Below are 51,092 nucleotides of genomic sequence, written 5' to 3' on the forward strand. Positions count from 1 at the left end.
CGAGCGCCACGACACCGGCCCATACGAGCCCCACAACGCCCCCCACCACTCATCGGCATATCCCACGCTCACGCCAAAGTGATCATTTCGGCTACTACCGCCCCCACAGTGACCGACTCGCTTATTTGAGGGCTAGTTGCAGTCCCCACCCCCGGCGATCCACCCCGCGAATACACGTCCACACTGGACTGACCGCACTGGACTTACTATTGAAACCCCGCCCGTGGTAGCGATTTCGACGGTGGTTGACCCTCCTGCACGGGCGCTCCTATTCTGGACCGCCGGACGCGTCGGAAAGGTGGCGGTAGGGTGGCTGGGCTCCGGTAAGTCGATCTCGAAGCCGAATTCCGGTGCCACGTGCCGGTCAGCGATTCACGATTCCCGATTCCGGGGACACGGCCGAGATCGGCCTGGTCCACACCGAAATCCCCCACGGGAACTGCGTCCTGCGGGGCGGGATCACGCTCGACGGCGCCCAGGTCGTGATCGACTTCTGCGCGAAGATCGAGCTGTTTACCCTGTACGCCAAGCAACACCACCTGCGGGCACGGGTGGCCGCTATCGAGCCGATGCCCCGCACGTACCAGGCGTTGCTCGCCAACCTCGACCGGCACGACACCACCGGCGTCACGGCGTTGCGGCGGGCGCTCGGCACGCGACCGGAACCGGAGATCGCGTTCACATGTTTCCCCGACTTGCCTGGGATCCACCTGGTACCCGGAGCAGAAGGCCAGGATCGGCGAGCTGGCCGACACGCCGGAGGAACGCGCGTACCGCCAACGCCTGCCCGCTGTCCGCAGCGAGGCGCGGACGCCCGTCGATCGCCTCTCCGACGTGCTCGCGACCGTCGATCTGCCCGCGACGATCGACCTACTGAGAATAGACATCGAGGGCGTCGAGGCCGACGCGCTCGCCGGAATCGACGATCACGACTGGGCCAGGACCCGGCAGTCGTGCTCGAAGTGCACGACCTCGCCGGTGCCCCGGCTGCCGTGCGCACACCGCTGGCGGAACGCGGATTCACCGTCACCGCGGACCGGCCGGAAGGCGTGCTCCGCGGGCTGGGCACCGAGACCGCTTACGCACGGAGGTGAACGGGGCACGATGCGGATCGTCCTGACCAGCCTGCCCTACTACTCGCCGGAGCCGAAGGCGAACTCGTCGAGGAGACCGCGCGCGCCTGCGAGGACCCCGGTCCGCTGACGAAGGCGTTCGCCGGGCCGCTTGCCGGGATCTTCGCCCGGGATCTGATCGCTGCGGCGGCGGACTGGCGGCCGGACGTGGTCGTCCGGGAGTGCAACGAATTCGGCGGTTACCTCGCCGCAGAACGGCTCGACCTGCCCCGCGCGGTGCTCGACATCGCGCCGTACTCGTTCGCACATTTTGCCGTTCCTGCGCGGCACGCTCAACGGTCAATTGGTCGATCTCGGGCTCGCTCCAACGGACGATCCGTGGCAGCCGAACGACGGTCTGCTGGCCGCTGTTGTGCCCGTCGCGTGGTACCCGGGGCGCCTGCGCGCGCCATCCCTGCAAGCCTATCGGCCGAATTCGGTTGCGCCACATGCAGTTACGGCTGACTCCGAACGGCCGCTGGTGCTCGCTTGGCTCGGTACGGTCGCGCACGCCGTCGTCCCCGAGACCCTGCAACTGCTCGCCGTGATGGTCGCCGCGCTCGGTGAGCTGCCCTGCACCGGCGTGGTGTCGCTGGGGCAGGCGCTGGAGAGCTAGTCCGGGCCGCGACCGGCGAACGTCCGCCTGGTTTCATTCGCTTCGCAACGACAGCTGCTCGACGGAGCTGCGATTTTCCTTTCGCACGGCGGCTTCGGGGGCGTCCACGAGGCGGTGCAGGCCGGCTCTCCGATGGGGAACCTGCCATTGTTCGCCGACCAGCCGTACAATGCACGTCGCGTCACCGAGCCGGCTGGGCCTGCACGTCGACCCCGCCGCAGCGACGCCGGACGCGTTGGCCGAGATGACCAGCAGTGTGCTCGCCGACGGCGAAATCCGGCGCCGCGCGGCGGATCTGGCCCGACAGGCGCGGGAAGCGCCGGGCTTTCGACGTGCTGGCCGAGGACCTCGCCGCCTTGGGCTTGAGCCGCCGACGGAAACACCTTCGTCACAACCCGGAAACCGGAGTGCGCTCATCTAGCACGTGAGACTAGGGAATTGTCGGCCTACCGTCGATCCACCACCGGGAATGATGCCCAAAATTCCGGCGACCGTGCCCGGGAAAGCAAGACCGAATGTCACAGTTTTGACCGATGGACAATTTGCTTTCAGCTGCTTGACAATCGATCACTACATACAGCAGTCTGTCGGAAGCTCTGATCTAGAATGTGGTGACAGGCAATGGAAAGCCCTTGTGCGGCAACGGAAAGGCCTTCATTCACGTGACTAAGATCATTCATCAGCTGTCCCTGAACGAAAACACTTCCCGGCCATTGCCCGGCGTGCTCGAAGCGGCCGAAAGCAGCCTTGGTCGCATGCACCTCACGCTCGACGCGCTGGCCACCGGACTCACCAACGCGATCGCGGAGCGGTTCGCGCTCGCGCCGGAGCGGGTGGTCGCCGGCGCCGGTTCAGGGGCCCTGATCCAGCAGTTCCTCACCGCGCACACCGGCGCCGGCACGGCCGTCGTGCACGCCTGGCCGTCGTTCGAGCTCTACCCGCTGCTGATCCGCAACGCGCTGGCCGAACCGGTCGCGGTGCCCTCGGACGGGGACGGCCAGGACCTGGCAGCGCTGGCCGCCGCCGTCACTGCGCAGACGAAGGTCGTGCTGCTGTGCAACCCGAACAACCCGACCGGCGAGGTGCTCGGCCGCGCCGAACTGGCGGACTTCCTCGCCGCGCTGCCTGCGCACGTGCTGGTGCTGGTCGACGAGGCGTACCGCGAGTTCGCCGACCCGGCGCAGATCGCCGACGGGCTCGCCCTCGCGGCGGCCGACGACCGGGTCGCGGTCGTACGCACGTTCTCCAAGTCCCACGGCTTGCTCGGCCTCCGCGTCGGATACCTGGTGGCGGCCGAACCGGTGGCCGCGGCGCTGCGGCCGATGATGCCGTTCTACCGGGTGCCGACCGTCGCGCAGGCCGCGGCGCTGGCGGCGCTCGACGCGGAGGACGCTATGCGCGAACGCTGTCGTGAGGTGGCGGCCGAGCGCGACCGCGTGCGGACCGGGCTGCTCGAACTGGGCTGGGACGTGCCGCCCAGCGGCGGGAACTTCCTGTGGCTGCGGCTCGAGGAACGAAACAAGACCTTTGTGGACTACTGCGTCGCGCGCGGCGTCGTGGTGCGCGAGATCGCCGGCGCCGGGGTGCGCGTGAGCACCGGGACGCCGGAGGCGAACGACGCGTTGCTGGTGCTGGCCAAGGAGTTCACCCAATGACCGCCTCGGACGCCCTGATCCACGAGGTCACCTCGTCCGCTGTCGCGACGGACATCCGGCTTGCGCTCACCACGCGTTGGCCCGCCACCGGTGAACGCCTCGACGAGGTTTCCCGCTACGCGCTGCTGTCGCCGGGCAAGCTACTGCGGCCGCTGATGCTGGCGGCCTCGGCCGAGGCCGTCGGCGGCGATCGCGACGCGGTGATGCCCGCAGCGCTGGCCGTGGAGTACCTGCACGCGGCTTCACTGGTGCACGACGACATCATCGACGGCGACGACACCCGCCGTGGCCGGGCGTCGGTGCACGCCCGCTACAGCGTGTCCGACGCGATCGTCACCGGGGACGCATTGATCATCAAGCTGTTCGGTGCGCTTACCGAATGCGCCGTGCCGGAGGCGAACATCCTGTCCGCAGTGCGCATACTCGCGCGAGCGGGCGAAGACCTGTGCCGCGGCCAGCTGCAGGAGGCGCTGCTCGTGCCGCCTGCGCACGACACACCGGGCAGCGGTCTCGCGGCCTACCTCCAGATGGCCGCGCTCAAGACCGGTGCGCTGTTCCGCGGCTCGTGCCAGGCCGGTGCGGTGCTCGGCGGCGGATCGCCCGGCGAGGTCGGCGTCGTCACGGAGTTCGCCGAGCACGCGGGCCTCGCCTTCCAGATGTACGACGACCTGCTGCCGTTCCTGGGTGATCCCGCGGTCACCGGGAAACCGGACACGAGTGACGTGGCGAACCTGCGTCCGACCTTCCCGGTGTTGCTGGCCCACCGCGAGGGAGCAGCGGCCGAGCGGTGGCGGATCGAGCAGGTGCTGGCCGGCGGGCTCCGACCAGATGCGGCCCTGGCAGCCTTGCGCGAGGTCGTGGTCGCGACGGGCGCGCTAGACCTCGCACTGGCGCAGGCGCGCGAGGAGGTGCGGCTGGCCAAGTCCGGCCTCGGCGTGCTCCCCGTCGCCGAGGCCGCCGGTCTGCTCGGCGCGGTGGCCGAGCTCGCGGCGCGGAGGGACCGCTGATCGTGACGCCGACGATCACGGGACTGTGCCGCCGGATCGGTTGGTCGGTCCTCGCTCACGTGCAGACCTGGCGCCCCTACACCTCCTGCTACCCCGCCCTGCTCGGGCTCGCGGGGACCACGGTGGCCGGGGGCGTGGGTCGTGCGGACGCGCTGGTCGTCGCGACGCTGGCCCCGACGCTGGGTTGGCTGTCCGGGCACTACCTCGGCGACTACTTCGACCGCAACCTCGATGCGATCGGCAAACCGCATCGGCCGATCCCGTCGGGACGGCTGTCCACCGAGGCCGCGCTGTGCGGCGGCCTGGCGTGCGCGGCACTTTCGGCCGTGCTGGTGGTGTGGGCGAACTGGCGGATCGTGCCGCTGTTCGTCGTCGCGGTAGCCGGGATCGTGGCCTACAGCAAGGTGTTCAAGCAGCGCGGCATCGCCGGCAACATCACGCGCGGCTCGCTCACCGCGCTCACCCTCGTGATCGGCGCAATGGCGGCTGCGCCCTCGCCCCCGTGGCCGCTGCTGCCGGTGTCGGCGGGTTTCCTCCTGCACGACACCGCGTCGAATCTGGTGGGAACGGTCCGCGACATCGACGGCGACCGTGCCGGTGGCTACCGCTCGGTGCCGGTGCGCCGCGGCGTCCGGCACGCGGCCCTGCTCGCCCTGCGCCTGTACAGCGGTGGCGTCGCGCTGGTCGCGCTCGGCGCGCTGTGGGCGACACCAGATCCGGCGGCGCAGCTTGCTATCACCGCCGTCGCCGCCATCATCGGGGCCTGCGCGTTCACCCCGTTGGTGCGCGCGGGCGACGTCGTGAGTGCGCGGACCGCGCTCCGCGCCCACGAACTGCTGGTGGCCGAACGCCTCGTGCTAGCCGCCGCGGTCATCGCAGGTGCCGCAGGCAGCAGCTTCGCGATCGCACTCGTGCTGCCCGTCCTGCTGTTCTCGCTACTCACCCAAGCGCTGATGCGCGCCCGCCACGAGTTCCCGCCCGCCCCTGCGGTGGCCGGGAGAAAGGACCCGGTGTGACCTTCCTGCGTTCCGGCCAGATCACCGAGGCGATCAGCGAGGGCGCCGAGGCGCTGTTCGCCGCACAACGCGAGGACGGGGTGTTCGACTACGGCGGAGCAAGCCTGACCTCGACGCTCGGCACGGTAGGCGCGGTGTGCGCGCTGCACTTCGCCGATCCCGGAGGGGCTGCGGACCTGATCGAGGCAGGCGTCGGCTGGCTCAAGCGCACGCAGGCCGCCGACGGCGGCTGGGCGATGGTGCCCGGCGAGGCGTCCGAGGCCGGGCCGACGGCAGTGGCGTCGGCCGTGCTGCACCTGACAGATCCGCGCGGCAATGCCACCGCCGTCGAGGCCGGTCAGGAGTGGATGCGGGAATTCGGCGGCTTGGAGGCGATCCCGCACAGCGAGGTCGTCGCGTGGTGTCGGCAGTTCTACGGCTTCGTGGGCTGGCTCGACGCGCGCGAGATGCGGCGGTTCCCACTTGAGCTGGCGCTGCTGCCCGGGCTGTACCGGCGGCTGTTCGACCTCCGCGCGCCGATGGTCTCCGCGCTCGGCTTGGCCCAGGCGCGGCACAAACCGCTGACCTGGCTGCAGCAGTCATTGGCGAAGCTCGCGCAGCCGAACGCGCTCGGGGTGATCCGGCAGGTCTACGAGCACGAGGGCAGCACCGGCGGATGGTGCGAGGACGCCTGGGTGACCGGGCTGATCTGCACCGGGCTCGCCCGCGCCGGGCTGGGCGGTGACATGGTCGACGGTGCCGTCGGCTGGTTCCGCCGGATGGCCGCTGAAGACGGCTCGTGGTCAAGCGGACCGCTGGACCTGACCTGGTCGATGTACGCCACCGCCGGTCTACTCGAAGCCGGGTACGCGGAAGACGCCCGACTGGCCGCCGTCAAGGAGCTATTCCTTCGCCTGCAACAGGACCAGCCGTTCACCGCGTTCGGCTGCGCGCCCGGGTTCTGGGGCTGGTCGGGAACTCGCGGCTGGCCCGCGACGCTGGAGACCGGCGAGATCCTGTCCGTGCTGAACCACCTGCCCGGCACGGACCAGGCCGATGCCGTGCGCCGCGGCGTCACCTGGCTGACGCTCCAGCAGGACACCCGCGGCTCGTGGGGCTTGTGCGTGCGAAACACGAAGGTCGCCAACAGCGGACCGTGCCCGCACATGACCGCGCAGGCCGTGGACGGGTTGCTGGACTCGGGCGTGCCCGCCGAAGACCGCCGCGTACGCCGGGCGCTGCGCTGGCTGGCCAAGGCGCAGAAGCCGGACGGAAGCTTCGAGTCCGTCTGGTACCGCATGCACACCGCAGGCACCTCGGCCGTGCTCCAGACCTTCGCCAAAGCCGGTGCGGCAGAAAGCGAACCGGCACGGCGCGCGCGGGCGTGGCTCGAACGCACGCGGCTGGCCGACGGCTCGTGGGGCACCGGCGACGGCGCGCCCGGAACCGTCGAGGAGACCGGCTGGGCGGTGTCGGCACTGCTGGCCGCCGGTACCGGGCCGGATTCCGCACGGTCCAGTGTGGACTGGCTGCTCGCGCACCGGCTGCCCGCCGGCGGCTGGCCCGCCGCGAACGTAAACGAATACGTGCGGCACGTATGCCGGTACCCGAATCCCGCGTTAGCGCACGGTCTCGCGCTGAAAGCCCTCGCCCGCTACCGGAAGGCGGTGGCGGAATGACCTACGACGTCGTGGTGTGCGGCGCCGGCGTCGCCGGGCTGGCGGCGGCATGCGCACTGGGTCGGCTGGGCCGGCGCGTGCTACTGGTGGACAAGCAGGAGCGGGTGCGGCCGGTCGCCAAGGGCGAGGTGTTCCAGCCGGGGGCGCTGGCGATCCTGCACGAGTGGGACGTCGCGAAGCGGTTGGAAGCGGCCGGGGCGTTGCGGCTCGGGAAGCTGGTCGCTCGCGACGCCGAAGGCCGCGCGCAAATGGCCCTCGACTACGCGCGCCTGCCCACGCAGCGCAACTGGCTGCTCGCCCAAGATTACCCGGCGATCCTCGAAGCGCTAGCGAAATCCCTGCCGGACAACGTCGAGTTCTGCCGCGGCGAACTGGTGACCGGTCTGGTTTCCAACGGCGGCCGGATCACCGGAGTCAGGATCGGCGACGCCGTCGTCGACGCAGCGCTCGTGGTCGCCGCCGACGGCATGTCGTCCCGCCTGCGCCGCGAGGCCGGTATCGAGATCCGCCGTGACGACTACCCGCACCGGCTGGTCGCGCTGGAGCTGCACGACGCACCGGAGGTCGAACCCGACTTCTCCGCCTACGTCACGCCGCGCGGGCTGCGCCTGCGCTACCCGTTGCCGGACGGCCGGATCCGGCTCTACGCGCAGGCCGGGGCGGACGAGATGCGCGGTCTCAGCGCCGACGGACTGGACCGCTGGGCCACCGATCTGGTCCGGGAGACTCCCGCGCTCGCACCGCTGGAGGAGTCGATCCGCACGAACCTCGCCGCCCGGCAGTTGCTGCCGGTGTCCCGGTTCCTCGCGCCATCGCTTGCCGTCCCGGGCCTGGCGCTGGTCGGGGAAAGCGGGCACGCTGTGCACCCGATGGCCGCGCAGGGCATGAACAGCGCGATCGCCGACGCCCACGAGCTCGCGACGATGCTGCGGCAGGGCGGCTCGCTCGCCCCCGCCGCCGTCGACCACGCGCTGACGCGGTACTCGGCCGCGCGCCGGGAGAATCTGGCGCACATCGGCCGGACGAGCCACAACGCGGCGAGGATGATCACGGACCTTTCGCGGGTTGGCCGGTTCGCGGGTCGCCGGGCGCTGCGCGGCACCGGGGGCAACGACCGGATCAGCTACACCGTGATGCACACGATGTCCGGGCTGGGCGTGCACCCGCTGACCCCGCTGGACCGGCTGCACCAGCTGGGGTTGCTGCCGGACCCGCGGGCCCGGCAGCTCCCGTCCTGGGCATGAGCGCGGTGTCAGCCGGTGCACTCCACGATGACCAGCCCGCTCGGCCAGCGGTGCGTGGCGTGCACCGACAGGCCCGCAGCCGCGGCAAGCGCATGGAAGTCCTCGCTGGTGCGCTCACGACCGCCCAGCAGTGTCAGCGACTGCAGGTCGAACGAGGAGTTGTTCTTCGCGTGCTCCTCGCCGACGAGCACCTCGACGATCGCGACACGTCCCTCCGGCCCCGCAGCCTCGCCGCAGCGGCGCAGGATCTTCGTGGCGTTCTCGTCGTTCCAGTCGGTCAGCACCCGCGACACCAGCAGCACGTCGTAGCCGACCGGCAGCGGATCGAAGAAGCTGCCGCCGACGAACTCCGCGCGTTCGGACAGCCCGGCCTCGGCGAACGCCTGCTCAGCCTCGGGACGCACCGGTGGCAGGTCCAGCACGGCGCCCGTCAGGTGCTGGTGTTTGTGCAACACCTCCGAGAGCAGCGCCCCCGTCCCACCACCGACGTCGAGCACTCGCCGCACCCCGGACCAGTCGTACTCTGTGGCCACGGCCGGGCCGGTCTGCCAGGCATGCGCTGCCATGATCGCGCCGAAGAACAGCCGCAGCCGTTCGTCGGACTGGTAGTCAGCCCAGAACTCGACGCCGTGCACCCGGCCGTACGCGGATTCGCCGGTGCGCACCGAATGCAGCATCCCGGTGTAGGCGAGGTCCATCTTCGCGCCCGGACCGTCGATGTCGAGCCAGCCGCGCTGCCAGCGCTGGTCCTCCCCGAGCAGCTCGCGCGACAGCGGTGTGAGCCCGTAAGCGCCCGGCGCGGTTTCGGCGAACAGGCCGACGGACACCAGGTGCCGCAGCAGCCGCGCGAGCGAGTCCTCGTCGCACTCGCTCGCGGCGGCCAGCTCTGCCAAGCCGGTGGTGCCGGCCTCGACCAACTCGGGCAGCCGCAGCGAGACCGCGGTACGGATCGCGAACGGGGTCGCCAGGTCCACGAGGCGGGCGAGCTCGGCAGCGGCATCGTGCGGCATGAGCATCCTTTCGACGAAGGGGTTCGGGGGCCGCCGGAACATGTCCGGCACGACCAGAGTGCCAATTCAGAACAATTCCCGTCAACCATCGCCCGAATGTTTTTCCCGGGTGACGAAAGGGCATTTTCCCTGCCCGAAAAACGTCAAGAGAAGGGCAGAAACCGATGACCGACAACCATTTCGACGTGCGCCCGGTGTCCGGGGCCCTCGGCGCGGAAGTACGCGGGGTGCCGCTCGACGCGCTGACCGACTCCGATTTCACCGCAGTGCGGGAACTGCTGCTAAACCACCTAGTGCTGTTCTTCCCGGACGCGGCCGGACTCGAACCGGAAGCGCACAAGGCGTTCGGCCGCCGGTTCGGCGAACTGGAGGTGCACCCGTTCCTGCCGAAGCTTCCCGGGCACGACGAGCTGGTGGTGCTGGACTCCGATCAGGGCGCGCGCGCCGACGTCTGGCACACCGACGTCACGTTCAGCCCCTCGCCGCCGATCGCATCGGTGCTGCAGCTCGTGGAATGCCCGCCGGCAGGCGGGGACACGATGTGGAGCAACCAGTACCTGGCTTTCGAAGCGCTGTCCGCGCCGGTGTCCGAACTGCTCGAAGGGCTCACCGCGGTCCACGTCTTCGAGCACCCGAACGGTTCGTTCCGCAGCGAGGCCGAGCACCCCGTGGTGCGCACGCACCCGGAAACCGGCCGCCGCTCGCTGTACGTCAACCGCATGTTCACCCGCCGAATCCCGCAGCTGACATCGGGTGAAAGCGACGCGCTGCTGAACCACCTGTTCGAAGTTTCCGAGAGCCCGCAACGGGTTTGCCGCTATCGCTGGGTCCCCGGCGCGGTCGCGGTCTGGGACAACCGAGCGACCCAGCACTACGCCGTGAACGACTACGCCGGCCGCCGGGTCGGCCGCCGCGTCACGGTGCTCGGCGACATGCCCGTCGGCGAACCGGCCCGCTGGCCCCACCACGAGGAGGGCGCGCTCAGCGCGTCGACCAGTAAGTGAACCTTGTGATGTGGTCCGACGACGAACACGTCGGCGGACCACATCGAAGGCGAAGCCCGCTGACCACGTTTCCGCGCCCCGTAGGCCGACCCCGCAAAGACAGGGTTTGAAGCCGTGCGTCTGCCCACAAAAGACAGTCGTTCGTGGGAACTCGTGAAGCCGCAGCAGAACCCGGCGCTTCCTCAGCCAGTGGTGAGCACCATGCGGAAGCGGGCGGCTCCGGACAGCATCTTCCGGTACGCCTCGTCGGCTCGTTCCAGCGGCAGCACCTCGATAATCGGCCGGATTCCGTGCAGGGCGCTGAAAGCCATGGTGTCCTGCACGTCCTGCGCGGTGCCGGACGGGTGGCCGCGGACGATCCTGGCGCGCAGGAGCAACTGGACCGGACTGATTCCCAGGGCCTCGGGCACGGCACCGATCATTACCAGCTCGCCGCGATGCGACAGCCCGTCAACCGTCGCCGTGATCGCATCGGAGTTGGCGGCAGTGGCCAGCACGACCTTGGCCCCGCCAAGGGACTGCAGCGAGGCTTGTCGTCTCGGAAGGTGTCGTCCCGGTGAGGACTGGTCTATCAGCACGACGCAATGCCTCCAGCCCCGGTCGGTGACAACTGAAACCTGATGAGAGGCAACGCTTTTGCTTGCTGTGGGGATAGATTGGGCCGAGTCGTTCCACGATGTGGCGCTTGGCCGTCCCGGTGAGGGCGTGGTCAAGCAGTTCCGTATCGACCACACCGCCGCGGGTGCGGCCCGGCTGGTGGCTCGCTGCCTGGACCTCGAACCCGATCCGGCGGAGGTGCGTGTGGTGCTCGAGACCCGCCACGGTGTGCTGGTCGAAACACTCCTCGACGCAGGATTCACGCTGCTACCGGTCAACCCGGACCTGGTCGCGCGCCGTCGCGGTCCGGCGAAGAAGAAAAACGACGCCGAAGACGCCCGTATCTGCTGTCTGCTGGCGCTGGATCAGTTCCTGGACCTGCGCAAACTCGTTCCACACGGGGATCTGGCCGGTGAACTGCGTGCTATCGCCCGCGCCGACGAACGCGCCGCCCGCGACCAGCGCCGTCTGCTCAACCGGTTGCGCGCCGATCTGCTGGCGACGTTCCCGGCCGCGCTGACCATCGCCGCCGACGACCCTCGAACCCGAAAACGCACAAAAGACGCACATCGGGCCCGCATTTAGAGCGTCTATCATTTTGCGATTTTCTTGCAGCAGATGAGAGCGGCAGCAAGCATGAGGGTCCCGCAGAACAAGGGCCGCATCGCTCGTACCGCCGTATCGGATGGTCGGCAAGAGGTAGCCGAACAGCGCTCGACGACCCAACGGTGTCGACCAAGGTGTGCACTAAACTCAATGCCCATGCCAACCAGTCATGGCACGATTCGCCGGGTGCGTAGCCACTCGCTTTAACCGCGGAGGTCGGCTGAAAGAGGAAAAACCGCGAGCGAACCGCAGCGTCACCGCTCCACACTTCCTGTTGACCTGCCGGGGTCTGGGGAGACGGCGAGCGTCCCGGGTTTTCATGATCGAGCCGGACGTTGATCGAGCGGGTCCTCACTGGTCTTGGTCTTGGCGTGTCTCTTCGCGGGGTATCGGCCACCCGTGAAATGGCGGCTCCGCAGTCCCATCGAGCAAGGCTGCGAGGTCGCGGCGCAGTTCCTTCTCGGTGTCGTACGCGACCGTCACCTCGGGACGCCCCGGCACTCCGAATGTAACTCGCCACGTGCCGGTGGACGTCCTTTCAATCCGCATCAGAAGTTCGTGCCCCGTCCCCCAGCGGATGACTGTCGCGTTCACGGCGTGCTGCCCCCCTGCTCGTACGGGCTCTACGTTATGCGTCGTGACGGTCGCACGGCAGAGTCCTTCGCCTGGGAGTGCCAGGGCCGCTTGACCGAGCCCGAGACCTGCCGGCCCCTGGGGTGGCGAGGCCGGATTCGACAGGCCCCCTGAGGAGCTCCCTACGCCGTCCCAAGGTGGTCGCCGGGGCGCGGCGGGCGCGGTCGGCCGCCAGGCCGCAGGCTCAAGCCCGCGCGGGTCCCCGGCGGGCGCCGTCTTGGCGGCACCCCTTGATTGAGTAGCGAAAAATTCGGCAACACATCCGTTCAACAGCGATGATCCATGCTGATCCGTGCCGCTAGCTGCACTCAGACGCAACACAGACCGCAGCCCCGCGAAGTGGTGCATCACTCTCCAGCAAGAGGGTATAGACGAAGTGCTTCGAGTTGCCGAGTTTCGCTACGATGACTGGAACCCGTTCTCCGTCGAGTGCTCTTGCGCTACTTCCGCGCTGAGCCGTGCTCGCCGTTCGCCGACTATAGGCTCGCCCGACGTTAACCTCTCCATCGCATCTCCGAATTACCGCTAATGCCGCGGAGGCCCCGCTCGGCCAACGGGAAGAACCGGGTCAGCCCGGCACAACTTAGTCCTCCGCTCTACCGTGGTCTCCTTTCTGGCCGGACGCCCAGAGCTTCCCTGGTGGTGATAGCCCACGTTTTCGATCTTGGCCCGAAGGTTTGCGAGGGCTCGCACGATGTCTCTGGGGTCTCTGCGATGCGGCTCGCCTCGCCGACGACCTCGCCGTTGGCGCCGAGGATGTCGGCGACCACCAGCGGGGATGAGCGACGCGCCGTCGGCTGTCAGGCGGAAAACCTCCGTCTGACAGCCGACGGCGTACCGCTGATCGGGGGTAGCGGCTGGCTGTTGAGCGTGGCAAGTTCCCGGATAGCAGACTGCTGGCACGTCAAGTGAACTTGTACGCAGATCGATCTTACGGTTACGCTATGAATGGCAAGACTAGGCCGTTTGAGTACAGCCATCACTCGTCCGATGGTAGTTTTCCGACGCATTTATTCGCCATTTTGCGATCCTATCGTTTTGCAAAACTTCCAGGTCAGGGATGTTTGCACGCACAGACAGAGTGCCCTTGCATGGTATAAATCACATCCGGTTGTGCTGGTAGTTACTTGCGGGCGGGGCCTCCGGCGTAGATTGGAGTTATCCCCGGAAGATCGACTGCGACGGACGTGCCCAGGGAGCCGGTCCGGGGAATTATTGGAGCTGTTTTCGAATTTGTATCAGAGTGATTTTGCATGGCGTTAACTCGCAATTACCGGTTTCCGGTGTCGTTTGATGACGCGTTTCTCGAGTGCGCATTGGCTGTTTCTGAGATCGAGCCCGCGAATGAGCGGCAGTCGCCGCAGGATCGTTCGCAGCGTGTTCCGCCGCGTCAGCGGATGGATGTGGTGAGGGGTTGCCGGTGTGGAAGTGACGATCGCGGACCCGTCGTCGCCGCATGATGGGAAATAGCCGCGCGGCGCCATGGAATTCGTAGCGCTGATGCGACGGCTCAAGCAAGAATCACAGCTGACCTACCGGCAATTGGAGGAGCGGGCGGCCGCGCGTGGTGAGATTTTGGCGCAGCACGTTCGCCGACGTTCTGGGCCGAAAGGGGCTGCCGCGTCCGGAATTGCTGACTTCTTTCGTACACACCTGCGGACGCGGGAGCGAAACGACAGCATGGCTTGATGTGTTGGACGTGATCGCTCGCAGGGAAGCACCCGAACATGGGTTGGATGAAGCTGACGCCGCCCCGACAGACGGCAGAAGCCGAGACAACAGACACGGCCGGGTGCGGACAACCGAGCGGCAGGAGATTCATGGGGCATCTCCTACCACTGACAATGGCCGCCGCGTTCGGAGCTGTTACCGCACCGATGGTCTGGATGCTGATCCCGGTCGGCCGGCCATCCGGGGACGTCCAGCGCGTGGAGTCCACCACTTTGGGCGCCCAGTCAACACTGCCGCGTGCTGGATGCGACTGCGCCCCGTTACGGCTCCCCACCTGTGCCTGACCGATGGGCGCATCCAGAACCACCGGTTACGTCCCGCTGGTGGCGGTGCAGCGCCAGCGTGACGAATTGGCGCCGCCAACTACCCTGTTCTAGCCCACGGGTGAAGGTAATTACCGTATTCGGTGGCACCCGTACCCACTATGGCAGAGGCTGCCTGAAGGCACTGTCCGAGGGGCCTGGGGCGGGCCGCTAGAACCAATGGACAACTGCGAACAAGGCAGATCTTTCGAGATCGAACCCAGCGGACTGCATGGGAGTGGCCCGTAGGAGAGCCAGGGGCGCATAGGCATCGGCGACTCGGGTAGCGCCAAAGGCACCGACGCAGAAATGAAACCGTGCGTGGGAAGAGGTGCCCAGGTGCTCGTGATCGATCTCCTACGGTGAATCTGCAACGAAGTCGTGAGTGCGAACATACCCTCCAGGTGGTTTTCGCACTCACGACCAGTGCCAGCGATGTCAGATCGTTTTAAACCTGACCGCATAGGCCACGGCATCGGACCCGTTGCACAACTTCAGCCTTCCGGACAGCCCGTAGATGGCGTTCTTCAGGGTGCGCCGTGGTCGACGATCAAGGGTTGCGCGACGAAAGAGACCATGTCCGAAATACCCGCTGTTACCGAAGTGAGACCTCGCGAACAATAAACGATCGCTGCAAGAATGATCCAGCCGCCGGAATTTTCTGCGACTTGCGCTGGATTACTTTCTCGGATTGTCCCGCAGCGGTTACTGTCCGTTGGTGGCCACGGACCGTCGCAGGGTGCGGCGGTACCGTGACCCGCCCGGCGGTTATCGGTTGGGCAACGAGCTGCTCTATGGTTGAGTACGAGACAACGGCGCTGCCGCGTGCTACAACGTGGTTAAGGCTCGCAGTAGTCTTAACCTGCAAGTGTCGCGAATCGAGGCGGGGCACGTTCCCGAGACAGGTGATCATGGCCGAGCGGATTCAGGTCGAACTCGTCGATGATGTCGACGGGTCCCCGGCCAACCACACCGTCACCTTCGCGCTGGATGGTGTGACGTATGAAATCGACCTGAACGACGAGCACGCCCAACACCTCCGGGTCGTCCTGGACCGCTACATCAAGGCCGCGCGCGCACCGAAGCCCGAGCCGGCGAGCAGCACACGCCAGCAGGAGCGTGAGGAGGAACAGGTCCGGCAGGCCAACAAGCAGCTGACCGAGCAGATCCGCGGCGCCGCGCAGCGCACCCGCGAGCACCTCAGCAAGAAGGCCGCCGAACCGGTCGCCCCGAAGCCGGTCGAGCAGCCCGAGCCTGTAGCGGAAACGCTGTTCACCACGCCTCGAGCCGAAGAGCCGAAGCCGGAGGCACCCCGCGTTCCGGCGGTTTCGATGCCGCAGTTCTCCTCCGCAGTCGACTGAGCTCGAGGACACCCCCGCGGCTGATGAGCACCCTCTATGCGGCACGTGGCCGGTGAAGGTTCATCGCGCCGCCCCGAATAATCGAGGCGACTGTGGCCACCTCAGAGCGCTGGCTGTGATGGACACAGCCTCGCCTCGGAAGATCGAGCCAAGTCGTGTCCTTAAAACCCCGCCGGAGATCCAGATTCACCGTGCAGGTGCAGCAACGACCTTGCCGACGACGTGACTGGCTTTCGGCAACGGGTGAGCAGTGAGCGTGGCGGGCCCGCGCAGGAACCCTGTTTTCGGCGTGGACAACTCGGCTTCAGCGCGGCAGGGTCCTCCGGCAAACCGGTGAAGGCTCGGCCATCCCGTTGGTGTTTCACCAGCGCCTGGCGTGGAGTGCCGGTACGAATCAGCCTTCTGCGAAGGGATTCTGCGGTCGACCAGTTCCTTGACCTCGGGTCGGGAATTCCGACCGTCGGCAACGTCCACGAGATCGCCCACGAGATCCAACCGGGCGCCCGGATCGCCTACCGCGACCACGACGCCATCGCAGTGCACCATGCGCGGAACCTGCTCCGCGATCACGAACCGCGAGTCACGGTCACCGAAGCCGACATCCGGGAACCGGAAGCGGTCCTGGCGTCTCCTGGAGTACTGGACCTGCTGGACTTCGCCCGCCCCATCGGCGTGCTCGCAGCCGGAGTCCTGCCGTTCGTCCCCGGAGACGAGTCCGCTGCGATCATGGCCCGCTACCCCGACCACACAGCTCCCGGGAGCTACCCGGCGGTCAGCCACCTCTCACGCATCGGCATGAAGGAGGAACAAATGCAGGCCAGGCTCGATCTCCTCGCGCACGCCCACGCCCGAACAACCGCGAAGCCCGGCGGAGATCGCGGACCTCCTCGGCGACTGCACCATCGTCGATCCCGGGGTCGTGCCCGTGCCCCTGTGGGGCCCTGACAGAGCACCGACCGCCGAGGAGATCAGCCGGAGCAACTGCTATGGCGCAGTGGACTACCGACAATAGGCAGCGCGACGCCCCAAATCTGGTCGTCAAAAGCCTTGGCGGCGCGGGGCCGCTACGCTCCCCTGCGCCGCACCGCCTACGGCCGCGGCGAAAAAGGTAATCCGATCTCCCGACGTATGCGATTCCTATTCGCTGGCGCGCCCACACCGCACCGTAAGCAGCAACGGTCGCTCTGCAGCTACGCTGCGCCGACGCGGCACCTGTGGCCAGCTAAGGTGCTGTAGTTCTGCCGGAGCACCCGGCAGGCGCCACCCGCCCGGCGGATGGCCTCTGTCCACTGTGGGTGCTGGAGTAAGCGCTCATCGCTGGACGCCACCAACTCGCCGATCAACGGGTCCAGCACATCCCCCAAGCTCTTGCAGCGGTTCCTTCGTTGAGGTGAGAACAGCACCGACAACCGGCTGCGGCTCGGGTAGCACCGACATATCGTCGAAGAGAATGGGCACGGCCGGAAAACCTTCGCGCTGCGGCTACGTTCCGTCGGGGCTCAGGCGTGTCAGGCTGATCGACGCGCCTCTCCGCGCTGGCACGTGTACCTTCGCAGCCTCTCCGCTGGCCAGTTCACACGCTGCGCCGTTGGCGGGGAGGCCACTGCGCTCGGTGCCGGCATCAGGTTGAGCTTGTCAGAGAAGGCAGCCGGACCTGTCGCGATTCGGCGATCATCCGCAGCGCGACCACCAGAAAACGAATCTCCGGCCCTGCGTGTCGGCATGTGGGCAGAAGACCTGCTCCCTCGCACGCGGGCCTTCGCCTTCGTCATGACAGCTCGCATGGCGCCTCGTGGCGTGACGAATATCGGCAGCCCCGCGTCTCTTCGGCGGTGGCCGGTCCCAGCCAACGTCGCTCCTGGCGGACCAAATCAATTGCCCGAATAGTCGGTCTGGTCTGCCCAAAGGCGAATGGACAACGTCCGGCCAACGACCGCTCCTCGCAGCGGACGATCAGAAAGCGGAATCCATGAGATCTCGGACACGCCGCGCCGGGCCGGGCCCATTTCCGAGCCGACCATTTTCCCTGAAAGGAGGTCTTGTTACTGTACAAGCGGGTGAATCTTACCTCGAATTGAGATCACGTAAAGTAACATTCTACTGGCAAGCACATCTTTCGTATACACTCGTTCGGCCTACGGCGATCACCGAAACGGCGTCTTGGCGATTCCGGAAAAACGTGGCGCAATTTATCGGCGGCCCGGAACGGGAATGTCCTGCGCTCGCCGAGGCGGTTTCCACTAACTTGGACGCATGCTCATGTCCGCATACCGAGAGGGCTAGAATGGATCTTCGATACGAGGCTTTCTGCTTCGCAGATCCGCTCTTTTTTGACGAGCAACACGGGCCCTCCGGTCTGCACGACGATTACGCAGCCATGCTTTCCGGACCGGGAAAGGACTGGATCGAGAGCACTCTCGGGACGTGGCGGATGCTGCGTCCACAAGACATCGATCTACCCGATCAAGGCTGGAAGGTGCATGTATCGGCCACGCTGGACAACGCCGAGAGGGTGCTGTCGACCGTCCACGAGTACTGCCTGCGGGAGCGTGTCGCGTTCAAACATTTGCACAGCCCCAGGGTTCTCCTGTCCTGCAACACCAAATATGCGCCGCGGTCCGCGAGCGGCAAGTTTGTCACAATTTATCCGCTTGACGAGCGTCAACTGGAGCTGACGCTGACAGAATTGTCTCAGCAATTGCGAGGCGAGGAGGGGCCGTACATCCTCAGCGACCTTCGATATGGGACGGGTCCATTATACGTCCGTTACGGCGGTTTCGTGGAGCGGTCGGTGGAGTTGGACGGAACTCGCGTGCTCGCCATACAGGGCCCGGACGGAACTCTGGTTCCCGACAAACGCGGGGCCAGTTTCTCCCTTCCCGACTGGGTTAGCGTGCCCGACTGCCTGGTTGGATCGCTGAACGCGCGCAAAAGTGGTGATCCCGCTGCGCTTCCCTACCGCGTGACGTCATCGCTGCACTTCTCCAACGGCGGCGGTGTCTACCGCGCCGTGCGCGACGCCGACGACAAGCAGGTCGTGCTCAAGGAAGCCCGCCCGCACGCAGGCCTGGACCGCGACGGTACCGATGCGGTCACCCGGCTGCGTCGTGAGAGCGACATCCTGCGGCGCCTCGCAGACATCGAGGGCATTCCCACCACGCACGAGCTTTTCCAAGTGTGGGAGCACACCTTCCTCGCCATGGACCTCGTGCCCGGCATTCCACTCGGCTCGTGGTTGGCGCGTCGGTATCCACTCACACGGCAGCATCCGGACGAGCACGAAATCGCCGACTACACCGACCGCGCCGTTGCACTGGTGGAAAAAGTGGAGCGACTGCTGGCCCGCTTGCACGAACGGGGGGTGGTCTTCGGGGATCTGCACGCGCTCAACGTGCTGGTCGACGAGGACGACGGCGTCTCTTTGATCGACTTCGAGATGGCCTCCGCCGACGACGACGCGCCACGCCCCGCGCTCGGAGCACCCGGATTCCGCGCTCCCAAGGGCCGCACTGGCGTCGCCATCGACCGTTATGCGCTTGCTGCGCTGAAACTCTGGATGTTTCTGCCGCTGAATCCGCTGTTGGAACTAGCCCCGGGCAAACTATCCGGATTCGTCGAAGTGATCGAGCGCAGGTTTCCGCTCCCGAACGGCTACGGCGACTCTATCCGCAGTGAGCTGAGTCCGGCTGACTCAGTCTCCGCCGCGACCGAACTCGACCAGCCGAATCCGGACTGGGGCGTGGTGCGCAAAGGCCTCGCCGAAGCGATCCTCTGCTCAGCGACGCCCGAACGCGACGACCGGTTGTTCCCCGGCGACATCGAGCAGTTTCGTCTCAGCGGCACCGGATTCGCCTATGGCGCGGCGGGTGTCCTGCACGCATTGGATGTCGCAGGAACGGGCCGCTACCCGGAGCACGAACGCTGGCTGGTCGACGCCGTCCGCCGGAGACCGCCTGCTCGTCCTGGTTTCTTCGACGGAGCGCACGGAACAGCCTACGTGCTGGAGAACCTCGGTCATCACGACGAAGCGGACGCGCTGCTTGACGGTGCCGAGATTCTCGTCGCGCAAACCCGCGACCACGGTTTCGCTGCAGGCCTGTCCGGAATCGCGCTGAACCTCTTGCACTTTGCCGGCACCAGGGAGGACCGCGGGTTTCGGGAACACGCCTACAACCTGGGTGACCAGCTCGCCGACGCACTGACCCACGCTCCGCCCCCGGGAGAGGTCGGCCGGGCGGGTCTGCTCGACGGTTGGTCCGGCCCCGCACTGCTGTTCACTCACCTCTATGCCGGAACCGGCGACCGCGGCTGGCTCGAACTCGCCGACCGCGCGCTCAGCCGGGATCTGGACGAGTGCGTGACCACCGACGACGGTATCCTCCAGGTCCGCGACGGCCACGCCCGCACCCTGCCATATCTGGCGGTGGGCAGCGCGGGAATCGCCCTGGTGGCGGAGGAACTCGCCGCGCGGCACCCTGACGCTACCTGCCTACGCCGGCAGTCCGATCTGCTCCGCGGCTGCGTAGGAGAGTTCGTTATCCATCCCGGCCTGCTGTTCGGCCGCTGTGGGCTCCTCGCGGCGCTGACCGCGGCTCACCGGCGTTCACCCGACCCTATTTGGGCCGAAGCGATCGCACGACACCTCTGCGCCCTGGGCTGGCATGCAATCCCCTATGGCGACGGTGGAATCGCGATCCCCGGTAACCAGTTGCTACGGCTGTCAATGGACCTCGGTACTGGAGGTGCCGGGGTGCTGACGACGGTCGCCGCAACCCTCGACGGTCATGGCCGTGTGCTGCCCTTCTTCGGCGCACTCACCTGACCCGTCCCACAAAGACGCCGCCCGGATCACGGTCGGTTAGCGAAATGGATATGAAGGGAACAAAACCATGGGAACGATTCTGGAGCTGCAGGAACTCGACGCCCCGAACGAGCTCGCCTACGGCGACTCGAACTACGGCGGCTCGAGCAACCTGAGCCTGCTCGCCGCGTGCGCGCAGAGCACGGTCAGCCTGCTGACCTGCCAGTGACGTCGTAGGTGTGGGAGCGGCGCAGGACAGGTGCGCCGCTCCCGCACCACCCAGTGTGGCCGCAGGCAACTCGAACGACAAGGAGCAGGCCCATGGCCGGTGGGGGCGATCGCGTGCTGCGCTCGGTAGTTGGACAGGACCGGGGTGCCACGGCCTTGCTCGTGCTCACCGCCCTCCTGACGGCCACCACCGGTCTCCTGCTGCCTAGTGCCCTCGCGGGTGCCGTCGACGCCGTCATCACCGGAGATGGCGGACCTGCCCGGGTGATGTGGCTGGTTTCGCTGGTTTCGATTCACATCCTCGGCGAGGTCATGGGAGTGGCGCTGACCGCGCGACTCACCGCTTCGGCTACCGCTCGCCTGCGGGTCCGCCTCGTCGCCGGGCTGATCCGCGGCGGTTACCGGTCAGGCCTTGCCAACGGCGACGCGGTCAGCAGGATTTCCAGTGACTGCACAGGCGCCGGGCAGATCACCGCGAACGTGGTCCAGTTGGGCACGGCTCTGGTGCTGTCGGCGGGAGCGGTGACCGCGCTCGTACTGCTCGACTGGCGAATCGCCGTCGTGTTCTTGTGCGCCACACCGCTCGCGGTCCTGCTAGCGCGCTCCCACCTGCGGCATACCGCCACGGATTTGCTGGCTTACCAGGAAAGTTCCAGCGAACTTGGTGCCCGGTTGTTCGACGCCGTTGGTGGCCTTCGCACCATCGCCGCCGCAGGTGTGGCTGACCAGGAGACAGCGCGCGTGCTACGGCCCCTGCCCAAGCTGAGCGCGGCGGGCGCGGGAGTGTGGCGGACACAGGCGCGGATGATGTGGCGGGCCGGTTTGCTGCTGCCTTGTGTTCAAGTGGCGGTTCTCGGCACAGCTGGGGCCGGGGTTCTGACCGGGGACATCAGCGTCGGTGACGTGCTCGCCGCGCTCGTTTACACGACTCTTGGACTGGGGTTGGTGCGGCAGATGCCGCTGTTCACGGCGTTGGCCCGCGCGCGGTCGTGCGCCACGCGGATAGCGGAGGTGGTCGACGGCGATCCCGAACCCGCACCGCATCGGCTTCCGCCGCACGGGCCGGGCAGGCTCGAGGTGAGCGGAGTCGGTGTAGACGGTGCGCTCTTCGACGTCGACCTCGTGGTGTCCGGTGGGGACACTGTGGCCGTGGTCGGGCGGTCAGGCTCCGGCAAGTCGGTCTTGGCCGAACTTCTGGGTGGCTTGCGCCGCCCGGACCGAGGTGACGTCCTGCTCGATGGGCTCGCCACCCATTTGGTTGCCCGGTCCGCCATCGGATATGGCTTCGAACGGCCCACGCTGCTCGGCGACACTGTCGGCGCAGCGGTGGCATACGGCACCGGCGCGGACACGGACGACGTCCGCTCGGCCTGCCGCATGGCCGATGTCCACGATCTCATCAACCGCTTGCCTGCGAGGTACCGCACTCCGCTTGCGCAGGCCCCGCTCTCCGGTGGCGAGGCGCAGCGCATCGGACTGGCCAGGGCCCTGGTGCGACGGCCCCGGCTGCTGGTGCTCGACGACGCGACCGCCAGCCTTGACACTGTGACGGAAGCTCGCGTGGAGGCCGCCATCTCCACCGCATTACCGGATCTGACCCGCATCGTCGTGACGCACCGGGCCGGCACCGCGCGCCGCGCGGACGCGGTTTTGTGGTTGGAGGACGGTCGGGTTCGCGCCGTCGCCCCGCACGACTTCCTTTGGATCGATCCTGCCTACCGCGCAGTGTTCACCGAGGAGGACCAGCAGTGACGGTCGCAGCTGGATACTGGCGCGCTCTTGTCGGGCGCTGGCGGGACTGGTCAGTCCTGCTGGCATGCTCAGCGCTGGAAGCGCTGCCGGCTTTCCTTTCCGGTGGGCTCGTGCAAAGAGCCGTCGATGAGGGTTTCGCCGCGGGTCGGGTCGCGGTGGGGTTTGCTTGGCTGACCACATTCGCCGCCGCCGCAGTGGCAGGCGCGGTCGGAGTGCGGTTGGTATGGCAACGGCTCGGCACGATCGTCGAGCCGCTACGCGACACCTTGGTGCGCACGGTGGTACAAGGCGTGCTGCATGAAACCGCGCCGCCACGTGGTGGCCCGGATGCCGCCGGCGTCGCACGGATCACCCAGCACGTGGAGATCGTCCGGGACGCGACGGCCGGATTGCTCGTGCAAGCGAGAGGGCTCGTGGTGATGGTGGTCGGCGCCCTCGCTGGAGTGGCAACGATGTCGGGACCGTTGATTTGGCTCATCGGCCCGCCGATCGTGGTCGCAGTAGGGGTTTTCCTCTGCCTGCTGCCTGCCCTGGCCCGCAGGCAACGAGGAGTGGCCATGGCCGACGAGCACACCGCCACAACTGCGGGAGCGGTGCTTGCCGGCACGCGAGACGTGGTCGCATGCGGTGCCCAGAACATCGCCGACGCTACGGTTCGAGCGGCGATCACCGCCCAGGCCAACGCCACCGTCCGAATGTCCAACGCTGCAGCCTTGCGCACCGCAGTGATTGCGGTCGGTAGCTTTCTCCCGATTGTCCTCGTGCTCGCGGCAGCGCCCGGTATGAACACCGACGGACGGCTCAGCGCGGGAACCGTGATCGGAGTGCTGGTGTACCTGACGGGGACACTGCAGCCGGCCTTGCACGGATTCGCCGCGACCATGAGCACAGTGGTTCTGCGGCTGCTCGTCACGCTCAATCGGCTCGGGGAAGCTCAGCCACCGGTGAGGCGAAACGGCGGGGCCGAGCCGGGCGACGGCACAATCACGGTGCGGGGGCTGACACATCGCTGGGGCGGCCACGCCGAACCCGTGCTGCGCGACTTCGAACTCCAGCTACGTCCCGGCGACCACCTGGCCGTGGTCGGACCTAGCGGGATCGGCAAGTCCACCCTCGCCGGGCTTCTGACCGGAACCGTCACGCCATGCCAAGGCGAGGTCCTGCTCGGCGGAGTACCGATCAACGCCGTCGACCCCGCGCACCGCGCCCGGATCATCACGTTCACACCCCAGGAGACCTACCTTTTCGCCGGCAGTGTCCGCGAGAATCTCGCCTTGCTGGCACCCGACGCCGACGACACCCACCTGCTGACGGCGGCCGGCGCGGTCGGCGCCGCCGGTCTGGTCGAGAGGCTCGGCGGATTGTCCGGTGCGCTCGCGCACGGAGGCGTCGGCCTGTCCTCGGGGGAACGCCAGATGTTGGCTCTCGCCAGGGTTTATGCGAGCCCGGCTCGGATCATCGTCCTGGATGAAGCCACCACGCACCTCGACGGGGCTGTCGAGGCGCGAGCCGAGCGGGCTTTCGCCGAACGCGGCGGAATCCTCGTGATCATCGCCCACCGGCTCGCCTCCGCGCGGCGCGCGCGCCAGGTACTGGTCATGGACGGCAGACAGGCCCTGCTCGGTGAGCACGACGATCTGCTTGTCCGGTCATCGCACTACGGTGAGCTCATGCAGGCGTGGACTGGGATGCCGAAAACCGCTGCGGCAAGGAGTGAACCAGCACCTGGCAAATTGTGCTGATGCATGCGGTGGTGCGATGCAACCGAACCACCGACGATTGGAGTACGCCGAACCTGCACGAGACTGCGCGCACCAACTTGAAACGTCAACCCAGGCAGCGTGCCGCTCGCGGCAACGTTCACCGGTGGTGGGCGACCACGATGTCACCGGAGCTGATGCGCTGATCGAGAACGTTTCGCCGGTGCGGTGACGGCGCGGCCGTCCCCGCAAGTGTCCCGAGACGAACCAGCTATGCTCTAGCGGCGCGCTCAGCGAACCCATGTCTACGGCCGACCTCGTCCAGGAATCTGGCCCCCGATGCTTGGATTGCGTTCCCGAAGAAGCGGCGATGCCGGAGCTGCGGCAACCGGTACCTCTTGCCGAACCCAGTGTCGTCCACAGCAGGGCCGAACTTACTGAGATGCCGGACTTTCTGAGACCCGGTCGTTGCTCGGTTCAAGTGCTCGCGGGTTCGCCGTACTGCCCCACGTGTTTACTCGTTCATCTCCTCGTTCTGGCTTGAGCTTGCTGGGCCGAACGCGCGCGCCGACCACACCTCTTACTGGGACTCTCTTCGCGTGCCGGATGTAGCGCGCCAACAACGATCCGGTGTCACGCAGGTGTTGATCGGTGACGTCGATGTCGTACGAGCGACCAGATTTGCCGCCGCCATCTCTTTGACGTCGACTCCGAGGCGCGTACCGTCATGCACCAGGCGGTCGACGCATTGCGGGCCGATTCACCCGAGTCACCTTTGGAAGAAGTGGCGCGGCATAGCAATACTCCGTACGTACGCAGTCTGAAGCACGCCGACGATCGATCCTTCGTGCACACATGGACGTCCGCACAGATACGCCGCCCGTACGTCTACACCTGGACGACTCGACCGTCGACGACGGGCGGCGCTTCACCGCGATGACCCGCCGTCCACCGGGCCCGACCGCGGCCGAGTTCAGTGGGATTTTCCCTGAACAAGGAAAATCACCTGCGGAGGTCCGCTACGTCGATGTCAGTCCGCAACTCGATCGACCGAGGCAACGTCCGGGATGGCGTTGGCGGCCACGACGCGCGAATAGAACCGGGCGCTGTCTTTGATCGTGCGCTGCTGGGTGTCGAAGTCGACGTGAACCAGACCGAACCGCTGCGAATACCCCATCGCCCACTCGAAGTTGTCCAGCAACGACCAGGCGAGGTAGCCGCGAACGTCTACGCCTTGCTCGATCGCCCGGTGGACGGCGCGGAGGTGCTCGGCGAAGTAGCGGATCCGTTCGCCGTCTCGGATCCGACCGTCGAAGTCGACCGCGTCAGAGAAGGCAGCGCCGTTCTCCGCCACCACGAGCGGAACGTCCGGGCAGTGCCGGTGCAGCCACAGCAACAGGTCAGTCAGCGACTCTGGTGTCTGCTCCCAACCGAACGAGGTGAGCGCGCCGCGTGGCGGAAGCACGTTGAAGCCTCGCTGACCTGGAAGGCCGCAGTTGCTCGGTTCGGTCGGATCCGGCAACGGTGCCACCCGGGTCGGCGCGTAATAGTTCACCCCAATCCAGTCGATCGGGGCGGTAATCGCATTCAGATCGCCGTCCTGGATCGCTGGTTCCAGGGCCTGCAGGTGAGCGACATCGCCGAGCACGTCCTCGGGATAGCCGCGGCCCAGCACCGGATCGAGGAGCATCCTGTTATGCATACCGTCGAATTTGCGCGCCGCCTCGCGGTGCGCCTCGTCGTCGACATCGATCAGTACCGGCGAGAAGTTCAGCACGATGGAAAATCGCTGCCCAGGGTTTGCGGCTGTCCGCAATACGTCCATTCCCCATCCGTGGGCCAACAGGAGATGGTGCGCCGCGACCAGCGCCGTGCCGGGTTCGGCAACTCCTGGCGCATGCACCCCGTTGCCGTAGCCGAGAAAGGCCGAGCAGAACGGCTCGTTGACCGTCGTCCAGTCCTGAACTCGATCGCCAAGAGCGCTGTACACCGTCGCCGCGTAATCGGCGAACCGTGCGGCGGTGTCGCGGACACGCCATCCCCCTGTGTCTTCAAGGGCCTGTGGCAGATCCCAGTGGTAGAGCGTGACCATCGGATCAATGCCCTGGCTGAGCAGCTCGTCGACAAGCCGGTCGTAGAACGCGATTCCCGATGGTTGCAACGTCCGGCCGTCCGGCATGACTCGGGGCCAGGACACCGAGAAGCGGTACTTCGGGTACCCGAGCTCCGCGATCAGTGCGACGTCTTCGGGGTAGCGGTGAAAGTGATCGCAGGCCATCTCACCCGTGTCACCGTTGACGACTGTGCCCTCCCGGGCGGTGAAGGTGTCCCAGATGGACGCTCCACGACCATCTTCCTTCGCACCACCTTCGATCTGGTACGACGCCGTGCCAACCCCCCAGGCAAAGCCCGGTGGGAATGCAAGTTCCTGCCCGTTGATCATAACCACCTCATCCGTTGACTGAAGCTCGCGTAATTCCGTTCACGATCTGACGTGCCAGCAAGACAAATACGATGATAACGGGCAAAACGCCGAGTGTCGTACCGGTCAGCATCAACGAGTAATCCAGGAAGTACCCGCTCGCCAGCCTCGACAGGGCGACCTGAACCGTGGGGCTCTCGTTCGGGTCCAGCACGATCAGCGGCCAGAAGAAATCGTTCCACGCCGCCATGAACGTCACCATGCCCAGCACCGCCGCTTGCGGGCGGATCGCAGGGACCGCGACGTGCCAGAACGTTCCCCACAGCGAACAGCCGTCGACCCGTGCCGCATCGACCAGCTCGACGTGCACCGCTTCCTCGCACGCTTGGCGCATCCAGAAGACGCTGAACGCGTTGATCAGTCCCGGCACGATCACCGCTTCCAAACGGCCGTACCAGCCGAAATTTCCGACCACCATGTACAAGGGGACCACGCCGAGCTGGGCAGGCACCATCACCGTACCGAGCACGACCAGGAACAGGGTGTTCCTTCCTGGGAAGCGCAGACGGGCGAAAGCGAATCCGGCGAAGCTCGACAGCACGACGGTCGACACCATGACCGTGCCCGACACGATCAACGAGTTCTGGATCGCCAACCAGAAATCCACGGTGTCGAAGACACGTCGGACGTTGTCCAGGAAGTAGCCACCTGGGATCAGCGGCGGAATCGCCTCACCGATCGCCGATCCGTCACTCGAAGCCACCACGAAGGACCAGTACAGCGGGAAAACCGACGTCGCGACCACCGCGAAGAGAAAACCGTAGACCAGACCGCCGGGCCGGCGGTCCAGCCCCCGCGCGCGCGCGGAACCGCGAACCTGCGGCGGTCGGCCAACAACACTCGCGCTCATGACTCAGCCGCCTCCCCGAATTCGACGGACCAGCGCGAAGTTCGCCAAGGCGGACAGCAGGCAGACAACGAACAACACCCACGCGATGGCAGCCGCGTACCCGGCGTCGAAAAGGCCGAACCCCTTCTCGTACAGGTACATGGTCAACGTCTGAAACTGGCGGTCGTTGCCACCGACTCCCGCGGTTCCCGACGAGTCGAACAGCTGTGGCTCCGCGAACAGCTGCAGGCCACCGATCGTCGACACCACCACGGTGAAGATGATGGTCGGTCGGATTCCCGGGACGGTGATCGACCAGAACGACCGCCACCTCGATGCTCCGTCCAGCGCTACGGCTTCGTAGAGCTCCCTCGGGACGTTGCGCATAGCCGCCAGGTAAAGCAGGGCGTTGTAGCCGGTCCAACGCCACATCACCATGACCGCGATGGCCAGGTGGGAGGACCAGCGCTGCCCCTCCCAGTCCACGGGTTCCACCCCGAACATCCCCAAGGCCCAGTTGACCACGCCGAAATCACGCCCGAACAACTGGGCGAAAACCAGCGCCACGGCGACCACGGAAACGACGTTCGGCAGCAGGACGCCGGCCCGCCATGCGGTTCCCGCGCGCAATGGCCGGTTAAGCAAGGCCGCAATGCCGAGAGCGGCCAACAATTGCGGAACGGTGGAAACGAGGAAGATGCTCGTGGTGTTGAACAGCGCGTTGTAGAAGTCGGGGTCGGCGAACAACGCGGAGTAGTTCGCCAACCCGACGAAACCCTGATCGCCGTTGATCAGGTGCCAGTCGTGCAGCGAGACCCACGCGGTGTACAGCAGCGGGAAAAGGCCGAACACCGCGAACAACACGAAGAAAGGCGCGATGAAGAGGTACGGCGTCACTCGACCGTCGACCCTGGCTAACAGCTGGCTCGAACGTGAGCCCGAAACGGTTGACGGCAAGGACGCCGGGCGCGCTGGCATCGGTCCCTACTTGACTGCTTCGCGTGCCTGCTGCACTGCTTCGGCCCACGCCTCGTCGAGGGTTTGCTTCCCGTCTTCGACGCGGCCAAGCGCCAGACCGAACTTCGGGCGCACGAGGCTGTCCTTAGGACCGCGGTAGTTCGGTCGCAGGGTGTCCGCAGCGGCCGCGTAAATCTTGCCCACCGGTGCGTTGTCGAAGTAGGGATCGGTCTTGCTGACCACCTCAGGGGCCTGGTAAGCGGCTGGTGTGCTGGGCAGGATTCCGCTCTGCAAGAAGATCTTCTTCTGCTGCTCTGGAGCGGTCAGCCACTTCGCGACGTCGTAGGCTTCCTTCTGGTGTGCGCTCTGCTTGGGCACAGCAAGGTAGGAGCCGCCCTGGTTGCCGCTGTTGCCGGGAACCGTCGTGACGTCCCATTTGCCCGTGTTCGCATTGCCGCCCGCATCCTTGATCTGCTCCAGCATCCAGGCCGGGCAATTCATGACGGCGAACGAACCCTGCTTGACCGCGACGTTCCACGCCTGGGTGTAGGTGGTCACCTTGGCGGTCTGCCCCTTCGCCCCGATGCTCCCGGCGATGTCGAAGGCGCGGCGCAGGTTCGAGTTCCGGTCGGCAATGAACGAATCGTCCGCCTTGGAGAAGAAGTTCTCCTCGGACTGGTTGAGGATCGCGGTGTAGATGCTGCCGGCGGAATCGGCGAACTTCGCATCAGGTACCGCCGCGCTGAACCGATCGGCAACAGCGGCGAACTGTTCCCAGGTGGGCCACAACTTGGCCACCTCATCGCGGTCGGTTGGCAAGCCAGCCTTCCCGAACATGTCACGGCGGTAGCAGAGTGCGAGACCGCCCATGTCAGTCCCGAGGCCGAGGACGAAGCTGCCGTCCTTACTGACCCCCTGCTCCCACTTCCAAGGGGCCCACTGGCCCTGCAACTCCTTGGCCCCGAAGTCGGCCAGGTTGACGAACTTGTCCTTCGACTGCAGGAACTGCGGCATGTACTGCTCTTCGATCGCGACGACGTCGGCGACGCCGCTCCCGCCTGCGAGATGGGTGGCCAGCCCCTTGTGGTGAGCCTCGAAGTCGGAGACCTGGGGCACGAGGTCGATGTTTGGGTGCTGCGCCTCGTACTCCGCGAACAGCGGTTCGTAGCCGAACTCGCCGAAGGTCGCGACCTTGATCTCAATCTTCCCGCTGTCGGATCCGCCGACTCCCCCGCAACCTGCCAATACCACCAGCAGAACCATGGTCAACGCGAGGGTTGACCAGGACGAACGTCTCATCGTCATCGCACTTCCTCAATCTGTCAGTCGCCAACCACCATGTCGCAAACTGATCATGAGTTCACCGGGCACCGAAAAGTGTGTCCACATCGGGAAGCCGAATCTGCCCATTGGTACATCCTGCCACGGTCGTGTGACCGCGGACGATCACCAGGATCCACGTGGGCCACGGCGGCAATCCCTCCAAAAAGGGACTTGCCAAGCAAGCGTCCCTGCTGCCACAATCTTCTAATTTTCGATCTACGCCCGCACCGTGCACCTGTGGTTTGATCGCCCAGGCTGACGCTGCTGAGGCATCGAGCTTCCAGAAGATTGCCTCGCAGAGCGAACTTCCTCGTTCGGCGACGAAAAACAGATTCTCCAACATCGGCGGTACGGCCGTCAGCAATTCGCACCCGTCCGCACCCTTATTGCGGCGCCCGAACGGGAACCGGACTATTGACGCGTGTCAGATCACGCCTGCGCGCATAGCGTAGGCGACGACATGTGGCCGGTTGCGCAACTTGAGCCTGTTGGTCATTCCGTAGATAACGTTCTTCACGGTGCGCTCCGAATAGGCCAGCTTCTCAGCGATATCAGCAGTATCCAAGCCCTCGGCCAGCAAGCGGACGACCTCCAGCTCGCGAGGTGTCAACCCGGAAGCACTGATACCGCGCGGCGCCAGGACCTCCCGCTGCAGACGAGCAATCTCGCGGAGCAGCTCTCCGATCAGTTCCGGCGGCAGCACGCCGCCTCCGGTCGCGGCGACCTGGATGATTCTAATCAAATGATCCTCGGTGGCCGCACTCCGTGGAATCACCGCCGCCACACCACATTCCACCGCCGCGAGCAAACCAGCCGGATCCAACTGGTCAATCACCAGGACCGCACTGCGCTCCCAGTCAGTCCCCAAGGCACGCAAGGCGGTCACCCCGTCAGTCAGCCGCTCGGCTGCCAGGACGACGACGTCCACCTCGACCAGGCTTCGATTCGGCACCACCAACACCTCGGCGCGAGAGTTGAGGCAACTTACAAGCCCAGCATGCGTAATGGCATCGGAGCCAAGCACAGCCACGCGAACTCGTTCCATCGCACCTCCCGTGGTTTCTCTCTCCCACTGCACGAACAACATGCCGGAGCCGACTCCACAAGGTCTCTACGTCTTCTCCAGATCAGCTCTACCACGCGCGTGAAGTCCCGCGGAAATCTCGCCATCCCACCTCCGCACATGTGTTTAGCCGAACCCGCCACCACGTGCGGATACGTGCAGCTTCGCAGGGACACGAGGGCAACGCGCTAGCCGATACCTCAGCGGGGCGCTAACGTTGCAATACAGGCATCGGGAACGAATACTCCCACCTGAAGCTTTTATCGCGTCAATTGCCAGCCAAAGGCGGTCCGCATCCCTGCGGCAAAAAGATCAGCCGCACACTTTCATACCTTATGCTCGGACCGCCCAAAGGGAGGATGAGATGTCCATCACGGACCGGGATACAGCCCTACCGGCCACCCAACCACAGGATTTCACAGGCGCCCTCGATCAGGTGCTCTTCCACATGGGCTCAGCCCTCGACGAGGAGCAAACGAACATGGTGGCAAACGACCTGGAGCGCGGAAACGTGCTGGCCGCAGCGGAGGCGATGGCGTCCATCGGGGCGGAAAAACGGCGGCGGATGTCCCGCGAGGACCGTGGCCTTCTCCGCATGGTCATCGAAACGTACGACGGCAACCTCACGGATGTTGATCGCTTGGACTCGCAAGCTGTTCTTGACGCCCCGACCGTCAGGATCAGAGCACCCCGCTTCCTCGGTCTGGCTTGATCCCCGGAAACGCCCGAAAGCCAGCTACGCAGAAATACCAGAGGCTGCCTTCTACGAAGGGCATGGCGCCTGCGCCGTCCGAGGCACCTCCCCAGCGAGCCGCGTTCACGGTCGTCTCCCCGCGTTCGTTGATTCTGCCGGTGTACACCGAAGACAGGGCGATGTGCCCGCCCCACGGCTCGGCTCATCCGAACGTCCAGCTCAGGGTATGTGTGGTCGTCCGAAAGTCGACATCCGTGCGGTGATTCCGCGAGAGCGCAGCCCGCAAGCTCTCCGCATGCACGCGCGTCTTCAGCAGCAAGATCCACTCAGTGCGGCACGGCCTCGAACCCCGCAGCCGCCGGTGATCCTGCAAAGACCCGCCGACTTGTGGAGACCCACTCGAGGGGTAGGAATTCCTACCCCCTATTCTGCTGCCAGAAAAGGCGCGGATTGGGCGAGACCGCAGGTCGGTCTTTGAACCAGCGCAGACGCAGCACTGCCTGACAGAAACAACTCAATGCCTGGCGTCCTTTGCGGGTACGACAACGGCGGCGGTCATCGGTCAGCAACTTGCTCGAGATACCAGGCGTGTTCACGGGAAACGTCGAGCGTGATGCACCTATGCCCATCAGGCCGCCCGCGCGGTCTCACAAAATTGTCAAACGGGCGTGGCGAGTGCATCGCGGATGATTCGGTATACGGCCCGAGTTAGGAAGCGTTCGAGACAGCGAATGATCTCGCGTCTGGACCGACCTTCGGTGCCTCGCCGTTGCAGGTACTCGCGGGTGCGCTTGTCCCATCGCAGGCCGGTGAGTGCGGCTCGGAGCAGCGCAGCGTTGGCCCGCCGATGCCGCCTCTGTTGCGGCGATGGCGCTGAGCTTGCCCGAGGACGCCTCGACCGGGCTGACACCGCACAACGCCGCGAACGAGGACTCGCTTCGCAACCGGTGCGGGTTATCGCCAGCGGCGATGCGCAGCGTCGATGCGGAGTCCGGGCCGATACCACGCAACTGCAGCAATGCGGGCGCGGCGGACTTGACGGCCGTGGTGATGCGCTGCTGGAGGTCGTGGATTTCCTCAGCGAGCTGTACTAGATACGACAAGACGGCCGACCGAGGTGTACGCGACAGCGGCGGCGAAACCGCAACATGCCTTGGAATCCAGGTTGGCGGAACGGTCAACGAGCCGGCTGAGACTCACCGAAGCGAGTTCTTCGCGCAACTGCGGCGCGGCGTTGACCACGACAGTTTTGAGTTGGTCGCTCGCCTGCACCTGGCCTTCACCGCAATGTCCTAGGCGAGTTTGAGCACCCGAATCGCTTCCACCGGCCGGTCACCGCTTTTCGGCGTGACCCCGGCCTCACCGGATAACACCGCGCGGGCGGCTGCCTCGGCATCCACCGTGTCGCTCTTGCCGCGGCGCCTGCACATCGCCCGGTTCGGCCTGTTGACCTCGACTACATCCACACCGGCGGCACGCAGGAAGTGGGCCAGCCCCGCCCCAACGAGGATGAGATCCGGCTGTCGGTCTGAGGCTGCGGCAGAATGCTGGTCATGGGCGTTGTCCGCTGGTCTGCTCACCGAACACAACAGGCCCACCGCCGACCGTGACGGTCAGACCTGTGATCGTGCCGGACGCGAAGGTCCCTATCGAAACACGTTTATCAAACCGACGGCGGCAAACCCTCCGCGAGTCGTAGCCGACTGATCACGCTCAAGGCATCAAGGCCAGGCACGATACGATTCAGACCACGCACCGGAACAAGCCTCCACCATCATCACAGGCAAACGCTAGATGATCACGTGGGGTCCGCCCGGAAGAAGATGATTGTGATGAGGACTGTTCTATCAAGGACCCAACGCCGCCTCTCAACCCAGGCGACCGGCGACACAGCCTTACTGAGATTACCTCAATCAATGCAGGTCAGTCTGCAGTAATCGACTAAGTTCCTCATCGATGCTCATCCACTGGCGCTCGTCACCGGGGGCGACGACGTCGTAGGTTTCGTCCAGGAACTCCGCCAGTTTGTCAGCGGGCGCTTCGAAAGCGGCCGCCCCGGAGGGCGAGCTCAATGCGATGATGACGAGCTCGTGGTTGTCGGGGTGAGGGGTTATCTGCATGTCACCTTCGCCACTCGCAACGAGCAGCCCGTCCGCGACCAGGTCCCGGGCGATCACCCAGTCGATCTGACCACTCGTCCCCGCGTGGAAGCTCATGTTCACCGCGTACGGCTCACGGCTCTCGTACCGCAGTTCCACCCAAACCGGCGCCTTCACGCCCGCCGGGGCCATCAGGTCGAAAACCGCGGTAGAGCGGATCGTCTTGTGGTTCTGGCTCACCATGGCTGCACTCCTTAGCGTCGGATCCTGCACGTCAACCAGCATGGCCGTGCTGGATCCACAACTTCTTCACGCCGTCTTCAGGCCGCCGCAAACCGCCGACGACCACCCGCCGCAAGGCGTGGAACAGCCCAGGGGTCAAGCTGACGAGCAGAAATGACACCGGCCTCGAGATGCCGTCAAAGACGTCGCGGTGTCGATGCACCCCTCCTAACGGCGCGCGTGCACAAAGAGGCAATCCTTCGGGCAAACTGTAAGCGTGTACAAACGGGCAGTCCTTCGCGCAAACAAGATCAAGGACACAAACGGATGCCCGAAGGTGCACTACCTTGCAAGAGACCCAACCATCGGTGGCTTCTGTGTAACTAGGGGTGGCAATGCCTGCGAGCGTGAGCGGCCCGCTCAAGGTCGAATTGCTAGGGCCTTCACGCGCTTGGCTCGGACAAGAGGAGATCACGCTCGGCCCACCACGCCAACGAGCGGTGTTCGCGGCGGTGGCGCTGCACGCCAATCACGTCGTCTCCCGACATGAACTCATCGACGCCCTGTGGGGAGAACGCCCCCCCACCAGCGCCGAAGGAAGCGTCTACACCTACATCTCAGGCCTGCGCCGCAACCTCGAACCGCAGCGCTCCCGACGGTCCAACGACGGCGTCCTGGTCTCACAACCAGCCGGTTACACGCTTCGGCTCGCCCCGGAAGCCCTGGACGTAGCCATCTTCGAGCGACTGCGCGCCCAGGGCCGGCAACAGCTTTCCTCCGGTGACTGCGAGGCCGCCGTTAAATCCCTGGACGCTGCGTTGGGTCTGTGGCGCGGGGAAGCGCTATCCGGCATTCCGGGGCCATTCGCTGAGCGCCAACGCGAACGCCTGGCGGAATTGCGCCTAGCGACCATCGAACACCGTTCGAACGCTGTCCTCGCACTGGGCGGTCACGTGGATTTGGCTGCGGAGCTTGCCGGGCTGGTCCGCGACTTCCCGTTGCGGGAGTCCCTGCGCGTGTTGTTAATGACCACCTTGTACCGCAGCGGACGACCGGCGGAGGCATTGGAGGTCTACCGGGACGCCCGCCGGATGCTGGTTGACGAGCTCGGTGTCGAACCAGGGCCCGAGCTCAGTCGAGTGCACGAACAGATCCTGTCCAACGATCCCGCACTGGACGCAGAGCCGGCGAGGGCATCGGTGGCTAGCAGAGCACCACGGTCGACCAGCAGCGCACCGCTCTCGATCGTTCCGGCCCACGTCACCCGTGCACTGCAGCGAAGCGAGGAAAGCCGCTTCGTCGGACGCGCTTCGGAAGTCGCACGCCTGCAGGACTTGGTTGTCGAGGTACTCGCGGGCCGTGGCCGACCGGTGTGGATCGAGGGCGATCCGGGGATCGGAAAATCCGAGCTGCTCACAGTTGCTCTCGCAGATGCCGGCCGCCGCGGCTGCCAACTCGCATGGGCGGTGGCCGACGAACTGAGTCAGCGATTCCCGCTCCAGGTCATGACGGAGTGTCTCGGCATCGACACGACGGCATCCGACCCGCGGCGGGCACAGCTTGCCGCCACCCTGCACGGTGAGCATTCCGCTGACCCGGTTCACCGGCTACTCGAACTCGTCGATGAGATCTGCGCGATCTCGCCGCTGATTCTGGTCATCGACGATCTGCAGTGGGCGGACGAGGCCAGCGTGCTGGTGTGGCACCGGCTCTGCGCGGCGACACGCCAACTACCACTGCTGCTGGTCGCGGCATCACGCCCGGCACCAGACCGGGCGGAGGTGGGACAACTGCGCCGCGCCGTCGAATCGCGGGATGGCGAGGTTTTCCTGATGGCTCCGCTGTCCGAGACCGAGACCGAACAGCTGCTCGGCGAATTGGTCGGCGCCAAACCAGGTCCGGTGCTGCGGGAAATCGCCGGACGCGCCGCGGGAAACCCGATGTACGTCCAGGAAATGACCGACGCCTTGCTGCGGGCCGACGCCGTGGCCATCGGCGACGGCACTGCCGACGTCCCTGCGTCATCGATCTCGGATGCCCCTCAATCCCTCGTTGCCGCTGTCGGTAAGCGACTCGACTTCCTATCCCCACGTGCCCGGGAAGTGCTCCGCTGGGGTGCGCTGTTCGGTCTGGAATTCTCCGTCACCGACGTTGCCGCGGCCACTGGCCAACAAGTGTTCGAGCTTCTGGCGGCCTTTGAGGAAGCTGTCGCTGCCGATGTCGTCGTCGATGCCGAGACCCAGCTGGCGTTCCGGCACCCGCTACTGCGGCAGGCGCTCTACGACGGAATCCCGAAGGCAGTGCGGGGCGCGCTGCACCGGCAGGCGGCGGAGGCATTCGCCCGCGGCGGTGCCCCGGTGCGACAGGTCGCCGAACAACTCCTGGCCGCACCGGCCGCCGACGACCGCTGGGTGCTGGAGTGGCTGGCGGACAACCACGTCGCGGTGTCCAACCGGGCGCCGCTGATCGCCATCGAGCTGTTCGAACGTGCGCTCGAAAGCTGCCCGACCGGTGACGCCAACCGAGAAGTGCTGCTCGCCGCGCTCGCGAAGGTGCAGTTCCGGGCGGGCCGCGACGCTGAGCCGAAAGTGCGGCAAGCCCTCGCCATCGCGACCGACCCGTACCGGTCGGCGGAGATGCGACAGCTGCTGGCAGCGATGTTGTTCCGAAGGGGCGAAACAGGCGCGGCGATCGACACTCTGGGGGGCTCGGCAGACGATCTCGCGGTCCCGGAGATCTGGCGAGCCAGGCACAGATCGTTGCAGGCCAACTTCCGCCGCGGCGACCTCAGCGACCTCGACGCGACCGAGAATAGCGCCATTGACGCCTATGCGGAGGCGGTGACGGCGGGTGAGCCCTACCCGATCGCGCACGCGTTGCAGACCAGGTGGCTGGTGGACACGGTGCGCCGGGATCACAGGCGAGCGCTGGAGTACGTCGACAGGGCGCTCGAGGTGATCGGCGATGATCCCGATCTCTCCGAATTCCGCTTCGATCTGCTCGACAACCGGACGTTCACCTTGCAGAACCTGGATCGCCTGGGCGAGGCGGAAGAGGCGATGCGCTCGGCCCGCAAGGTCGCGGCACAGCACCTTTCGTCCAGCGGACTCCAGGTGACCGAGGCGGTGCACTACTACTGGGTGGGCCGCTGGGACGAAGCCATGCTCGAGTTGCAGACCCTGACCGAGGATGGACCTGCGATCTCGTTCTACGGGTTGCGCGAGCCCGGTCCGGCCGCGTTGCTCTCGCACGGAGTCGGCGCGTTGATCGCCGGGCGGCGGGAAGACACCAAGACGACCGCACGTCATCTCGACGCGGCCGAGGAGTACTCGCCGGCGAGCGGCGCGGAGCGAGAAAACGTCGACTTCTTGCTGGTCGCGCAGGCACTGGCGGCCGAGCAACGCGGGGAACCGGACAAGGCTCTGTCCATCATGGATCCGATCCTAAGTCCGGGGTTCGCGCCTCTGATGCTGCGGCACCAATGGCTGCCGGACCTCGTCCGGCTGGCGGTTGAGCTCGGCGACCTCGACCGGGCACACCGAGCGTTGGACGTGTGCCGTGAGGAAGCGGCCGAGGAAAGTCAGCCGGCTCGGGCGTTCACCGCAGCTGCCCGCTGCGAAGGACTCATCTCGGGCGACCCCGAACCGATCATGGCCGCGGCGCAGCACTACCGAGAGGTGGGGCGCGGGGTCGAATTCGCCGCAGCTCTAGAAGATGTGGCGCTGCTCCTGGCGCAACGGGATCTGCAGGACGACGCCCAGCGCAAACTCGATGAGGCCGTTGAGCAATTCGGCCTGCTGTCCGCCCGCTGGGACATCCGCCGAGCCGAGTCCAGGCTCCGCGCACATGGGATTCTCCCGAGTCCGCACGCCCGGGTCGTGCGCCCCGCCGAAGGCTGGGCTGCCCTGTCTCCGGAAGAGGTCAGGATCGCAATCCTGGTCTCGGAAGGACGTTCCAACCCGGACATCGCGGCCGAGCTGGCCGTCCCACGGCGAATTGTGCAAAGCCATGTAACCAGCATCCTGGGCAAGCTGAACGTGCACTCTCGATTCGCTGTCGTCGACGAAGTTCGCAGACACGTCCCAGACAAGGCGCTGACCTGAATTCACACGTAATCGCCTGGGTCGACATCCAACAACAGATCTCGCAACGCCGCGCGCAACCGTTCGACCTGCGACGGCGTGAGCACCACGTCAATACCATCTGGAGTGGTCAGAACCATCCTACGTCCAGCGAACACAAGCGTCAGTTCGCGATCGCTGCCCTGTTCGTCGGAGCACGGAAGCACGCATCCCGCTGTATTCGCGGGGATCTCATCCGTGGCGAGCATCGAGGTCCTCCTTCGTGCCGCGACCTTCCGGCATACGCCGGATTCGGTAGCCAGCGCAGGGAAGTTAGCCGAGCGGCCACCGGTTTCGCGTAGTCGCACACCCACGTCGGCCGTCTCCTTCTGATCAGATCGCTCCGACTCTCATCGCATAGGCCACCGCGTGTGGCCGGTTGCGCAGGTTGAGTCGATTGGTCACCCCGTAGACGACGTTCTTGACCGTCCGCTCGGAGTAGCACAACCGTTGCGCGATCTCCGCGGTGTCCAGTCCGTCAGCCATCAACCGCAGTACGTCTACTTCCCGGGAGGTCAACCCGGATGCGCTCAAGCCCTTCGGGGTCAACACTTCCCGCTGCAGGTAATCGACCTGCTTGAGCAACTCGCCCAGCAGGTTGGGTGGCATCATGCCGCCACCCTTGGCCGCGGCGATCACGCTGCTGATCAGTCTCGATCCGGTAGCCGCAGTGCGCGGCAGCACAGCCACCACGCGGGATTCGACCGCACCGAGCACATCAGCCGGGTTGAGTTCGTTGGTAACAAGCACTCTGGGCACCGACCACTGCTGTGCGGAAAGCCGCATATCGGCCAAAATCTTGGCATTGACGCGATCTGCGGCGAACACGATCACATCAGCTTCAGCGGGGTTGGGCACCACGAAGAGCTCCGTGCGCGTCTTGAGGAAACTCGTCAAGCCCGCCAGGGTGATCGGGTCTTCGGCTTGCACGCCCACGCGCACTCGGTTCATCGGGGCCTCCCACACGCTCTGTGATGTCGTGATCTCAGTGTGCGAAGACCGTCTTCACGATTTCTCTACATCTTCTCTACGTTTGTTCTCCCGACCAGAACTGTTGCGCGGTCAGGCTACACCGGCTCCACTCCTCGAGCGGGAGATCGATCCAGACGACATGCAGTTGGGCGGCCTTTTCGTTACCCGCCGCACGGCACCTCAGGACGTGCTGGCGGGCGTCCGACATCTCAGTCTCCAATTGCCGCAACACAAGCCTGCCATCCTCGGGCTGATCTCCCGTTGCCAAAACGTTTCCTCCCCGTAATGTCTGGACGACCATGCCTGAGGTATCCACTCCGCCCCTCGGGACTGGCCAAATGAGTAACCCGGGTTGCCTCGTCGCACCGTCCATTCGAGCAAATGCAAAGTCGCCGCAAGTAGCAGCTGAACGCGGGCGGCGAACACTGGCCGGCGTCGAGGGCCGGCGTGAGGCGGCACATTGAGCCGAACCTGGCGCCGAACGGGTACAGCTCATCCCTCAGGCAGCAGGCACCGCCCGAAACGTCGCTCTCAGCGCTGATCGCGGCATTCCAGCGGGACGGAACGCGCTGTTGTTTGACCTGTAACCGCTTGTGGACTTCTGACAGCGAAGATCACGTCGGCATTCGGCTCACCGGAGGGGTGCATCGCTTGACGTCCTCCCCACGGCTAAAGCCGGGAGTCTGCGCATTACGTCTACCTGATCAAGGGCCTGCGGCCACCATCAGTCGGTCGGCTCGACCCGGTAGCGGACCTCGCGCGGGGACAACGTGGTGGCATGGACAAAGATCTGCTTTTCACCAGCGAGCAGGACCCCGCGCGCGAACCGCCCGATGGTCCGATGAAGATGAACCGGCACGAGTTCAGGACTCGCCGCCGACACGAGGAAGCAAACATCCATCCGATTGCCGAAGAATCCCAGGTGAGCGTCCAATTCAGCGCGAACGCCTGGCCGCAACGCCGCAGTACCCCGGTGCTCGGTGTGGACAGGTTGAGCCGACCAACGTGGCGTCGCCAAAGGCAACCCCTTCCTTGCGACCAAAGTGAACATTTGCGCGCCACGCGTAGTCGCGCGCCGTCTGCTGGTACTCGGGGATCTGGTAGGGCGACAATCGGCTGCCCGGTGGGACCTGGCTTTAGCCAAGCGCACAGGTGTAGAGCCAGCCGCTGGCCGGCGTGGACTGCACCGGTGCCGCGACGTAGCTCGACTTCCCGACGATCGCGCTGCGGGATTCTCATTGATGCTGGTCATCACCGTCGCCTCGTACCAAATGGCCGCTTGGCCCTGCGCGTAGCGCGTGCCGCACTCGGAGAAGCCGGCGTTGGAGGCACCCACTTCGCCGTGATTTCGCAACAATTCGACGTAGAAGTGCGCCGCTGCATGGAATTCCGGGGACGTGAGCTGCGCGTTCCAGTTCTGGTCGTACCAGCGCCCGCCGAAGGTGTTCACGATCGTGCTGAAGACCGCGAGACTCTCTCCCTGTCTCGTTCGCGCAGCGGTGGCGCCCGCCGCAGCTAAACACGACTCAGCCGAAATCCGAGTTCCAGACCGCGAAAACGATTGGCGGTCGGTCGTGGGGCAGGTGATAAATGTCGCATGCCCGGTCAGAAGGGCGTTGCGCCCCGACCGGGCATGCGGATCTTCCGGGCGTTCAGCGAAGCCAGTCCACGACGCCGGGGAGGCCTGTCAGTCCTCCACCCAGCCGTGGCGCCGCGCGAACGCAACGAGTTGCTCGCGCACCTGCAGGATCTGCCCGCCCGTCATGTCGGGCGCAGCCTCGATCAACACATTCGTGACGTTCTCAGTGAACTCGACCGGCGTCAGAACGTCGCACAAATCATCATCACTGGCGCTCATCCGACCATCGTCGGCGACCTGCGCCACCGACGCTTGCGCAACGGCGCCGAGCAACCGCACAGCTACGGCCTTCGTGCCCTGGTTGCCAGGCGCCGCCTCGAACTGGACCCGCGTGCCGCCGCGAAGAACCTGCTTGAGTTGCTCACCCAGGATGGACGCGTGCAGGAACACGTCATCACCACCGGTGTCCGGCTCAATGAAACCGAACCCCTTGATCCCATCGTACTTCACAATCGTACCTGTTTTCACCGCTACTACCCTCAACCTCAAGTCCGACTCCACACCACCAACAATTCCATCAATAGTTTAGCGCCCGCGACGCCGAAAACAGAACCCATCGGGACACTCTTTTCGCTGCGCGCAGCGAAAAATACGAGAACGCGGTCACGAGCTACCCCGAATTACCCGTGACCGCGTCCCGTGCCGGCGTTCCCTAGGCGCGGACAAAGGGCGCACCGACGTTCTGGAGGAACCCGGCTAATGATCCTCGCCGGTTCCCTCCAGAGCCTTCGCCGCGGCCACCCGCTTGCGGACGCAGAACCAGCCGATCACCAGTGCAACCGCGAGCACCGGCACACACAGCAGGGTCATCCGCCCTGCCGGGACGTCGAACCACATCAGGAACGCGACGGACAGCAAGAACGCGATCGTGACGATCTGGGTGACCGGCGAGCCTGGCAAGCGGTAGGTCGGCCGCGTGACTGCTCCGGTCCGCGACTTGCGCACGAACAGGAGGTGGCACAGCATGATCATGCCCCAGGTCGTGATGATCGCGATCGCAGTAAAGTTCAGGACGATCTCGAACGCGTCACCGGGCACCACGTAGTTGAGCCCCACACCGAGCACGCAGACCGCGCCAGTGAGCATGATCCCGCCGTAGGGCACCTGGCTGCGGTTCATCAAGCCGGTGAACTTGGGAGCCGAACCGGCTGCCGCCATCGAGCGCAGGATGCGGCCGGTGGAGTAAAGGCCCGAGTTGAGGCTGGACATCGCCGCGGTCAGCACCACGAGGTTCATCACGTCACCGACAGCCGGAATTCCGACTTGCGACAGGACGGTCACGAACGGGCTCTCGCCCTTCTGGTACGCGTTCCACGGCAGCAGCATCGCCAGCAACACCACTGAACCGACGTAGAAGATGCCGATCCGCCACATGATCGAGTTGATCGCCTTCGGCATGATCTTCGCCGGGTTCTCCGTCTCCCCCGCGGCGACACCGACCAGCTCCACGGCGGCATAGGCGAACACGATCCCCTGGACCACGAGGACCAACGGCACCAGACCGTTGGGAAGGATACCTCCGTGGTCCGTGATCAACTGCGGCCCTGGCACCGTGCCACCGATCGGATGTGCCGTAACCAGCAGACCGATACCAATCGCCATGAACGCGACCAGTGCGCCGACCTTGATGATCGCGAACCAGAACTCCATCTCACCGAAAAGCCGCACCGAGACCAGGTTCAGCGAAAGCACCACCACCAGCGCCACCAGCGCCAGCACCCACTGCGGCACGGGCACGAACAAGCTCCAGTAGTGCGCATACAGCGAGATCGCAGTGATGTCGGCAATACCCGTTGTCGCCCAGTTCAGGAAATACATCCACCCGGCAACGAAAGCTCCCTTCTCGCCCATGAACTCCCGCGCGTAGGACACGAACGCACCCGACGACGGCCGGTGCAGGATCAGCTCGCCCAGCGCACGCACAACGAAGAACGCGAACACACCGCAGACGCCGTACGCGATCGCCAGCGCCGGGCCAGCCTGCGCCAACCGTCCACCCGCTCCGAGGAAAAGCCCGGTACCGATCGCACCCCCAATCGCGATCATGTTGATGTGCCGAGGTTTCAAGGACTTGCTGTATCCCTTGTCCCCAGGGTCCACATGTGCTTCCGGTTCCGGCTGACTGGGATCCTGTAGTGTTTGCTTAGTCACAGAGTTCTCTCGTTTCCGGTGTCATCTCCTGGACAACACGCCAATGCGACCCACGGAAGATCGCTAGACTCGTCGTGCTCGTGACACTTGGAGAGGAATGCTGAGGCTAAGGTTCCGAATGGTCAAGATCTCCGCACAAGAACGGGATGTCCGGGCAGCTCCCATGTCCCACTGAGGCAACTCTTCCTGTTTTGCTCCGAAAATCCTGCGCGAACGGGCAGCGCCCGTAGCGCTACATTTGTCGACGAAGCACCGAATTGTGATTTAGGCCATCTCGGGCAACCCGAAGGGGCACGTAGGTGCCGACCAATCGCGAATTACCCGCTTGCTTTCGTAACGTCGAGGTCTTGCTTTCGTAACGTCGACATCGCGAGTCGGTTGATGCAGCGGCATCGAGAACCGACGGCGCCAGTTCCGCAACGACATGTGGAGACGATCAACGTGAGCACCGTTCGGTGGCGGCCGGTGTACGGCGCCAGACATGCCATGCGCAAGGAGCAACTTCACCGCGAGCTCGGCACCGAGTTAACCGCACTTTGCGGTAAGACCATCAAATTAGTCCGGCCAAAGGAAACCGACTGGTTCTGGGAGAGCTGCCCAGACTGCTGGGCCGCAGCGAAGACCATCAACAGCGCCGCGGCCCGCGAGAGGACGCTGCACCGAGGTGATTTTCGGTGAAGGATGGGGCCGCCGTGCCCGTGGTGGGCCCGGATGAGTGCGACTCTGCCGGTGGTGCCGATTCACGAGGCCGGTGGTGAAATGTCGCGGAGCGCCCCAGCGGGACGCGAGCGCAGCGAATCCACATTCACCCAAACGCACAGTCCGCGCAACATGTCGTGTACCCGAGCCGGGTACGACGTTGCAAGCCCCGGGGCGGGAACCCGCCGGGCTTGAGTCAAGGCTTGGACGTCGCCGCCCTGCCGTCGGGGTCTTGCCGGAATACCACCACCGGTCGATCTGGGTGCCTTTGAACACTTCTGCTTCTCACCGACACGGCCGGAGGAGAGAATCTTTACGTCCAGAATCACAAAGCGTGACCGCAGGTTTTGCCCGATTGGAGGGCTTCGTGCAGATCCGGGCTTGGGCCGCCACCCATGATGAACTGTCGAGATACCGGTAGCCGGTCGCGTGATCAGCGGTCGACGTGGGGACCACAGGACGGTCCGCAAACGCCGCAGCCCAGCAATGCCTGCGAAAACGGGGTCGGCGACCAGCGTGCCTCGCGTGTGCCGATACGGCACGTGATCAAGAGGAGCCCTCCCCTGGTAGATCACATTTGGTCAACACTTGGACCGATCCTTGCTCAAATCACCTCACTGAATCGACTTTGCACCCGAAGTGTGTAATAGGACCGGCTCTTGGCGGGCATGGGCTCGGGTATTGTCACCGCGCGCACTCGAGCGGCTGACTCCGATTGGTGCGCCTTGCGCCTCGACGAGTGTGTACTGAGGACTGGAGTGACCCGATGACTGCCGAACTCCGCATCGAGTTACTCGGCCCGGTGCGGGCCTGGCGCGGAACCGAAGAGCTCGCGCTCGGTTCGGCCCACCGCCGGGCCGTCCTGGCCATCCTAGCGATCTACGCCAACCGTGCCGTCTCGCGGCAGGAGCTCATCGACGCAGTGTGGGGCGAGACTCCCCCGACCAGCGCGGAAGGCAGCATCTACACTTATGTTTCCGGCATTCGCTACGCTCTGGAGCCCGGGCGCGCACGACGCTGTGCCGAGGAGCTCCTGACCTCGGTGAGCGCTGGCTACTGCCTGCGGATTCCGGCGGAGGCGTGCGATGTGCACCGCTTCCAGGAGCACCGTGATCGCGCCCAGCGTTGCTGGGCCGCACGGGACGCGGCCGGAGCCATTGAAGCATTGGATTGCGCCCTGCGGCTTTGGAAGGGCGAGGCGCTCTCAGGCGTTCCCGGACCGTTCGCCACGAACCAACGAGCGCGCCTCGCCGAGTTGCACCTCGCGACACTGGAACGGCGCGCCGAGCTCATGCTCGCCGCGGGGGGACATGCCGAGATAGTCGCGGAGCTGTCGATTCTGGCACGTGAACACCCATTGCGAGAAGGATTGCGCGAGCTGTTGATACTCGCGCTCTACAGATGTGGCCGACAGGCTGACGCACTGGCGGTCTTCCACGAAACCCGCCGAACGCTGATCGAAGAGTTGGGCACCGAACCGAGGCCGAGGCTGCAAGACCTGCACGAGCAAATACTGGCCAATGCCCCCGGACTGACGCACACCGACGTTCAGGTACCAGGCCCGAAACCGACGCCACCCAAGGTGGCGTCGGTCGGATCTCCGCAACCTATCCGTCCCGCCAACTTCGTCGGCCGTGCGGACGAGGTGGCCTTCCTGCGCACAGCGGTGTCCGAGGTCGCTGCGGGAAAAGGGCAGTCGGTGTGGCTGGAAGGTATGGTCGGCATCGGGAAATCGTGGTTGCTGGCCGAAGGACTCGCCGAGGCGACGGCGTCGGGCTGCCAACTCGCGTGGGGGGTTTGCGACGAATTCGACCAGCCTTTCACGCTGCATGCCCTGCTGGACTGCCTCGGTATCGAGCCGGATTCGGCGGATCCCCGGCGTGCCGCACTGGCGTACGCTCTGGGCGGCGGTCACCGCGCATCGGTTCCCGCAGACTGCCTGCCGGAGGCCGTGCACCGCCTGCTCGGACTGGTCAGCGAGCTGTGCGCGGAAGCTCCGCTGATCTTGGTGCTCGACGACCTCCAGTGGGCCGACGAAACGAGCCTGTTGGTATGGCAGCGCTTGTGCGAGGCCAGCAGGCAGCTGCCGCTGCTGCTCATCGGGGCGTGCAGACCCATGCCGTCTCGGTGCGGACTGCAGCGACTGCGCGCCTACGCAGAAGTCGAGAGCGAGGCTATCGCACTCGCGCCTTTGCAGGATTCGGAGGTGGGCGATCTCGTCCAGAAGATCGTTGGGCTGCCGGTCAACGCCGAGCTGCGGAAACTGGTCCACAGCGCGGGTGGAAACCCCCTGTTTATCCGGGAGATCGTCAATGGTCTGCTGCGCACTGGCTCGATCGTCTTCGCCGACGACAAAGCCGAGACCGACCCGTCGTTGCGAGGGGTGGTTCCGGACGTCGTGCTCTCGGCGATCGGGAGCCAGCTGGTGTTCTTATCCGGCCCGACTGCGGATTTCCTGCGTTGGGCCGCGCTGCTCGGCGAACGCTTCTCGCCGACCGACGTGGCGACCGCGCTGGGAAAGCCGGCGTCGGAACTGAGCGAGGTGATCGACGAGGCGTGTGCCACCGGGCAGCTGAAGGAATCCGGGGAATTGCTCGCCTTCCGTTATCCGGTGGTGCACCAAGCCTTCTACAGCCGGATTCCCAAGGCCGTCCGGCTGGCGTTGCACCGGCAGTTGGCAACAGCCCTGGCTCAGGCCGGAGCGCCAGCCGAGCGGGTCGCTGGCCAGTTGATCGCAGCACCGGAGCCGGTGGATTCGTGGGTGGTCGACTGGCTGCAAGCCAACGTCGCTGTCTTGGCCAACAGCGCGCCGCGCACCGCGACGGCGTTGTTGCGGGCCGCGCTCAACCACGTATCGATGTCCGGTCCGGCGCGCGAGAAGCTGTCGGCGACCTTCGCTCGACTGCTGTTCTCGTTGGGCCGAGTATCGGCGAACACAGCTCAGTACGTGTTGTCTAGGACCACCGACAGCCTGCTCGCTGCGGAGGCACGTCTGATCCTCGCTTACAGCCACTATCGCAAAGACCAGCTCGGCGCCGCCCTCAGCACGCTTCGTCCGGCGATGTGTGACGAGCGTGTTGCCGATAGCTGGAAGAGGCGGATTCAGCCCCTGCTAGACAGCTTGGACTCCGCCGACCCGGCCGTGCTGCCCAACCAACGCGTGGCGCACGACTCGCTCGACCGACCGGACGCCTTCAGTGCGGTGCCCGAACTCGCTGACCTGTGGCTGCTCGCCCTGCAGGACACGACACTCGCACTTCAGAGTCTGGAGCACCTCAACGACCCCTTGGCGGCTTTGCGGGGTGCCGAGCATTTCGCGACCTCATACACCCTGCCTGGTGAGATCGCGCTTGCCGGCGCAGTGCACTACTACTGGCTGGGGATGTGGGACGACGCGCTCGCCAGGGTCACCGCGGTGACCGAATGTGCACCGGAGACGGAGTCATACTTGCTGGCGCGGCCAGGTGCGTCCACGATCGTTCACGGAGTCGCGGCGTTGATCGCCGCGCACCGCGACGACCAGGAGACGGCGTTGGCACACCTGCACTGCGCAGGACAGTGGTCACGGACCGAGTTCCAGCCCGGCATCGATCTCGTGCTCGCGACACGGTCGTTGCTCGCCGAGCAGCAGGACCGACTGCCTGAGGCGCTGGCCTGGCTCACCCCCATCATCGAATCGGACTTCGCGCCGATGGTGCATCGTTACCGATGGCTTCCCAGAGTGGTCCGGTTGGCAACGCACCTGGGCAAACCCGATCAGGCGCGAGCCGCGCTGCGGGTGTGCGAGTCCGATTGCAGCCGAACCCCGTCACCGTCACGTGAGGCGGCAGTCGCACATTGCCGAGGGCTCGTCACCCGCGATCCCGGGGAGGTCGTCGCGGCGGCAGACCACTACCGGTGCATTGGCCGCAGGATAGAACGCGCCGCCGCCGACGAGGACGCCGCAGCCCTGCTCACCGAGCGCGGTCTTGTCGACGAAGCCCGAGCCGCACTGATGTCTGCCCTCTCGGCATTCATCGATGTGGGGGCGTTCTGGAACGTTCAACGCGTCGAGTCTCGAATCCGGGAGCTCGGAAACCGCCGGATCGCAGCCGCATCAGCGCGACATCAGACGTCTTCGCCGCCACAATATTGAATGAGGTGCATCGACGCGACGATCGCCGGCACCGCGCCGGTCGAGGTGTCCTCCGGCGACGTGAAACGAAACCGGCTCGCCCGCGCTGGGGATCGTCAGCTCAGCAAGCTCGATGAACTGCCTTGCTCAGGTGGTTGGCGGGAAGCGGGTCTCGTTTCGCTCGACCTTGGCATAGGCGGCCGCGATCAGATCGATCCCGCACACGTCGGTCAGGCGGACCAGGTAGAGCAACACGTCGGCTGCTTCGTCCGCAAGCCGCTCCTTGAGAGGGCCCTCTGTCAGCGCGACCTCGGCCCCGCCGTCATCGAGCCACTGCAGCTCCGCGATCAGCTCGCCGGCCTCTCCGTTGAGCGCCATCGCGAGGTTTTTCGGTGTGTGGTACTGCTCCCAGTCCCTGGCTGCCGCAAACTCTCGCAACCTCGACCGAAGCCCCGCAACACTGTCCATGGTCATCACCGTAGAGCCCGCAGAGCTCTGCTGTCCGGCCGCCTCCCGGAAGGACTCAGCGCGCGGAAGCGCCTGATGATCGGGCATGGTCCTACCCCAGCTTGTGCGCGCACTGATTCGGCTGATGGAAGCAGCAGGAGCCACCGATCGCGCACCAGTGCCTGGTGCCGTGAGCCGTTACCCCGACGTAGGCTGCTGCCACATGCTGCGACAGCTGCTGGAGCTCATGGGGTGGCGTCGGCGGATTTCTCGTCCGGCGCAACCCGCGACAACTCGGCCTGGGCCCATTCCGCCCATTCCAGCATCGCCTGGTATTGGCGCAAGCCGTACTCGGCCGCTAGTCGGCCGAACTTCCACTGCCCGTCGGGTCCACTGACCGCCTCCATCCTGGCTTCCAGTTCGGCCACCTCATGTTTCGCGTGGTCATGAACACCGCGCAGCAGGGGTAGCGCTTCCGCCGGATCCAGAGTGGACATCAGGAAGAGCCTAAGCACGAACTCATTTCGGACGGGCTGCAGGGAAGACCAGTCCGTGAGCCAGCTGTGCAGCGCTTCCCTGCCGGTTTCGGTGAGCGCGTAGGTGCGACGACCTCGCGCGCCTTCCGCCACGACAGCGATCAGGCCGTCGGCGGCGAGCTTGTTCAGCTCGGGATAGATCTGACTGTGCCTGGCGTGCCAGGCGTACCGCTTCAGGGAGTGCTCGAATCGAAGCGTCAGGTCGTAACCGCTCTGCGGTTGGTCGGCCAGCAGTCCGAGCAGGGCATAGCGCAGCGACATCGTTACCTCCGAAGCCGAACCCTACCTGACGAAACAGTCATGTACATCTGCACATGTCGTATTTGACATGTCGAAAGATGCCTGTCAAAGTCATCGCCGAAGTTGCTGGGATCTCTCTCGTTCCCGAAGGGGGAACAATGACGGAAGTCGCCGAAGCCTTACCGGCCTACCTCGTCGGACACCTGGCCCCTGTGCCCGACGAGGTCGAGGCCTTAGACCTGCCGGTGACCGGCGCACTGCCCCGGGAGCTGGCCGGCCGGTACTTGCGGAACGGGCCCAATCCGCTGCCAGGAGAAAGCCCCGGGCATTGGTTCGCAGGGCACGGCATGGTGCACGGCATCCGGATTCGCAACGGCCGCGCGGAGTGGTACCGCAATCGCTGGGTGCGCACGAACCTGCTCGAAGGCCGTTTCGAGGGCGCCGGTGGCGCGGCGCGGGACCGCTCGGTCACCCCGGCAAACACCCACATCATCGAGCACTCGGGGCGCCTGCTCGCGCTCTGCGAGGGCGGGCTGCCCTACGAGCTCACCGCAGACCTGCACACCGAGGGGCCACGCGCGTTCGGCGGTCAGCTGACCAATGGGATGACGGCCCATCCCAAGGAGGACCCGGCCACCGGCGAGCTGCACTTCTTCGGCTACGGGTCCCGGCCGCCGTACCTGACCCACCACCGGTTGTCACCCGCCGGCGAACTCGTCCGCAGCCAGGTCGTCGACGTGCCGGGGGCGACGATGATGCACGACTTCGCCATCACCGAGAACTACGTCATCTGGCTGGACCTTCCAGTGACCTTCGACCTGGACCTGGTCGGCCGCGCCATCCCCTACCGGTGGAACGACGATTACGGCGCCCGGCTGGGGGTGATGGCGCACGACGGAAAGCCGGACGTGCGCTGGTTCGACATCGACCCCTGCTACGTCTTCCACGTCGGCAATGCCCGCGAGGACGCGGCCGGACGCGTAGTGCTCGACGCGGTGCGCTGGGACCGGAACACCTTCCGAGCCGGCTGGTCGCGGCTCGGTGGCGACGGTCGCACCCGACGCGCGGGCGGGCTGGTCGACGAGTTCGCCGGTACCGGTCGCAGCACCCTGCACCGCTGGATCTTCGACCTTGCGGCCGGTTCCGTGCAGGAGCAGGTTATCGACGATCGGGGAGTCGAGTTCCCGACGCTGAACGACAAGCACATCGGCCGCGACAACCGCTACCTGTACGCCGTCGCCGAGCAGTTGGACAACTCCAACGCCGGTGCCGCGATCGTCAAGTACGACACCGCCACCGGCGTCGGCGAGCTGCACGATCTCGGTGCCGACCGGACCGCGGGCGAGGCCACGTTCGTGCCCTCGGCAGATGCCCGCAACGAAGACGACGGCTGGCTGCTGTCCATCGTCAGCGACCGCACCGGCAAGGGTTGCGACCTCGTCGTGCTCGACGCCACCGACACCTTCACCGCCCCGGTTGCCACCGTGCACCTACCCCGCCGGGTGCCCACCGGATTCCACGGATCTTGGGTACCCGACGCAGAATTGGATGCCTGATCATGATGACTTCCCAGTACCGCACGACAACCGCTGCCCCGACCGACACGCCCACGATGTCCCGGCCCCAGGCGCAGCCGCCTTCGGCGGTCCGCAAGTTCCTGAAGATCTTCGGCGGTCTGCTGGTTGACGTGGGTCTGCCGATGGCGGCCTACTACGGCCTGCGATCCTACGGTTTCAGTGAACACGTGTCGTTGCTCGCCGGCGCCGGAGTGGCCGGGGCGCGTTTGTTGTTCGTCGCGTTCCGCGCCGGGAAACTGGAGCCGTTCGCAGGCTTCATGCTGCTTACCTACCTGCTCGCGCTCCCGCTCGTCCTGATCTCCGGGGACGATCGCGCTCTCGTCATCAAGGATTCGCTGGGCACCGGTCTGACCGGGCTGATCTTCCTGGCCAGCTGCTTCGTCGGCAAGCCAGCGATGTTCCACGCCGCGAGGCGGTTCCGTTCCGCCGGCGACAACGTCAAGGCGTGGGAGGGACTTTGGGGATCGAACCCGGGTTTCCGCCGCAGCTTCATCTTCATGACCGCGGTGTGGGCGGTCGCGCTGCTGGTCGAAGCGGGGGTGCGCGTCGGGCTCGCCTTCGTGCTGCCCATAGACGTGATGGTCGCGCTGTCCGCGGTGCTCGGTATCGGTACGATCGCGCTGCTGCTGACCTGGACGATGTTCTACGGTGCCCGCCGGCAGCGGCGCCTCAAGCAGGCCGCACCTGCAAGACGGGCGTGAGCTGACCACATGACGGTGGTCGAAGCGGCTCTCACTAGAAATCACCGAGAACGAGGCCCTGGGCTGCCCATCGCGCAGCGCACGGCGCAGTTCATCCCGACCGCGCTGGATTCCGGCGACGAGCCGTTTCAGGCGCCGAGCGGGCAGATCCGCGACCGCCTCAACGTCGCCGACTTGCGCGACGAGGAACGGC

The 51,092-nt window shown here is 65.8% G+C and carries 41 protein-coding genes and 2 pseudogenes; 24 read left to right on the forward strand and 19 right to left on the reverse strand.

The features are described 5' to 3' along the window. The first annotated feature begins 834 nt into the window (after window positions 1-834). Window positions 835-1,203 (forward strand): hypothetical protein, encoded by a 369-nt coding sequence (locus ACWDKQ_RS15320; RefSeq protein ID WP_450139381.1) that lies wholly within the window; start codon window positions 835-837, stop codon window positions 1,201-1,203. Here the strand turns inward: ACWDKQ_RS15320 and ACWDKQ_RS15325 are convergent. Continuing rightward, on the reverse strand, window positions 1,134-1,382 hold the full coding sequence (locus ACWDKQ_RS15325) for a hypothetical protein (RefSeq protein ID WP_450139420.1): 249 nt from the start codon (window positions 1,380-1,382) through the stop codon (window positions 1,134-1,136). The two genes, ACWDKQ_RS15320 and ACWDKQ_RS15325, sit on opposite strands and share 70 nt — an antisense overlap. Window position 1,383: 1 nt before the next feature. Here ACWDKQ_RS15325 and ACWDKQ_RS15330 point away from each other — a divergent pair, with 1 nt between their 5' ends. From ACWDKQ_RS15330 to ACWDKQ_RS15360, 7 genes are all read left to right on the forward strand, one after another. Further along, window positions 1,384-1,728 carry a hypothetical protein gene (locus ACWDKQ_RS15330; protein WP_450139382.1) on the forward strand — a complete coding sequence of 115 codons (345 nt, stop codon included), beginning with the start codon at window positions 1,384-1,386 and terminating at the stop codon, window positions 1,726-1,728. Window positions 1,729-1,800: 72 nt separating this feature from the next. Next, window positions 1,801-2,094: a hypothetical protein gene (locus tag ACWDKQ_RS15335; RefSeq protein ID WP_450139415.1), complete on the forward strand. Its 294-nt coding sequence runs from the start codon at window positions 1,801-1,803 to the stop codon at window positions 2,092-2,094. A gap of 296 nt (window positions 2,095-2,390) precedes the next feature. Then, complete coding sequence (locus ACWDKQ_RS15340) at window positions 2,391-3,383, forward strand: aminotransferase class I/II-fold pyridoxal phosphate-dependent enzyme (protein ID WP_450139383.1); 993 nt, start codon at window positions 2,391-2,393, stop codon at window positions 3,381-3,383. Next, window positions 3,380-4,390, forward strand: coding sequence for a polyprenyl synthetase family protein (locus ACWDKQ_RS15345; protein ID WP_450139384.1), 1,011 nt, complete (start codon window positions 3,380-3,382; stop codon window positions 4,388-4,390). Before ACWDKQ_RS15340 ends, ACWDKQ_RS15345 begins: the two co-directional genes overlap by 4 nt. A gap of 2 nt (window positions 4,391-4,392) precedes the next feature. Then, window positions 4,393-5,406: a UbiA family prenyltransferase gene (locus ACWDKQ_RS15350; protein ID WP_450139385.1), complete on the forward strand. Its 1,014-nt coding sequence runs from the start codon at window positions 4,393-4,395 to the stop codon at window positions 5,404-5,406. Continuing rightward, window positions 5,403-7,064: a prenyltransferase/squalene oxidase repeat-containing protein gene (locus ACWDKQ_RS15355; RefSeq protein ID WP_450139386.1), complete on the forward strand. Its 1,662-nt coding sequence runs from the start codon at window positions 5,403-5,405 to the stop codon at window positions 7,062-7,064. Before ACWDKQ_RS15350 ends, ACWDKQ_RS15355 begins: the two co-directional genes overlap by 4 nt. After that, entirely contained in the window at window positions 7,061-8,308 is a 1,248-nt protein-coding gene (locus ACWDKQ_RS15360; protein WP_450139387.1) for an FAD-dependent oxidoreductase, read from the forward strand. Before ACWDKQ_RS15355 ends, ACWDKQ_RS15360 begins: the two co-directional genes overlap by 4 nt. An 8-nt stretch (window positions 8,309-8,316) precedes the next feature. Here ACWDKQ_RS15360 and ACWDKQ_RS15365 read toward each other — a convergent pair whose 3' ends face one another. Further along, on the reverse strand, window positions 8,317-9,318 hold the full coding sequence (locus ACWDKQ_RS15365; protein WP_450139388.1) for a methyltransferase: 1,002 nt from the start codon (window positions 9,316-9,318) through the stop codon (window positions 8,317-8,319). Between the two features lie 164 nt (window positions 9,319-9,482). Here ACWDKQ_RS15365 and ACWDKQ_RS15370 point away from each other — a divergent pair, with 164 nt between their 5' ends. Then, window positions 9,483-10,322: a TauD/TfdA dioxygenase family protein gene (locus tag ACWDKQ_RS15370; protein WP_450139389.1), complete on the forward strand. Its 840-nt coding sequence runs from the start codon at window positions 9,483-9,485 to the stop codon at window positions 10,320-10,322. A 182-nt stretch (window positions 10,323-10,504) separates the two neighbouring features. On the opposite strand, the gene ACWDKQ_RS15375 is transcribed toward ACWDKQ_RS15370, so the two are convergent. Beyond that, window positions 10,505-10,900, reverse strand: coding sequence for a zinc-binding dehydrogenase (locus ACWDKQ_RS15375; RefSeq protein ID WP_450139390.1), 396 nt, complete (start codon window positions 10,898-10,900; stop codon window positions 10,505-10,507). A gap of 67 nt (window positions 10,901-10,967) precedes the next feature. Between ACWDKQ_RS15375 and ACWDKQ_RS15380 the strand changes: the two genes are divergently transcribed. The 7 genes and pseudogenes from ACWDKQ_RS15380 to ACWDKQ_RS15410 all read left to right on the forward strand — a co-directional run bounded on the left by ACWDKQ_RS15380 (window position 10,968) and on the right by ACWDKQ_RS15410 (window position 24,075). Beyond that, window positions 10,968-11,504 carry an IS110 family transposase gene (locus ACWDKQ_RS15380; protein WP_450139391.1) on the forward strand — a complete coding sequence of 179 codons (537 nt, stop codon included), beginning with the start codon at window positions 10,968-10,970 and terminating at the stop codon, window positions 11,502-11,504. A 3,598-nt stretch (window positions 11,505-15,102) separates the two neighbouring features. Beyond that, window positions 15,103-15,552 carry an Lsr2 dimerization domain-containing protein gene (locus ACWDKQ_RS15385; RefSeq protein WP_450139392.1) on the forward strand — a complete coding sequence of 150 codons (450 nt, stop codon included), beginning with the start codon at window positions 15,103-15,105 and terminating at the stop codon, window positions 15,550-15,552. A 381-nt stretch (window positions 15,553-15,933) separates the two neighbouring features. Continuing rightward, window positions 15,934-16,564 (forward strand): annotated as a pseudogene (locus ACWDKQ_RS15390) (SAM-dependent methyltransferase). Between the two features lie 1,272 nt (window positions 16,565-17,836). Next, the gene (gene lanKC, locus ACWDKQ_RS15395) at window positions 17,837-20,374 is read left to right on the forward strand and encodes a class III lanthionine synthetase LanKC (RefSeq protein WP_450139416.1); all 2,538 of its coding nucleotides are present in this window, start codon (window positions 17,837-17,839) and stop codon (window positions 20,372-20,374) included. Window positions 20,375-20,441: 67 nt separating this feature from the next. Further along, complete coding sequence (locus ACWDKQ_RS15400) at window positions 20,442-20,582, forward strand: SapB/AmfS family lanthipeptide (protein WP_450139393.1); 141 nt, start codon at window positions 20,442-20,444, stop codon at window positions 20,580-20,582. Between the two features lie 92 nt (window positions 20,583-20,674). After that, window positions 20,675-22,333, forward strand: a complete 1,659-nt coding sequence (locus ACWDKQ_RS15405; RefSeq protein ID WP_450139394.1) for an ABC transporter ATP-binding protein — start codon at window positions 20,675-20,677, stop codon at window positions 22,331-22,333. Beyond that, window positions 22,330-24,075, forward strand: coding sequence for an ATP-binding cassette domain-containing protein (locus tag ACWDKQ_RS15410; RefSeq protein ID WP_450139395.1), 1,746 nt, complete (start codon window positions 22,330-22,332; stop codon window positions 24,073-24,075). Before ACWDKQ_RS15405 ends, ACWDKQ_RS15410 begins: the two co-directional genes overlap by 4 nt. Before the next feature lie 988 nt (window positions 24,076-25,063). On the opposite strand, the gene ACWDKQ_RS15415 is transcribed toward ACWDKQ_RS15410, so the two are convergent. From ACWDKQ_RS15415 to ACWDKQ_RS15435, 5 genes are all read right to left on the reverse strand, one after another. Then, window positions 25,064-26,476 (reverse strand): GH1 family beta-glucosidase, encoded by a 1,413-nt coding sequence (locus ACWDKQ_RS15415; RefSeq protein ID WP_450139396.1) that lies wholly within the window; start codon window positions 26,474-26,476, stop codon window positions 25,064-25,066. 7 nt (window positions 26,477-26,483) lie between these two features. After that, entirely contained in the window at window positions 26,484-27,365 is an 882-nt protein-coding gene (locus ACWDKQ_RS15420) for a carbohydrate ABC transporter permease (protein ID WP_450139397.1), read from the reverse strand. A gap of 3 nt (window positions 27,366-27,368) precedes the next feature. Beyond that, window positions 27,369-28,322 carry a carbohydrate ABC transporter permease gene (locus ACWDKQ_RS15425; RefSeq protein ID WP_450139398.1) on the reverse strand — a complete coding sequence of 318 codons (954 nt, stop codon included), beginning with the start codon at window positions 28,320-28,322 and terminating at the stop codon, window positions 27,369-27,371. 6 nt (window positions 28,323-28,328) lie between these two features. After that, window positions 28,329-29,606: an ABC transporter substrate-binding protein gene (locus ACWDKQ_RS15430; protein WP_450139399.1), complete on the reverse strand. Its 1,278-nt coding sequence runs from the start codon at window positions 29,604-29,606 to the stop codon at window positions 28,329-28,331. Window positions 29,607-30,048: 442 nt separating this feature from the next. After that, window positions 30,049-30,711, reverse strand: a complete 663-nt coding sequence (locus tag ACWDKQ_RS15435) for a response regulator transcription factor (RefSeq protein ID WP_450139400.1) — start codon at window positions 30,709-30,711, stop codon at window positions 30,049-30,051. A gap of 340 nt (window positions 30,712-31,051) precedes the next feature. On the opposite strand from ACWDKQ_RS15435, the gene ACWDKQ_RS15440 reads away from it, so the two are divergent. Continuing rightward, on the forward strand, window positions 31,052-31,399 hold the full coding sequence (locus ACWDKQ_RS15440; protein WP_450139401.1) for a hypothetical protein: 348 nt from the start codon (window positions 31,052-31,054) through the stop codon (window positions 31,397-31,399). 629 nt (window positions 31,400-32,028) lie between these two features. Here the strand turns inward: ACWDKQ_RS15440 and ACWDKQ_RS15445 are convergent. Next, window positions 32,029-32,358, reverse strand: coding sequence for a transposase (locus ACWDKQ_RS15445; RefSeq protein ID WP_450139417.1), 330 nt, complete (start codon window positions 32,356-32,358; stop codon window positions 32,029-32,031). On the opposite strand from ACWDKQ_RS15445, the gene ACWDKQ_RS15450 reads away from it, so the two are divergent. Then, window positions 32,249-32,677, forward strand: coding sequence for a hypothetical protein (locus tag ACWDKQ_RS15450; RefSeq protein ID WP_450139421.1), 429 nt, complete (start codon window positions 32,249-32,251; stop codon window positions 32,675-32,677). The two genes, ACWDKQ_RS15445 and ACWDKQ_RS15450, sit on opposite strands and share 110 nt — an antisense overlap. Here ACWDKQ_RS15450 and ACWDKQ_RS15455 read toward each other — a convergent pair. Continuing rightward, entirely contained in the window at window positions 32,674-32,961 is a 288-nt protein-coding gene (locus tag ACWDKQ_RS15455) for a hypothetical protein (RefSeq protein ID WP_450139402.1), read from the reverse strand. The genes ACWDKQ_RS15450 and ACWDKQ_RS15455 overlap by 4 nt on opposite strands. Window positions 32,962-33,294: 333 nt before the next feature. Beyond that, complete coding sequence (locus ACWDKQ_RS15460; RefSeq protein WP_450139418.1) at window positions 33,295-33,723, reverse strand: SsgA family sporulation/cell division regulator; 429 nt, start codon at window positions 33,721-33,723, stop codon at window positions 33,295-33,297. Between the two features lie 374 nt (window positions 33,724-34,097). Here ACWDKQ_RS15460 and ACWDKQ_RS15465 point away from each other — a divergent pair, with 374 nt between their 5' ends. Continuing rightward, complete coding sequence (locus ACWDKQ_RS15465; RefSeq protein ID WP_450139403.1) at window positions 34,098-37,805, forward strand: BTAD domain-containing putative transcriptional regulator; 3,708 nt, start codon at window positions 34,098-34,100, stop codon at window positions 37,803-37,805. A gap of 2 nt (window positions 37,806-37,807) precedes the next feature. Here ACWDKQ_RS15465 and ACWDKQ_RS15470 read toward each other — a convergent pair whose 3' ends face one another. From ACWDKQ_RS15470 to ACWDKQ_RS15495, 6 genes and pseudogenes are all read right to left on the reverse strand, one after another. Continuing rightward, window positions 37,808-38,032, reverse strand: a complete 225-nt coding sequence (locus tag ACWDKQ_RS15470) for a hypothetical protein (protein ID WP_450139404.1) — start codon at window positions 38,030-38,032, stop codon at window positions 37,808-37,810. Between the two features lie 124 nt (window positions 38,033-38,156). Then, a complete protein-coding gene (locus tag ACWDKQ_RS15475; protein ID WP_450139405.1) occupies window positions 38,157-38,774 on the reverse strand; it encodes a helix-turn-helix transcriptional regulator in 618 nt (205 codons plus the stop codon). A gap of 745 nt (window positions 38,775-39,519) precedes the next feature. Beyond that, window positions 39,520-39,729, reverse strand: coding sequence for a hypothetical protein (locus ACWDKQ_RS15480; RefSeq protein WP_450139406.1), 210 nt, complete (start codon window positions 39,727-39,729; stop codon window positions 39,520-39,522). Between the two features lie 127 nt (window positions 39,730-39,856). Further along, window positions 39,857-40,275, reverse strand: a pseudogene (locus tag ACWDKQ_RS15485) (sugar ABC transporter substrate-binding protein); the annotation flags it as partial. Between the two features lie 207 nt (window positions 40,276-40,482). Further along, the gene (locus ACWDKQ_RS15490) at window positions 40,483-40,902 is read right to left on the reverse strand and encodes a cold-shock protein (RefSeq protein ID WP_450139407.1); all 420 of its coding nucleotides are present in this window, start codon (window positions 40,900-40,902) and stop codon (window positions 40,483-40,485) included. Between the two features lie 228 nt (window positions 40,903-41,130). Next, window positions 41,131-42,585: an amino acid permease gene (locus ACWDKQ_RS15495; protein WP_450139408.1), complete on the reverse strand. Its 1,455-nt coding sequence runs from the start codon at window positions 42,583-42,585 to the stop codon at window positions 41,131-41,133. 441 nt (window positions 42,586-43,026) lie between these two features. Between ACWDKQ_RS15495 and ACWDKQ_RS15500 the strand changes: the two genes are divergently transcribed. Beyond that, on the forward strand, window positions 43,027-43,263 hold the full coding sequence (locus ACWDKQ_RS15500) for a zinc finger protein (protein WP_450139409.1): 237 nt from the start codon (window positions 43,027-43,029) through the stop codon (window positions 43,261-43,263). Between the two features lie 787 nt (window positions 43,264-44,050). Beyond that, complete coding sequence (locus tag ACWDKQ_RS15505) at window positions 44,051-47,419, forward strand: BTAD domain-containing putative transcriptional regulator (protein WP_450139410.1); 3,369 nt, start codon at window positions 44,051-44,053, stop codon at window positions 47,417-47,419. Between the two features lie 126 nt (window positions 47,420-47,545). Here ACWDKQ_RS15505 and ACWDKQ_RS15510 read toward each other — a convergent pair whose 3' ends face one another. Both ACWDKQ_RS15510 and ACWDKQ_RS15515 read right to left on the reverse strand, forming a co-directional pair. Then, the gene (locus tag ACWDKQ_RS15510) at window positions 47,546-47,872 is read right to left on the reverse strand and encodes a nucleotide pyrophosphohydrolase (protein ID WP_450139419.1); all 327 of its coding nucleotides are present in this window, start codon (window positions 47,870-47,872) and stop codon (window positions 47,546-47,548) included. A 218-nt stretch (window positions 47,873-48,090) separates the two neighbouring features. After that, window positions 48,091-48,642 carry a PadR family transcriptional regulator gene (locus ACWDKQ_RS15515; RefSeq protein ID WP_450139411.1) on the reverse strand — a complete coding sequence of 184 codons (552 nt, stop codon included), beginning with the start codon at window positions 48,640-48,642 and terminating at the stop codon, window positions 48,091-48,093. A 137-nt stretch (window positions 48,643-48,779) separates the two neighbouring features. Between ACWDKQ_RS15515 and ACWDKQ_RS15520 the strand changes: the two genes are divergently transcribed. The 3 genes from ACWDKQ_RS15520 to ACWDKQ_RS15530 all read left to right on the forward strand — a co-directional run. After that, window positions 48,780-50,177 (forward strand): carotenoid oxygenase family protein, encoded by a 1,398-nt coding sequence (locus ACWDKQ_RS15520; protein WP_450139412.1) that lies wholly within the window; start codon window positions 48,780-48,782, stop codon window positions 50,175-50,177. Between the two features lie 2 nt (window positions 50,178-50,179). Next, complete coding sequence (locus ACWDKQ_RS15525; protein WP_450139413.1) at window positions 50,180-50,899, forward strand: VC0807 family protein; 720 nt, start codon at window positions 50,180-50,182, stop codon at window positions 50,897-50,899. Window positions 50,900-50,908: 9 nt separating this feature from the next. Next, window positions 50,909-51,092: hypothetical protein (locus ACWDKQ_RS15530; protein WP_450139414.1), on the forward strand; the 184-nt coding region annotated here is incomplete at its 3' end.

It is taken from the genome of Saccharopolyspora sp. NPDC000995, assembly GCF_053599315.1.

Coding starts and splice junctions, on each gene's coding strand:
- ACWDKQ_RS15525 (WP_450139413.1), top strand. CDS start 50,180: ATGATGACTTCCCAGTACCGCACGACAACCGCTGCCCCGACCGACACG.
- ACWDKQ_RS15360 (WP_450139387.1), top strand. CDS start 7,061: ATGACCTACGACGTCGTGGTGTGCGGCGCCGGCGTCGCCGGGCTGGCG.
- ACWDKQ_RS15415 (WP_450139396.1), bottom strand. CDS start 26,476: ATGATCAACGGGCAGGAACTTGCATTCCCACCGGGCTTTGCCTGGGGG.
- ACWDKQ_RS15450 (WP_450139421.1), top strand. CDS start 32,249: ATGGCGCTGAGCTTGCCCGAGGACGCCTCGACCGGGCTGACACCGCAC.
- lanKC (WP_450139416.1), top strand. CDS start 17,837: ATGGATCTTCGATACGAGGCTTTCTGCTTCGCAGATCCGCTCTTTTTT.
- ACWDKQ_RS15460 (WP_450139418.1), bottom strand. CDS start 33,723: ATGGTGAGCCAGAACCACAAGACGATCCGCTCTACCGCGGTTTTCGAC.
- ACWDKQ_RS15430 (WP_450139399.1), bottom strand. CDS start 29,606: ATGACGATGAGACGTTCGTCCTGGTCAACCCTCGCGTTGACCATGGTT.
- ACWDKQ_RS15400 (WP_450139393.1), top strand. CDS start 20,442: ATGGGAACGATTCTGGAGCTGCAGGAACTCGACGCCCCGAACGAGCTC.
- ACWDKQ_RS15365 (WP_450139388.1), bottom strand. CDS start 9,318: ATGCCGCACGATGCCGCTGCCGAGCTCGCCCGCCTCGTGGACCTGGCG.
- ACWDKQ_RS15520 (WP_450139412.1), top strand. CDS start 48,780: ATGACGGAAGTCGCCGAAGCCTTACCGGCCTACCTCGTCGGACACCTG.
- ACWDKQ_RS15425 (WP_450139398.1), bottom strand. CDS start 28,322: ATGCCAGCGCGCCCGGCGTCCTTGCCGTCAACCGTTTCGGGCTCACGT.
- ACWDKQ_RS15465 (WP_450139403.1), top strand. CDS start 34,098: ATGCCTGCGAGCGTGAGCGGCCCGCTCAAGGTCGAATTGCTAGGGCCT.
- ACWDKQ_RS15385 (WP_450139392.1), top strand. CDS start 15,103: ATGGCCGAGCGGATTCAGGTCGAACTCGTCGATGATGTCGACGGGTCC.
- ACWDKQ_RS15440 (WP_450139401.1), top strand. CDS start 31,052: ATGTCCATCACGGACCGGGATACAGCCCTACCGGCCACCCAACCACAG.
- ACWDKQ_RS15505 (WP_450139410.1), top strand. CDS start 44,051: ATGACTGCCGAACTCCGCATCGAGTTACTCGGCCCGGTGCGGGCCTGG.
- ACWDKQ_RS15345 (WP_450139384.1), top strand. CDS start 3,380: ATGACCGCCTCGGACGCCCTGATCCACGAGGTCACCTCGTCCGCTGTC.
- ACWDKQ_RS15405 (WP_450139394.1), top strand. CDS start 20,675: ATGGCCGGTGGGGGCGATCGCGTGCTGCGCTCGGTAGTTGGACAGGAC.
- ACWDKQ_RS15325 (WP_450139420.1), bottom strand. CDS start 1,382: ATGTGCGAACGAGTACGGCGCGATGTCGAGCACCGCGCGGGGCAGGTC.
- ACWDKQ_RS15515 (WP_450139411.1), bottom strand. CDS start 48,642: ATGTCGCTGCGCTATGCCCTGCTCGGACTGCTGGCCGACCAACCGCAG.
- ACWDKQ_RS15370 (WP_450139389.1), top strand. CDS start 9,483: ATGACCGACAACCATTTCGACGTGCGCCCGGTGTCCGGGGCCCTCGGC.
- ACWDKQ_RS15435 (WP_450139400.1), bottom strand. CDS start 30,711: ATGTTGTTCGTGCAGTGGGAGAGAGAAACCACGGGAGGTGCGATGGAA.
- ACWDKQ_RS15470 (WP_450139404.1), bottom strand. CDS start 38,032: ATGCTCGCCACGGATGAGATCCCCGCGAATACAGCGGGATGCGTGCTT.
- ACWDKQ_RS15510 (WP_450139419.1), bottom strand. CDS start 47,872: ATGACCATGGACAGTGTTGCGGGGCTTCGGTCGAGGTTGCGAGAGTTT.
- ACWDKQ_RS15475 (WP_450139405.1), bottom strand. CDS start 38,774: ATGAACCGAGTGCGCGTGGGCGTGCAAGCCGAAGACCCGATCACCCTG.
- ACWDKQ_RS15420 (WP_450139397.1), bottom strand. CDS start 27,365: ATGAGCGCGAGTGTTGTTGGCCGACCGCCGCAGGTTCGCGGTTCCGCG.